The following is a 57671-nucleotide window of genomic DNA, read 5'->3' as shown; positions in this document are numbered from 1 at the left end:
GGCTGGCGGAATACCGACAACACGGGCGCGCCCTGCACACGACAGAACCGACCACGCAGCTGCAACTGCCCATCGAGCAGCGCTTGCGCTTGGCCGGTCAGGTTCAGATAACGCAGGCCATTAACGCCGCGCTCGAATACTTGGCGATCACCGTCGGGCAACGCGATGAACGGGTCGACAAAGCGGCCCAGCACACTGCTCTTGAGCCGCAGCGCGAGGATCAACGTCTCGTCGCCCGACAACTCAACGGTTTCGCCCAGCAGCAGCCGGCCCTCGCTCAGCACCACCTTGGGTTGCTCGGTATCCGCTGCAAACTGATACTGGTAGTCGTCCTTGGGCGAGTAAAACAGATGGTCGGCAAACCAGGCCTCATGGGCGACCCAGGCCAGCACTGCCAACAGCAGCGGCAGCCACCAGGCCACCAGCACACCCACGCCGACCAACACCAGCAAACAGACCAACAGACCCATGCGTTTATTGCGGCGATGGCGCTTGAGCAGCGCCTGCTTGCGGCTCGTAGACTCACTCATACCGTGAACACCGGCACGGGGTTGCACCAACGGTCCTTGTACTCGCGGTCCGCACGGCCAAACGAAAACCGCAACGGCTTGCCGGCTTCGCGCGCTTGCTCCCAGGCACTTTGGGTATTGAGGAAGCTCAATACACTGCCCGGGCTGAAGGCGCGGGTTTCGGGGTCCACGCCGCCATTGATGTACTCGACACTGATCCACTGCGGCGCTTCGACGCGGTAGACCAACTGAATGGCGATCGGCGCATCGTTGAGGAAAATCACCGAACCGATCAGCCACTCACGCAGCAGCTCGATCACCTGTGCCATGCGTTCGGCGCCTGTGGCGGGAAAGCCCCAGCGGCGCTGAAACAGGTCGCAGTAGATCGCCGACAGCTCTGCGCTGGAGAACACCTGCACCGGCCGCACCACACCGCCCGCCTCTTCCAGCAGGCGCAACTCGCGGCGTTGGTTATAACGAAACTTCTTCGACAACTCTTCCGGGGTACGCGCCATGGCCAGTTGCTCGGCCTGCGGCTTGAGGCCCGCAAAACGGCCCTCATTCAGGGCCGACAGGTAACGCGCGCGATGGCGCAGCGCGGCTTGGGCATCCTCGGCAGCGGGCAGGATCAACTCGGCGTTACCCAGGTCGAACAAGCCTTTCTTGCCATGCCGTTTGAGAACATCCTTGGACAACGCCAGGTCGCGTCCCCAGGTCGCAATGCAGGCCTTGAGCTCGCCGCCCTGCTCCCATGCCAGATAGCGCACGGGAATGTCGGCCAAGCCGGCGAGACGCTCGACCACCTGCGGATGCGTGGCGACACTGCCACCAAAACGCTGCCAGGCTTCGCTGTAGGTCGGCGCGTCAACGACGGACCAGCCGCGCTCGCGCCAGCCTTGGAATCGATTGAGCATCAAGCCCTCGCGGTCAATTCAAGTACGGGGGGCAACTGCCAGAAAGTATCGCGCACCGCCTGGTCAGAAAACCGTTGGTGCAGGCGTTCAAGCATCATCTCGGCACACAGTTGGTGCTGTTGACGATCCATCGCCGCCAGGTGCCGAAGGCCCTGGCCCAAGTGCTCGGCATCACCCAACGGAAACAGAATGCCCACGCCCTCGACCACTTCCCGGGCGCCGCCGCAGGACGTTGCGAGCAACGGCACACCGGCGACCATGGCTTCCAGCAACACCATGCCGAACGGCTCATGATCGGAGCTCAGGGCAAAGGCGTCGAACGCGCGAAAATACCGGCGTGCGTCCGGCACCTGGCCGAGGAACAGCACTTGGTCGGCAATGCCCAGCTCCCGCGCCAGGGCCTTGAGGTCTTTCTCCAGGCGCCCGGTGCCGAGGATCGCCAGGCGACTCTGCGCCGGCAAATGTGGCAACGCCAAGGCAAAGCCCTTGAGCAAGGTAGCCTGGTCCTTGTCCGGATGCAGGCGACCGACGTTGCCGACCACCCATTCATCCGGTGACAGCCCCAGGGCATCCCGCGCCTCATCGGCCGGCACCTGCAGCGCTTGCATGGCCTCGACATCGATGCGGTTATACAACGTCTGAATACGCGCCGCAGGCCAGCCCGGCAGGCAGCGACGCATATCATCGCGCACCGCATCGGACACACCGAGCAGGCTCAGGCGCTTGCTGAAAATCGACGCGAACAGCTTGCGGCTACGGCGCTGATAGTCACCAAACGCATGATGCACGCCGATCACCGGCAGGCGCGTGCCGAGCAAGGCGATATAGATCGGCTTGAACCGGTGGGCGATGCAGAAACTGAAGTTGCGCGACGCGGCGATCTTGCGCAACTCACGGATGGCGCCCAGCTTCAGGCCACGAATGGCCTTGGAGCTGAACTCCATGAACAACACTTCATCGGATGCGCAACCAGCGGCTACCGCAGGGTCGGCGGCCCCGGTAAGAAACACCGTGGTCACCTTGTAGCCGGTGCCTGCGAACAAACTGGCGTACTGCCGCGCGCAGTCCAGAAACGGCCCGTCATAGCCGTGGCAGAACTGCAGGACGTGGCGCTCAGCCGACCGAGTCATAAGGGTCCACGCCGTCTTTGACGACCAGGATGTCTTCCATGATCAGGTATTGCAGGTCGGAGCCGAAGAACATGTTCAGCGCGTCGGTCGGCGAGCAGATCATCGCTTCGCCACGGCGGTTGAGCGAGGTGTTCAGCGACACGCCGTTACCGGTCAGCACTTCCAGCTCTTTCATCATGTCGTAGTAGCGCGGGTTGTATTCGCGCTTGAGCACCTGGGCGCGGGAGGTGCCATCTTCATGGACCACTTCCGGTACGCGGGTTTTCCACTCTTCCGACACTTCAAACGTGAAGGTCATGAACGGCGCCGGGTGATCGACCTTGATCATCTGCGGGGCCACGGTGTCGAGCATCGACGGGCAGAAAGGCCTCCAGCGCTCGCGGAACTTGATCTGGTGGTTGATGCGGTCAGCCACGCCGGTGGCGCTCGGGCAACCGATGATCGAACGACCGCCCAATGCACGCGGGCCAAACTCCATGCGGCCCTGGAACCAGGCCACCGGGTTACCGTCGACCATGATCTTGGCGATGCGCTTGGGCATGTTTTCGATCTTGCGCCACACCGGCTTGCTTTCGTGTTTGGCGCACGCAGCGATCACGTCTTCGTTGCTGTAGGACGGGCCGAGATAGACGTGTTCCATCTTCTCTACCGGTACACCACGGGCGTGGGACACATAGGCCGCCGCGCCAACCGCGGTGCCGGCATCGCCGGACGCCGGCTGCACGAACAGCTCTTTGACGTCGTCACGGGCAATGATTTTCTGGTTCAGCTTGACGTTCAGCGCGCAGCCGCCGGCGAACGCCAGCTTGCCGGTGTCCTTAAGGATGTCGCCCAGGTAGTGGTCGATCATCTGCAGGGCCAGCTTTTCGAACAGCGCTTGCATGCTGGCCGCGTAGTGGATGTAAGGCTCGTCGGCGATGTCGCCTTCGCGCTTGGGACCCAGCCACTCGATCAGTTTTGGCGAGAAGTAGAAACCCTTGCCCTTCTCTTTATAACGGCGCAGACCGATGACGTTGGCGTAGTCGGTGTTGATCACCAGCTCGCCGTTTTCAAACGAGGCCAGGCGCGAGAAATCATACTTGCTGGCATCGCCATATGGCGCCATGCCCATGACCTTGAACTCGCCGTCGAGCATCTCGAAACCGAGGAACTCGGTAATCGCGCCATACAGGCCACCCAGGGAGTCCGGGTCGTAGAATTCCTTGATCTTGTGGATCTTGCCGTTTTCGCCGTAGCCGAAGAACGTGGTGGCGTACTCACCCTTGCCGTCGATGCCCAGGATCGCGGTTTTTTCCTGGAAGCCCGAGCAGTGGTAGGCGCTGGAAGCATGGGCCAGGTGGTGTTCAACCGGCTCGATCTTGATTTTTTTCGGATCGAAGCCCAGTTGCTCCAGGCACCAGACGATCTTGTTGCGATAGCGCTTGTAGCGACGGTTGCCCATCAGGATCGCGTCGAGCGCGCGGTCCGGGGCGTACCAGTAACGCTTGGCATAGTGCCAGCGCGCCTCGCCGAACAGGCTGATCGGCGCGAAGGGAATCGCCACCACGTCAACGTCGGAAGGCTTGATGCCGGCTTGTTCCAGGCAGAACTTCGCCGATTCGTAAGGCATGCGGTTCTTTGCATGTTTGTCGCGTACGAAGCGCTCTTCTTCGGCGGCCGCGATCAGCTTGCCGTCGATATACAACGCTGCGGAAGGATCATGGCTAAGGGCGCCGGACAGGCCAAGAATCGTCAATGCCACAGGGGTCTAGCCTCTTTTAGTCTGCATACAGGCGGGTTGCGCCTGAAAAAAGTGTGCCTCCCGCCTGGGCGAGAAACAGCTAAAGGGCGGGATTATAACTTAAAAGCAGTAGGAAGCTGTTAGCGGCAACCGGCAAGCGGGCTACTGGTAGATCTCGATGCTGCCGTCTTTGCTCTGGCGGTAGATCGTGTAGGGCAACACCAGCGTGTCCGCCACGCCGGAGGCGAGCGCCTCGATGGCAATGATCGGGAAGGCATTGCCCGAACGGTCCGAGAAGCTTTGGTCGTTCAGGCTTTTGTCAGGCTTGGGCTCGCCGTTGAGTGTGCAAAAGCCGTAGATAACTCCGCTGTAGATACGCGGCACGTTTTCGCAGTGACTGCGTGATTCCTTGAGGTTCTGGCTGGCAACCGCGTCCGGGCGGAAGACGGTATTAATCGTTCCGCAGCCAGTGAGCAGTACGAGCGTTAGCGCCAATAGAATATTAGAAACACGGTTCACGGATGACTCCTTGTGTCTTGAACGGGCGAATGCGGACAACGCCGACGTGCTTATACCTGCCCCGCTCAAGAGCCGCCGGGGCGCCAATAGATACTGATATTGCCGTCACTCGCCTGTCGATAAATCGTATAGGGCAACACAACGGTGTCGGCAACGCCGGACACGGCAATGTCCAGCAACACGAAGGGTATCAATATACCGGTCGGGTCAGGTGCCGCATGCAGCGAGCAAAAATCAAAGGCCACCCCACTGTAAACACGGGGTATGGATTGGCAATAGGTTTTTATGAGCCTGAGTTCACGCGCGGTGTCACCGTCTTTGCGAATAACGCTGTTCACGGTTCCACAACCGCTCAACAGCAATGCAGCAACGCCCAGTGCAACCGTAATGTTTACTGTCAAAGTGCGGCCCTCACAAACGGTCAGCCACACTATCACCGGGGTATCGGCCCACCCAACCCGGCGCGCCGACAACTTACGTGAGAAAAATCCGAAATGGTAAAAATTGACCAAGTCACTAAACTCGCGCCCTTTTGCGCGTTTATGTCCTATGCGCCACAGATCCCGGCTGACCATGAAAACCTTTGCCCGCCTCACCTCGTTGCTGCCCTGCCTGCTTGCCCTGAGCGATACCACACTGGCCGATGATGCACCACTGATCCTCGACCCCAGCGTCGTCACCGGCTCGCGCAGCGCCAACCCGACCTTTGACCTGCCCTACTCGGTCGACAGCATCAGCCGCGAACAGATCAGCGACGGTCAACTCGGCATCAACGCCTCCGAAGTCCTGTCCCGCGTGCCCGGGCTGGTGGTACAGAACCGTCAGAACTATGCGCAGGACCTGCAGATCTCCTCACGCGGCTTCGGCGCGCGCTCGGCGTTTGGCGTACGCGGCATCAAGCTGATTGCCGACGGCATCCCCGCCAGCACCCCGGACGGCCAGGGCCAGGCGGCCACGTTCAACCTCGATACCGCCGAGCGCATCGAAGTCCTGCGCGGTCCGGCAGCCACCTTGTATGGCAGCAATGCCGGCGGGGTCATCCAGATGTTTTCCCGCGACGGCGAAGGCCCGCCACGCATCGGCGCTGAAACCCTGGTGGGCAGCGACGGCCTGAACAAAAACCACCTGACCGCCGAAGGCGCGGCGAACGGCGCCGGTTTCGTGCTCGATGCCTCGCGCATGGACACCGACGGCTACCGCGACCACAGCAGCGCCCGCCGTGACCAGACGTTTGCCAAGCTTAACTTCCAGCCGGATGACGACAGCAAGCTGGCGCTGATCTACAGCAGCCTGGAGCAGAACGGCACGCAGGACCCGCTGGGGCAAACCTGGGCGGCGTACAAGGCCGACCCGCGTTCGGTAGCGCCGGCCGCGTTGCAATACAACACGCGAAAAAGCATCGACCATCAGCAATTAGGCATGAATTACGAGCGCTACATCGGTGATGCGACGCTGCAGGTGAATGCCTATACCGGGCAGCGCAGTGTGATTCAGTACTTGTCGATTCCGGACAAATTCGCCAGTGGCGCACTCAACCCGGCAAACGCTCGCGGCGGCGTAGTGGCTTTCGACCGCAAATTCTACGGCGGCTCGGTCCACTGGCTGCAACCCATCACCAGCGCCCCCGGCGACCTGACCCTGATCGCCGGCCTTGATTACGACCGCAGCCAGGATGATCGCCAAGGCTATTCCAACACCCTCAACGGTGTGCACGGCGTCAAAGGCCCCTTGGGCCGCGATGAAATCGACACCGCCACCAGCCTTGACCCGTTTGTGCAAGCCAACTGGCTGCTGGGCGACTGGACCCTGCAGGCAGGTCTGCGCCACAGCACCATGAGGATGGAAGTGGACGACCGCTTCCTGAGTGACGGCAATGACAGCGGCAGCAAGACTTATCAGAAGAACACGCCATCGGTCAGCGTGATGTATGCCTTCACGCCCGACCTGCACGGTTACGTAAGCGCGGGCAAAGGTTTCGAAACTCCAACCCAGGCGGAGTCCGCGTATTCCAGCACTTCAAACGGCTTCAACTTCGCGCTCAAGCCGTCGGTCAGCAAGCAAATTGAAGTCGGCCTGAAGGCACGCATTGGCCAGGACACGCGCCTGAATGCTGCCGTATTCCAGATCACGACTGAAGACGAGCTGGTCGTGCAACAATCCAGCGGCGGTCGTACCACCTATCAAAACGCTGGCCGCACCCTGCGCCGCGGTTTCGAACTGGGCATCGAAAGCCAGCTGTCGGATCAGTGGAGCACGCACCTCGCCTACACCCGCCTGCAAGCCACTTACGACAGCGACTTCGTCAGCGGCGGCAACACTGCCATCAACAAAGGCAACTACCTCCCCGGCGTGCCGCAAACCACGCTGTTTGCCGAGTTGAACTGGAAACCCCGCGACTGGGTCAGCACCGCCCTTGAAGGCATGTACCGCAGCAAGGTCTACGTCGAAGACACCAACCAGCAACACGCCGCGCCGGGCTACAGCGTGTTCAACTGGCGCGCACGCTTCGAGCAGAAGGTGGAGCACTGGACCTTCCACCAGACGCTGCGCCTGGATAACTTGCTGGATCGCCAGTACGTCGGCTCGGTGATTGTCGGTGACGGCAACCTCCGTTATTACGAAGCGGCGCCGGGGCGGTCGTGGTATGCGGGTGCGGGGGCTGAATACCAGTTTTGATCAGGTCATGTAGCGCCTGAGCGCCGCCTTCGCGGGCAAGCCCGCTCCCACACTTGACCGCGTTTACACATCAAAATGTGGGGGGCGGGCCGGCTTTAACCGGCGACGCCAATCTCTCGGGGCAAACGCTGGTCGATCATCTGGTACAGGGCGCTGCTCTCAGGCCAGTTGCGCATAAACCGCGCGCGGTCCTTGGCAAATGCCGGGGCGAAGCTGGCGTTGCTGCGGTGCTGGCACATGGCATCGAGGTCAATCAGCGCCCAGCGATCCTCGGCCCAGAACAGGTTATGGCCTTTGAAATCGCCATGGCTGATGCGCTCACGAATCAGCTCGGCAAACAGATGATCCAGGGCCAGCAGTTCGTTTTCGGGCGCATCACCGTTCTCAACATACGGGGCGAAGCGCTCGATGATGTCCGGCCCCGGCAAGTATTCGGTGACCAGATAAGCCCGGCTGCGCAGCCAGAAAAAGCGCTTTTCCAGCACGGCCAGCGGCTTGGGTGTGGCGATCCCCAGAAAGGCCAGGCGGTTACCTTCACGCCAGGAGTGCCAGGCACGACTGGGGCGCCAGAAACGCTTGAGCCAATGGGCGAATCCCTTGATGTTGTAGCGCTTGATCACCAGCGGCCGACCGGCCACTTCGACCTTGGCGACAGTGGCCGCACCACCGGTTTTGTACAGGTGGCCCTGGTCAAGCAAGGCATCGGCCTGTTCCAGCACCGGCAGCATCGCAGGCTCTTCCTCGCGCCGAATCGCACGCAAGGCAAAGGCGCCACGCACCACGCTGAACAGCGTGCATTCACGGCCGACCTTGTTCAGAAAGTCCTTCAAGCGCCAGGCACTGACCTTGCGCACCTGTTTCTCCAGGGCTTGCAGCGGCAACGCGTGCTCGCCGTTGCTCAGCAGGTAGTACACCAGCAACTCTTCGGTGAACGGCTCAAGGTTTTTCGGCAACTGGGCGAAAAACACCCCGAGGTTTTCCAGCACCCGAGTGCGCGACAGCGGCTTGCCCGCCTCTTCGACGCGAATCCCGGCACCGTCAATCAGGTACAGCTTGCCGTCCTGGCGCAGCAGGTTGTCCAGGTGCAGGTCTTCCTGCCACAAGCCTTTGCTGTGCATCTGCGCGATCGCCGCCAACGCCTCGGCGAGCACGGCGGTCTGTGCGTCCGCCAACGGCGGCAAACCTTCGACCGCCTGCCAGGCATCGGCGAGGCTTTCGGCGCCTTCAATAAAGTCGAACAGCAGCCAGCCGCCCTCACCTTCCTGCAAACCATCGGCCAGCAGCTGCGGCGTGGTCAGGCCTTGCTCAGCCAGCAGGCGTACGCCGCCGAGTTCGCGCTGAAAATGCCGTGCCGCCTTGTTGCCCACCAATAATTTGGCCAGCACCGTGCGACCGCGCCACACGCCTGCACCCACATAGCGCTCGCCTGGCAATACGCGCAGCAGGCTGAGCAGTTGCAGTTGCCCGGGGCCGGCAGCATCCGCCAGCTCGATGGTCAGCGGAAGGTCAGGCGTGCGACCGGCTTTTTTCAGCTCGGACAAACGCATCAGCGCTTCTCCTTGTGACTGCGACGAGCCGTCAGGCGCTCGAACCAGGCGGTGGTCAGCGAGCTGTCTTCAGGTTGATCAAGATAGGCCGCCAGCAATTGCCGCACGTGGGCATCCGACCACTGCGGCGCACGCCGCAACAGCGGCTCCAGGTCCTTGACCCGGTCGCGCCTGCCGAACAGCAACGGGCGGGTTTTCTCCAGGTCGATCAACTGCGCGGCATACCCTGTGCCTGTGGCCTGCAGGAAAATATGCTTGGGGTAAAAACAGCCATGCACCTGACCCACGCTGTGCAGGTGTCGCGCCAGCTGACCGCACGCCAGCAAGATCGCACGGTGCTGGGCGTCCGTCAGTTGCGGCCACTGCTCCAGCAATGAATCCAGGTCGTTCCAACCGTCCAGGGCACGGGTCAGCAACATCGCGCGGTGCTCGCCATTGACCTTGCGCTCACCGAAAAACGCCGCCTGCAACGCCGGAATACCGCGCTCGCGATAACGGCTGATGTTACGGAATTCGCGGGCAAACGTCGGCTCGCCCAACGGTTTGCTGAGGGTGCGTGTCAGGTAATTGCTCTGGCGCTTGAGGTAGTAGCCCTGACCTTCAAGCTCCAGGCGAAACACGCTGCTCCATCCTCCGTCGCTGGTATTGGGCTCATCCACCGCGTCCAGTTGCCTGGCCCACAGGGCATCGAAGTCAGCCAGGCCGTTGCGCTCAAGCAGAGCGCGATCTTCGGCCGCCAGGAAATCACTCATTCGCGCCCCTCGAAAAACTTCACCACGTGACGAATCCGCTGTTTGTCCGACGCCGTCAGGTGCGGGCGTTGGCGGTATTGCAGGTAGAAGCGCAGGCGCTGGGTAGCCGACAAGTGATACTTGGCGACTTTGTCCAGGCAGGCCAGGTCTTTGGTAATACGGTACTTGAGCCAGAACCCGCGCCAGAAATCACCGTTGGGGCAATCGATCAGGTACAGGGTCTGATGATCGTCGACCAACAGGTTGCGCCACTTCAAATCGTTATGGGTGAAGCGATGCTCGTGCATGGTGCGGGTGTATTCAGCAAGCTGGCGACTGACCACGCTGACCCACTTGGGGTCTTTCAAACAGGCATCGTTGCGATCAGCCAGCACCGACAAGTCGGCGGTTCTCGGCAGCTCGCGGGTGATCATCGCACCCCGGGCATAGGCCAGGCCCTTGCGCTCCAGGCCCCAGGCCACCACGTCGGCGGTAGGAATCCCCCACCTGGCGAAGCGCTTGAGGTTCTGCCATTCGGACTTCACCCGCGGCTTGCCCAGGTAGCGGCGCAGGCCTTTACCGGCACCGACGTAACGCTTGACGTAGAAATTGACCCCGCCGCGCTCTACGCGGATCACTTCCGACAACGGGTCGCGTGTCAGCTGCTCGCCCTGCAGCGCAAACACCGCCTCAAGGCTGCCGAAATCATCCGCCAGTGCGGCGTAAGCAGGTTCCAGGTTCCAACCCGCCATCAGAGCGCGTCCCCGTAGCGTTGTTTTCGTGCATAAAGCTTGTCGGCCTTGGCTTGCAGCCACTGCAACAATGGGCTTTCTTCGGCCAGGATCTGGCGCAGCGGCTGCTGGAAGTAGCCCTTGAGGAAGCGCAATTTGTCGCGACGCGTGAGGCCGATGTCCAGCGCCGAAAAATACAGCGCGGCCAAGTCTTTGTCGCGCCAGCGATGGCTGATTTTGTCGCGGGTCTGGGCGCGGTGCAGGTCGATCACTGACAGCTTGAAGTGATCGAAGGTGACCGGCGTATCCGTGTGCAGCAGGAAGTGGCAGATGTAGCAGTCGCGATGGTTGACCCCACCGCGATGCATCATGCCGGTCATGCGCGCCACTTCAGCGATCAGCGCGCGCTTGAGGCGCGGCTCGGGTGGCTGTTTGGCCCAGTTGATGCTGAAATCTTCGAGGCTGACAGTAGGCGCCAACTCTTCGGTGATGATGAACGAGTGCTGGTCGGCCGGGTTGCTGCCGCGCTCGCCGTAGGCCACGGCGGTCATGGTGGGCACGCCGATTTCCTGCAGGCGCTCGATGGCCTGCCACTCCTGGCCCGCGCCCAGCACCGGCAGCTTGGCGGTGACCAGGTTCTTGACGATCTCGCCCCAGCCGATGCCACGGTGGATTTTCACAAAATAACCACGGCCATCTACTTCGGTACGCAAGGTGCGACGCGCTTCGAGCTCACGGTACACCTCGCCTTGCAGCCGCTCGACTTCGGCGAAGGCATCGCGCCCGGCCCAGAGGGTCTTGAACGGCTCGGCAAGCATCAACTTCATCGTTTTGGCTCCGCCAGAATCACATCCGCCGCGTGCTGCGGCATGCTGTAGAGGTCGGCCGTCTCGGCGAAGGCCAACCCATTGCGGCCCCAGGCCGCGCGCTGTGCAGTGTCGGTGAGCATTCGCGCCAGATACTGGTTGAGCTGCGCCTGTTCAAAAGGTTCATCCAGCACCAGGCCGCTGTCGGCTTCGGCGATGTAATGGGCATACCCACACACGGCCGAGACCAGCACCGGCAACCCGGCCACCAGGGCTTCGAGCAACACAGTGCCGGTGTTTTCGTTGTACGCCGGGTGGATCAACAGGTCGGCACCCAGCAGGAAACGCGGAATATCGCTGCGGCCCTTGAGGAACTGCACGTTGTCGCCCAGCCCTAATGTGGCGCTCTGCAGTTGGAATACTTTGGGGTCGTCCTGGCCAATTACAAACAGGCGCGTGCGTTTTTTTAGTTCTGCCGGCAAGGCGGCTAAGGCCTTGAGGCTACGATCGACGCCCTTGGTCTTGAAGCCGGAGCCGATTTGCACCAACAGCAGGTCGTCCTCGCGCAGGTTGAATTCCTTGCGGAAACCTTCGCGAATCTCGGCGGCGTTCGGCGGTGCCCGGCGATCCTGGGCAATGCCCGGTGGCAACAGGTGGAAGCGCTCCAGCGGGGTGTCGTAATGCTTGATGAACAGCGGCTGCTGCACTTCGGAGATCATCAAGACTTCGGTCTTGGCATCTTTGGCGAACACCGCACGCTCGTACTCGGCAAAGTGCTTATAGCGGCCAAAGCTGCGGTACAGCGAGTGGCGCAGGTTTTGCGCCTTGTCTTCAAAACAGCCATCGGCGGCGTAGTAAACGTCCAGGCCAGGCATTTTGTTGAAACCGATCAGGCGATCCACCGGGCGCTTGGCCAGATCGGCTTCCATCCAGGCGCTGAGTTTCTCATTGCGCCGATGATTGAAGATCGCCTTGACCGGCGCCACCAGCACTTCGAAACCCGGCGGAATGTCGCCTTCCCAGATCAGCGTGTAGACACGAATCTGGTGGCCGCGCTGCTGGCACTCCAGGGCGATACGCATGAAGTCGCGCTGCAGGCCACCGAAGGGGAAATATTTGTACAGAACAAAAGCCAGTTGCATCAGTGCAGCTCCTCAGCCAGTAACAACGTGCTCAGTCGGCTTGCCACACGCTCAGGGTTCAAGCGCGTGAAGCACAGGGGCGACTCACGCTTGATGTCGAACCGACGCAAATCGTCGGCCGTTGGTTGATAGGTACAGTGCTTTTGCAGGCATGGCGCACAGGGGAAGTCGCTGGCCAGATGAATCTGGCCCTTGCCGTAAGCGCCGGTCAGGCCGGGGTTGGTGGGGCCGAACAGGGAAATGGTCGGCACGTCCAACGCGGCGGCCAAGTGGCCGAGGCCGGTGTCCACCGCCACACAGGCGCGGGCGCCGGCGAGCACACGGGCGACGCCGGCCAGGTTCAGCTTGGGCAACACTTCGGCGTTTTGCAGGCCTTGCGCCAGGCGCTCGGCGCGGGCTTTTTCGTCGGCATTGCCCCACGGCAACTTCACGTCCACACCCAGGCGACCCATGCGTTCGGCCAGCTCGCGCCAATAGGCTTCGGGCCAGTGCTTGGTGTCCCAAGTGGTGCCGTGCAGCAGCAGCACAAACGGTTTTTTCGGCGGCAGGCCGAGCAGCTTGTCGACGCTCAGGCCGTAATCGCCCAGACCTTTGGGCAAGTCATAGCCCAGCGCCACAGCGAACAACTGGCGCAAACGCTCCACCGCATGTTGCCCACGGGCCACGGCCAGGCGCCGCGAGTAGAAGCGCGCGGCGATGGGCTCGCGGGCGGAGTGTTTATCGAAACCCGCCACCGGGGCACGCACGTAGCGTGTCAGCCAGGCGCTTTTGAACAGGCCCTGGGCGTCGATCACCAAGTCGTATTTAGTCGACTGGACGCTCTGTTTGAAGCGTCGCCACTCGCCGCTCTTGAAGGTTTGCCAGATGTTTTTGCGCCAGCGGCGAATCGCCACCGGGATCACCTTGTCCACCGCCGGGTGCCAGGTAGGGATCTCGGCAAAGCCTTCTTCCACCACCCAATCAAAGCGAATGCCAGGGATTGCCCGCGCCGCGTCGGTCAGTGCCGGCAAGGCGTGGATCACGTCGCCCAGGGATGAGGTCTTGATTACCAGTACGCGCAAACTAACGGACCTCGACCACAGAGCCCTGCAACCGCTGCAAGGCATCGCTGACCGGTTGCGGCAGCAACTGGCGCAGGCAATTGTAGTGGCCGAAACGGCAGGTGCGCTCGAAACACGGGCTGCACTCCAGGCCCAGCCGCACCACTTCGACCTTATCGGCCAATGGTGGGGTGAAGCCTGGAGAGGTCGAGCCGTAAACGGCCACCAACGGGCGGTTCAACGCCGCCGCGACATGCATCAGGCCCGAGTCGTTGGACACCACCGCGTCGGCGCAGGACAACAGGTCGATGGCCTCGGCCAACGAGGTGTCGCCACTAAGGTTCACGGCTTCTTCGCGCAGACCGGGAATCAGGCGTTGGCGGATGTCTTCACCCACCGAGTGATCGTTTTTCGAACCGAACAACCACACCTGCCAGCCTTCACGAATCTTCATTTCGGCGACTTTGGCGTAATGCTCCGACGGCCAGCGCTTGGACTCGCCAAACTCGGCGCCAGGGCAAAGCGCCAGCACCGGACGGTCGAGCATCAAGCCGAACTTGGCCAGTGCCGCGTCGCGTGTAACCGGGTCGATCTGCAGGCTCGGGCGCGGGTAAGGTGTCGGCAACTCGGCACCGGGCTCGTAGGCCAGGGCCATGAAACGCTCGATCATCAGCGGGTAACGCGCCTTGTCGAGGGTGCGCACGTCATTGAGCAACACGTAGCGAAACTCGCCGCGCCAGCCGGTACGTTTAGGGATGCCGGCAAAGTACGGCACCAGCGCCGATTTCAGCGAGTTGGGCAGCAGGATCGCTTGGTCGTACTGGCCGAGCATGGATTTGCCGATGCGCCGGCGCGTCGCCAGTTCGAGTGCGCCGTGGCCGAGCGGGAAGCTCAAGGCCTTGCGCACCTCGGGCATGCGCTCGAGGATCGGCCGGCTCCACTCAGGGGCGAGCACGTCGATTTGGCAGTCGGGATGACGCTGTTTCAGGCACTGGAACAGTGTCTGCGCCATCACCATGTCACCGACCCAACTGGGCCCAACGATCAGAATATTCATGTAGTTTCCACAAACGATGCGGGGAGGCTTATGCCTCCCCGCCTCAATAATTACTGCCAGTCGCGGTGGGCCTGGGAACCGCTTTGTGCGGGAGCTGGCTTGCCTGCGATGGCATCGCCTCGGTAGGCCTGCTACACCGAGTCGCTTGCATCGCAGGCAAGCCAGCTCCCACATATCAGTCGAGTATCAGCTTAACCCCAGCGCTTGCCAGATTCGCATCACCTGGCGCCGTTCGTCGGCGAACTGATCCCCGGCCACTGTGCCCGCCTCGTTTTGCAAGGCCTGGCGGTGCGCGGCGGAACGGTAGGCCTTATACACCTCGCGCAGCAGATGGGCATCGGCGGCGGGCATCAGCCCAACCTGCTCCAGGCCTTCCAGAATGCGGATATTGTCGGTGTAGCGCAGCAACGATGGATGTTGCGCAGACCACGCCAAAGCGGCGTATTGCACCATAAATTCAATATCGACGATACCTCCGGCGTCCTGCTTGAGGTCGAACGCCGCCGTGGGCTCGAAGGCATTGGCGCCGGTACCGGCCGCCGTGGTCCGGGTGCCCAGGTTATCGCGCATCTTGGCGCGCATCTCGCTGACCTCCTGGCGCAGCTTCGCCAAGTCCCGTTCACGCCCCAGCACCTTGGCGCGTACTTGTTCGAACGCATGGCCCACATCCTGGCTGCCCACCAGCACCCGAGCGCGGATCAGGGCCTGATGCTCCCAGGTCCAGGCTTCATTTTCCTGATAGCGCTCAAACGCCCCCAGCGAACTCACCAGCAAACCGGACGCGCCCGAAGGCCGCAGGCGCATGTCCACTTCATACAACTGGCCCGAGTTGGTCTGGGTCGTCAGCAGGTGAATGATGCGCTGGCCTAAACGCGTAAAAAACTGCGCGCCGTCAATCGGCTTGGCACCGTCGGTTTCCGCCTGCGGGTCACCGTCGTGGATAAACACCAGGTCCAGGTCCGAACCATGCCCCAATTCGATCCCGCCGACTTTGCCGTAACCGACAATGATAAACCCAGGATCGCATAGGCTGCCGTCCACCCGCTGCGGCGAGCCGTGGCGCGCCACGGTCTGGCGCCAGGCCAGGGCCAGCACTTGTTCGAGGATGGCCTCGGCGAGCCAGGTCAGGTAATCGCTGACTTTCATCAGCGGCAGGCTGCCGGCGATTTCCGAAGCCGCGACACGCAGGCGGTGGGCCAGTTTGAAGTGGCGCAGGGCTTCCATTTGCTGCTCAAGGTCATCCTCGGGAATGCGCGTGAGGCGCTCGCGCAGCTCTGCGGCGAGTTCCGGCGCCAACGGCGGCTTGAACAGGCGGCCTTCGTTGAGCAGTTCGTCGAGCAGGAGCGGGAAGCGGGTGATTTGTTCGGCGATCCACGGGCTGGCGGCGCACAGGGTCAACAGCCGGCGCAGGGCGTCGGGGTTTTCGGTCAGCAGCACGAGGTAGGCCGAACGGCGGGCGACGGCCTCCACCAGCGGCAATACGCGTTCCAGTACCAAGTCCGGGTTGGCGTGCTCGACCGCCTGGGCCAGCAGGCGCGGAATGAAAGCATCCAGCCGTTCGCGGCCCAGGCGCTGCATGGCGCGCAATTGCGGGCTGCCACGCAGGCTGGCCAAGGCCTTGAGCGCTTTGGTCGCATCCGTAAAGCCACCTTCGGCTAATTGCCGGCACGCGGCCTCTTCGTCCTGGGACTCTTCCCACAGCGGCAACCACTCACCGCCCACAACCAATTCGCTTTCTTCGCCGTCTTCCTCGTCGGGATCAGCGATCACCTGGCGGAAATGCCAGTCCACACGGCTACGCCAATACATCAGGCGCTCATGGAATGCCGCCCAGTCGGCAAAGCCCAGCATAAAGGCAATACGCGCCTGGTCTTCCGGGCCGTCCGGGAGCATTTGCGTCTGCCGGTCGGCAATCGCCTGAATGGCGTGTTCGGTGTAACGCAAAAACTCGTAGCCATTGCGCAACTCGGCGATCACGGCTTGTGGCAGGTAGCCCTGGCCTTCCAGGGTCCCCAACACGTTGAGCAACGGCCTCTGTTGCAGGCTCAGGTCACGGCCACCATGGATCAGTTGGAACGCCTGCGCGATAAACTCCACCTCGCGGATGCCGCCCGAGCCCAGCTTGATGTTGTCGGCCATGCCTTTGCGCCGCACTTCCTGCTGGATCAACTGCTTCATGGTGCGCAGCGCTTCAATGGCGGAAAAATCCAGGTAACGCCGATAGACGAAGGGGCGCAGCATGTCGAGCAACTGCGCACCGGCAACCTGGTCACCGGCCACTACCCGCGCCTTGATCATGGCGTAGCGCTCCCAGTCGCGGCCCTGATCCTGATAGTACTGTTCCAGCGCATTGAAACTGAGCACCAACGCGCCGGCCGAGCCGTATGGCCGCAGGCGCATGTCGACACGGAATACAAAACCGTCGACGGTCATCGGGTCGAGGGCCTTGATCAATTTTTGACCAAGACGAATGAAAAACTCCTGGTTATCCAGCGCGCGCTTCACGCCCACCGTCTCGCCGCCTTCGGGGTAGGCGAAAATCAGATCGATATCGGAAGACAGGTTCAGCTCCACCGCACCGAGCTTGCCCATGCCGAGGATGACCATGTGCTGAGCTTCGCCGCTGCGCCGGCCGGTAGGTGTGCCGAACTGTACGCAGTGGCGCTGATACAGCCACTGGTAGGCCTGGTCGATGCAAGCGTCAGCCATGTCGGAGAGGTCGCGACAGGTTTGCACCAAGTCCGCTTGTCGGGTCAGGTCGCGCCAGATGATGCGCACTTGTTGGCGCGTGCGCTGGCGGCGCAATACACGGCCCAGTTCATCTTCTGTTTCGGCCTGTTGCGCAGCGCCAGCGATCTGGCCGCACAGTTCGCCGGGCGCGAAACCCCGGTCCAACTCGCCCCAGGCCACCAGCTCGAGCAACATCAAAGGGTCACGAACGCTCTGTTCAATGACGAAATCACTGGCGGCGCACACCCGAGCAAAGTCGGCCCACCGTTGCGGCGTCCACGCAGAAAGGCCATGATCGTCGTCCAGCGCGGCCACTGCGTCACGAAATGACTGCTCGGCCCGGCTGGCGTAAGGCAAGAGAATGGCCGGTAATTCGGCGAGTGTTGGAAGGCTCATGGTCTATCCTTGATCGGCGCGTAAATGGCTTGTTGCTGTGAACGCAAGAACCACGCTCGGTGAAGGACTGTCGAACAAAGGTTATAAATAGCTGAAATTAAATTAATCTTGGCAGGCAACATCAAACTTTCACCTTTTCTTGTTCGCAAAAGATCAACAATAACGATTATGCTCACCAGCCAGACCGAGCAATCCGCTCAGTCTTGTGTAGTTTTACTACTCGTATATACATTCGAAAGGCTGAAATGGCCGACGATTTGTAGTAAAACTACAGGACGCCGAAGCAACCTTCGGCCATCCAAGAATTTATGTCGTCTGCCCACAAGGCCAGTCGCAAACTTCAGGCAACCGATTCTGGTAGCCTTTCCGCCCTGGAGCAAGCCATGCAAGACCTCGATCCCGTCGAAACCCAGGAATGGCTGGACGCCCTGGAATCGGTTCTCGACAAAGAAGGCGAAGACCGTGCTCACTATTTGATGACCCGTATGGGCGAACTCGCGACCCGCAGCGGCTCGCAACTGCCTTACGCCATCACTACGCCATACCGCAACACCATCCCCGTTACCCACGAAGCACGCATGCCTGGCGACCTGTTCATGGAACGCCGCATTCGCTCGCTGGTACGTTGGAACGCCATGGCGATGGTAATGCGCACGAACTTGAAAGATTCTGACCTGGGCGGTCACATCTCCAGCTTCGCTTCCAGCGCAACCCTGTATGACATTGGCTTCAACTACTTCTTCCAGGCCCCGACCGACGAACACGGCGGCGACCTGATCTACTTCCAGGGCCACACCTCGCCAGGCGTTTACGCCCGTGCGTTCATGGAAGGCCGCATCACCGAAGAACACATGAACAACTTCCGCCAGGAAGTGGACGGTAACGGCCTGTCGTCGTACCCGCACCCTTGGCTGATGCCTGATTTCTGGCAGTTCCCGACCGTTTCCATGGGCCTTGGCCCGATCCAGGCGATCTACCAGGCACGCTTCATGAAGTACCTGGAAGCCCGTGGCTTCATCCCTGAAGGCAAGCAGAAAGTCTGGTGCTTCCTGGGCGACGGCGAGTGTGACGAGCCGGAATCCCTGGGCGCCATCTCCCTGGCCGGCCGCGAGAAGCTGGACAACCTGATCTTCGTCATCAACTGCAACCTGCAGCGCCTCGACGGCCCGGTTCGCGGCAACGGCAAGATCATCCAGGAACTCGAAGGCGTGTTCCGCGGTGCTCAGTGGAACGTGACCAAAGTCATCTGGGGCCGTTTCTGGGACCCACTGCTGGCCAAAGACGTCGACGGTATCCTGCAACGTCGCATGGACGAAGTCATCGACGGCGAGTACCAGAACTACAAAGCCAAAGACGGCGCGTTCGTGCGTGAACACTTCTTCAACACGCCTGAACTCAAGGCGATGGTTGCAGACCTGTCCGACGACGAGATCTGGAAACTCAACCGTGGCGGCCACGACCCGTACAAGGTCTACGCGGCGTACCACGAAGCGGTCAACCACAAAGAACAACCGACCGTCATCCTGGCCAAGACCATCAAGGGTTATGGCACCGGTGCCGGCGAAGCGAAAAACACTGCGCACAACACCAAGAAAGTTGATGTTGAAAGCCTGAAGCTGTTCCGCGACCGTTTCGACATCCCGGTCAAGGACGAAGAGCTGGAGAACCTGCCGTTCTTCAAGCCGGAGCCAAACAGCGCCGAAGCCCGCTACCTCAGCGAGCGTCGCACTGCACTGGGCGGTTTCGTGCCACAGCGCCGCGCCAAGAGCTTCGACATTCCTACACCGCCGCTGGATACCCTCAAGGCTATCCTGGACGGCTCGGGCGACCGTGAAATCTCCACCACCATGGCCTTCGTGCGAATCCTCGCGCAACTGGTCAAGGACAAGGAAATCGGCTCGCGTATCGTCCCGATCATCCCGGACGAAGCCCGTACCTTCGGTATGGAAGGTATGTTCCGTCAGTTGGGCATCTACTCCTCCGTCGGCCAGCTCTACGAGCCAGTCGATAAAGACCAGGTGATGTTCTACAAGGAAGACAAGAAGGGCCAGATCCTCGAAGAAGGCATCAACGAAGCGGGCGCCATGAGCTCCTTCATCGCTGCCGGTACTTCGTACTCCAGCCACAACCAGCCGATGCTGCCGTTCTACATCTTCTACTCAATGTTCGGTTTCCAGCGTATCGGCGACCTGGCATGGGCAGCAGGCGACAGCCGTACCCGTGGCTTCCTGATCGGCGGTACTGCCGGGCGGACCACGCTGAACGGCGAAGGCCTGCAACACGAAGACGGTCACAGCCACATCCTGGCTGCCACCATCCCGAACTGCCGCACCTTTGATCCAACCTACGGCTATGAGCTGGCGGTGATCATCCAGGACGGCATGAAGAAGATGACCGAACAGCAGCAGGACGTTTTCTACTACATCACCGTGATGAACGAGTCCTACCAGCAGCCAGCCATGCCGGCCGGTGTCGAGGAAGGCATCATCAAGGGCATGTACCTGCTCGAAGAAGACACCAAGGAAGCGGCGCACCACGTGCAGCTGATGGGCTCCGGCACCATCCTGCGTGAAGTCCGTGAAGCGGCGAAGATCCTGCGTGAAGAGTTCAACGTCGGCGCTGACGTGTGGAGCGTTACCAGCTTCAACGAACTGCGTCGCGATGGCCTTGCGGTCGAGCGCAACAACCGCCTGCACCCAGGTCAGAAGCCTGCGAAGAGCTACGTCGAAGAGTGCCTGACTGGCCGTAAAGGTCCGGTGATCGCCTCTACCGACTACATGAAACTGTTTGCTGAACAAATTCGCCAGTGGGTCCCGTCCAAGGAATTCAAAGTCCTGGGCACCGACGGTTTCGGCCGCAGTGACAGCCGCAAGAAGCTGCGTCACTTCTTCGAAGTCGACCGTCATTTCGTGGTGTTGGCAGCCCTGGAAGCCTTGGCTGACCGTGGTGAGATCGAACCCAAGGTGGTGGCTGACGCTATCGTCAAGTTCGGGATCAACCCGGAAAAACGCAACCCACTGGACTGCTGAGGAGATTTTTTGTGAGCGAACTCATTCGCGTACCTGACATCGGCAGCGGTGAAGGTGAAGTAATCGAGCTGTTTGTGAAGGTCGGCGACACAGTCGAAGCCGACCAGAGCATTCTGACCCTCGAATCGGACAAGGCGAGCATGGAAATCCCTGCTCCCAAGGCCGGCGTGGTCAAGAGCCTGAAAGTGAAGCTGGGCGATCGCCTGAAAGAAGGCGACGAACTGCTGGAGCTGGAAATCGAAGGTGCCGCTGATGCGGCCCCTGCGGCAGCGCCTGCTGCCGCTGCTGCACCTGCACCGGCTGCTGAAAAGCCTGCCGCCGCCGAGGCTCCCGCCGCACCGGCTGCTGCACCGGCCGCTGCCACTGTTCAGGACATTCACGTTCCGGACATCGGTTCGTCGGGCAAGGCCAAGATCATCGAGCTGCTGGTCAAGGTCGGCGACACCGTCGAAGCCGACCAGTCGCTGATCACCCTGGAGTCCGACAAGGCCTCCATGGAAATCCCTTCGCCGGCTGCCGGCGTGGTGGAAAGCATTGCGGTCAAGCTGGAAGACGAAGTCGGCACTGGCGACTTCATCCTCAAGCTGAAAGTACAAGGCGCTGCTGCCCCGGCTGCTCCGGCACCGGCTGCCGCACCTGCGGCCAAAGCTGAAGCGGCTCCGGCCGCTGCCGCCCCTGCACCTGCTGCAAAAGCCGAGGCCGCACCGGCCCCTGCGGCTGCCGCACCTGCGCCAAGCGGTGCCAAAGTTCACGCCGGCCCTGCCGTGCGTCAACTGGCCCGTGAATTCGGCGTTGAGCTGAATGCCGTATCGGCCACTGGCCCTCACGGTCGTGTGCTGAAGGAAGACGTGCAGGTTTACGTCAAAGCCATGATGCAGAAGGCCAAGGAAGCTCCGGCTGCCGGCGGCGCTACTGGCGGTGCTGGCATTCCACCGATCCCGGTCGTGGACTTCAGCCGCTTCGGCGAAACCGAAGAAGTGCCGATGACCCGCCTGATGCAAATCGGCGCGTCGAGCCTGCACCGCAGCTGGCTGAACATTCCGCACGTGACCCAGTTCGACCAGGCCGACATCACCGACCTGGAAGCTTTCCGCGTTGCGCAGAAAGCCGTGGCCGAAAAAGCCGGTGTGAAACTGACCGTGCTGCCACTGCTGCTCAAGGCCTGTGCGCACCTGCTCAAGGAGCTGCCGGACTTCAACAGTTCGCTGGCGCCAAGCGGCAAGGCGATCATTCGCAAGAAATACGTGAACATTGGCTTTGCCGTCGACACCCCGGATGGCCTGCTGGTACCGGTCATCAAGAACGTCGACCAGAAGAGCCTGCTGCAACTCGCTGCCGAAGCGGCTGCGCTGGCTGCCAAGGCCCGCGACAAGAAGCTCACCGCAGACGACATGCAGGGCGCGTGCTTCACCATCTCCAGCCTCGGTCACATTGGCGGCACTGGCTTCACGCCAATCGTCAACGCGCCGGAAGTGGCGATCCTGGGTGTTTCCAAGGCCACTATCCAGCCTGTATGGGACGGTAAAGCGTTCCAGCCGAAGCTGATGTTGCCGCTGTCGTTGTCCTACGATCACCGTGTGATCAACGGCGCTGCCGCTGCACGTTTCACGCAGCGTTTGAGCCAACTGCTGAACGACATCCGCACCATCCTGCTGTAAGCATCAACGGGCCTCCCTTTCACCGGGGAGGCCTGGCCTGCACCGATTTCCGAGCGCCACGCTCGTACCTCAACCCCGCCAATTGGCGGGGCTTTTTTTCGCCTGCTTTTTTGTCGGCGCGAGAGGTGTCGCGCCTGCGTCAATACGCCACCCATCACCCCGATTGCAGAAACCGCCCTCGCGGCCGATAACAGCCTTATAGCACTTAGCCTTCATCCTCTCTTGTCAGTGCGTGCTGCATGATGCAACCTTGCCGCAGGCGACAGTAAAGAGGGCGTGAGCCCGGCGCAGTGCGCATTTTTCCAAGCGAGTTCCCCCATGAAAAGCCAACCCGATGTCGCCCGTATGGCGGCCGAGGTAGTGACGCAGTTACCGGTGCCTTCGCGCCTCGGTATGCTGCGTTTCGAGCGGCTTAATGAGGCAAGCTGGGCCTTGCTGTACCTCGACCCCAATTGCGAGCGCCAATTCGGCCTGCCGGCAGTCGAACTGTGCGCGCTGGTCGGCACCCCCTACGCCAGCCTGATGGAACCTCAGGCGCGCTATCAACTGCACGACGCGATCCAGCAGCAACTGACCCAGAGTCCGCATTACCTGGTGCGCTACACCCTGCACACCAGCGACGGCCCCCTGAGCCTGTTGGAGATGGGCGAGGCTTACAAACAACACAATCGTCACCTGGTGCGCGGCTACCTGATGGTGGTCGACGGGCTGTTCAGCGAAATCCCCGCCCCCGCGCCAACCGCCGACCTGGAAAACCAGAACAGCCGCCTGCAGATCGCACTGGAGCTCAATCAGCGCGCCCAACAGGAACAGTTGCAGCACCTGGAACGGGTGCGCGCTCAACAGGAGCTGATCCTGCTGCTGGCACGCCAGCGCTACACCACACCCAACTCGCTGCAAGAAGCCGCCGAGCTGATCACCCGCAGTGCGTGCGACATCTACCAGATCGACTGCGCGAGTATCTGGAACCTTGAGGGCCAGCGCCTGGTGCCGATCTCGGCCTACCACCGCGCCGACCAACAGCATCATCTGCCCGAAGCGATCGACGCCAGTGGTTTCCCGGACTATCTGGAAGCCCTGCATTCGAGCCGCGCGATCGACGCCACCCATGCGATGCGTGACCCACGCACCCGGGAAATGGCCGAGAGCCTGCGCGCCAAGGATATACACGCGATGCTCGACGCGAGCATCCGCGTTGATGGCCAAGTCATCGGCGTGCTATGCCTGGAACAGAGCGGCAGCTCACGCGCCTGGCAGGCCGATGAGATCGCCTTTGCCGGCGAGCTGGCAGACCAGTTCGCGCAAGTGATCAACAACCACAACCGCCGCACCGCCACCAGCGCGCTGCACCTGTTCCAGCGTGCGGTTGAGCAAAGCGCCAACGCGTTTTTGCTGGTCAACTGTGACGGCGTGGTGGAGTACGTCAACCCGAGCTTTACCGCAATCACCCAGTACAGCGCCGAAGAAGTCCATGGCCACCGCCTGGCGCAATTGCCGGCCCTGGAAAATCTCAGCGAACTGCTATTCGACGCGCCGTCGAGCCTGGCCAAGAGCAACAGCTGGCAGGGTGAATTCAAGAGCCGGCGCAAAAACCTGGAACCCTACTGGGGCCAGCTGTCGATCTCCAAGGTGTATGGGGACAACCGTGAGCTGACCCACTACATCGGCATCTACGAAGACATCACCCAGACCAAGCTGGCCCAGCAACGCATTGAACGCCTGGCGTACACCGACAACCTGACCAACCTGGGCAACCGCCCGGCGTTTATCCGCAACCTTGATGAACGCTTTGCCCGCGACAGCGACAGCCCGATCAGCCTGCTGCTGGTAGACATCGATAACTTCAAGCGGATCAACGACAGCCTCGGCCACCAGACCGGCGACAAGCTGCTGATCAGCCTGGCCCGCCGCCTGCGCAACAGCCTGAGTGCCGGTGGCAGCCTGGCGCGGTTTGCCAGTAACGAGTTTGCGGTGTTGCTTGACGACGCTGATCTGGAGAGTGGCCAACTGGTCGCCAGCCAGTTGTTGGCAACCCTCGACAAGCCGATGTTCGTCGACAACCAGTTGATCAGTGTCACCGGCTCCGTGGGCCTGGCTTGCGCGCCATTACACGGCCGTGACCCGCAGACCCTGATGCGTAACGCCGGGCTCGCCCTGCACAAGGCCAAGGCCAACGGCAAGCACCAGGTGCAGGTGTTTACCGAGGCCCTGAATGCCGAGGCCAGTTACAAGCTGTTCGTCGAAAACAACCTGCGCCGCGCCCTGACCCAGAACGAGCTGGACGTGTTCTACCAGCCCAAGCTGTGCCTGCGCAGCGGCCGCTTGCTGGGCATGGAAGCGCTGTTACGCTGGAACCATCCGGAAAAGGGCATGATCCGCCCCGATCAATTTATCAGCGTGGCTGAAGAGACCGGCCTGATCATTCCTATCGGCAAATGGATCGCGCGCCAGGCCTGCCGTATGAGCAAGCAGTTGAGCGCCGCCGGCATGGGTAATTTGCAGGTGGCGATCAACTTGTCGCCCAAGCAATTCTCCGACCCGGACCTTGTGGCGTCGATCGCCACGATCCTCAAGGAGGAACAGCTGCCGGCCAATCTGCTGGAGCTGGAGCTGACCGAAGGCTTGCTGCTGGAAGCCACCGAAGACACGCGCCTGCAGCTGGATCAATTGAAGAGCTTTGGCCTGACCCTGGCCATGGATGACTTCGGTACCGGCTACTCGTCGCTGAGCTATTTGAAAAAATTCCCCATCGACATCATCAAGATCGATCGCAGCTTTATCCACGAAATTCCGGATAACCAGGACGACATGGAAATCACCTCAGCGGTGATCGCCATGGCCCACAACCTCAAACTCAAGGTGGTGGCCGAAGGCGTCGAAACCTGCGAGCAACTGGCGTTCCTGCGCCGGCACCGCTGCGATGTGGGCCAAGGCTACCTGTTCGACCGGCCGATCCCCGGTGCAGAGCTGCTGGAGAAGCTTAAACGCTATCCGCGCGGGCCAATCGCCTGACAGCGCTGTAACACTCGGGCACACTGGCTGTCTGTCTTATTACATAACTCAATCTGACTGAGAGGACTGATCATGGTCTTGCGCTCGGAAATTCTGGTGAACAAAAACGTGCTGCCTACTCAAGAACAAGCTTTGCCTGGCCGTGAAACGCCGATGAATCTGCCGGAAATGCATTTCGTCAACGGCAACCCATTGCTGGGCCCATTTGTCGACAACGTAGAGTTCGCGATTTTCGGCCTGGGTTGCTTCTGGGGCGCGGAGCGCAAATTCTGGCAGCGCGACGGCGTGGTCAGCACCGTCGTCGGGTACGCCGGCGGCTACACGCCGAACCCGACGTACGAAGAAGTCTGCTCGGGCCTGACCGGCCACAGCGAAGTGGTACTGGTGGTGTTTGACCAAGACAAGATCAGCTATGAAGAACTGCTGAAAATGTTCTGGGAACTGCACAACCCCACCCAAGGGATGCGCCAGGGCAATGACATCGGCAGCCAATACCGTTCGGTGATCTACGCGGTCAAACCTGAACATCTGGAGGCGGCGAAGGCCAGTGCCCAGGCGTATCAGAGTGAGCTGACCAAGGCCGGGCTGGGCACCATCACCACAGAAATCGACGAAGCGCCGACGGTGTATTTCGCCGAGGCGTACCACCAGCAGTACCTGGCGAAGAATCCGCAGGGCTATTGCGGCATCGGTGGCACGGGCGTGACGTGCCCGATCTAAGGATCGAAGCCGCAAGTTTCAAGCTGCAAGCTGCAAGCAATGGGTTTTACTTGTAGCTTGTAGCTTGTAGCTCATAACTACTCAGCGATGAGCCAATCCATCTGCCACCCACCCTGGGTCTGGCCAAGCTTCTTGGACAGCCACGGCAGCAACTCACGCAATTCCTCCTCCAACCCCCACGGCGGATTGGCAATCGCCAGGCCCGAGCCGTTCAGGGTATTGGGCGTGTCCAGCGGATGCACCAGCAACTCCACCCGCAGTAACTTCGGCGCACCAGTGCCAGCCAGGTCCTGGTAGAAGCGGCGCAACATGCGCTGGTCCTTGACCGGATACCAGATCGCCGCAACGGTCTGGCGCATACGGCTGACCGCCTCCTTGAGGGACGCCGCGCAGCGCTGCATTTCATCGAGTTGCTCAAACGGCGGGTCAATCAGCATCAGTGCGCGTTTCTCCGGCACCGGTAACAGCGCACGCGGTACATGCCAGCCCTCGCCCAGGTGCACTTTGACCCGGCGATCACCTTTCATGTTGTCCTTGAGCAGCACGCCGTCTTCCGGGTGCTTCTCATTGAGCAACACACGGTCCTGGGGCCGCGTGAGGCGGCGCGCCAGCTCCGGCGAGCCCGGGTAGTAACGCAACTGGCCATCCGGGTTCATTTCGTGCAGCACGCGCATGTAGTCGGCGGTCAGCGGCGGCAGATCGCTTTCACCCCACAGACGCGCGATGCCTTCCAGGTATTCACCGGTGCGGTTGGCCTGGTCGCCCTGCAAGTCGTACAGACCTATCCCGGCGTGGGTGTCGAGGTAGGCGAACGGCTGTTCCTTGCGCGACATCAGGGCGATGAGGCGGGTCAAGGTCAGGTGTTTGAAGACATCGGCGTGGTTGCCGGCGTGAAAGGCGTGACGATAATTCATGGTTGCTCCTGCGCAGGGGGCGAAGTTTACCTTCAACAGGGGCAAAGGTGCAGGGCTGCGTGTCGGGCAGTGCTTATGTCACGAACACAGGCACACCGCAGAAAACAGTCTAATCCCACCTATGGCAGCGGGCTTGCCCTCAATGCAAGTGACGCGGTATTACCCGTACACCGCGGTGATGCTATCGCCAGCAAGCCAGTTCCCACAGTGTTTGGGGGCACCCATGAATCCAAGGAGGTCTATAACAATCATGAAAGACGCCACTATTGCACTGCATCACGGCTTCAAATCGGACCCGACCACCAAGGCTGTCGCTGTGCCGATCTACCAGAACGTCGCCTTCGAATTCGATAACGCCCAACATGGCGCCGACCTCTTCAACCTGGACGTACCCGGCAACATCTACACGCGCATCATGAACCCTACCAACGATGTGCTGGAACAGCGTCTCGCCGCGCTTGAAGGCGGCATTGCGGCCCTGGCCGTTTCGGCCGGCAGCGCGGCGATCCACTACGCGATCCAGACCCTGACCCGCGCCGGTGACAATATCGTCACCACCCCGCAACTCTATGGCGGCACCTACACCCTGTTCGCCCACCTGCTGCCGAGTTTTGGCGTCGATGTGCGTTTCGCCCGCAACGACTCTGCCGAAGCCATCGCCGAACTGATCGACGACAACACCAAGCTGGTGTACTGCGAAAGCATCGGTAACCCGGCCGGCAATATCATCGACATTGAAGCCCTGGCGGAAGTCGCCCACGCCCGGGGCGTCCCGTTGATGGTGGACAACACCGTGGCCACGCCGATCCTGTGCAAGCCGATCCAGTTCGGTGCCGACATCGTGGTGCACTCAGTGACGAAATACGTCGGCGGCCATGGCAACTCATTGGGCGGGGTAATCGTCGACAGCGGCACCTTCCCCTGGTCCCAATACCCGGAGAAATTTCCCGGCCTCAACCAACCCGAGCCGGCCTACCACGGCGTGGTCTACACCGAAAAATTCGGCCCTGCCGCCTTCATCGCCCGCGCCCGTACCGTGCCGTTGCGCAATACCGGCGCAGCCCTCGCACCGATGAACGCGTTCCTTTTGCTGCAAGGTCTGGAAACCCTGGCCCTGCGCATGGAGCGCCATACCGAGAACGCGCTGAAAGTCGCGCAATTCCTGCAAGGCCACACCGAGGTGGAATGGGTCAGCTACGCCGGGTTGCCGGAGCACCCGCACCACGCACTGGCGCAAAAATACATGCAGGGCAAACCCTCGGCGATCCTGTCCTTTGGCTTAAAGGGCGGCTATGGCGCTGGCGTGCGCTTCTACGACGCCCTGCAAATCTTCAAACGCCTGGTGAATATCGGCGACGCCAAATCACTGGCCTGCCACCCCGCGTCCACGACTCACCGACAGATGAACGAGCAGGAACAGGCCAAGGCAGGCGTGAAGCCGGAGATGATTCGCCTGTCAGTGGGCATCGAGGCAATTGAGGACCTGATCGAAGACCTGCAGCAGGCATTGGGTTCAACTCAACGCTGAGGCGAGGTCCTCGGCCAGCGCTTCATGGCTGATGTCCGGCCTGCGCGCGAAGTAGGCGACCTTGTGCCGCAACGTCGCCGGCTTAAAGGCGGTGTACAGGTCAGGGCGCTGTTCCTCGAGCCATTGCAGCAGGTTATCGATCAGCACGTGGGGCGATCGCGCTGCCAGATGCTCCAGCAACGATTCCGGCACTCGCCACCAGGGGCTGGCTTTGGCGGCGGTGACTGGGCCAGTCGCAACGGTCAGCGGTTGGCCATTGATCAGATACCGCTGGAACACCGGCAATACGCTCCCGGCCTCCTCACCCAGGGTGCGCACAATCGGTAGAAACTGAGCAGCATCCCAGAAGCGCAAAAACACTGCCTGGTCATTGTGCGCAAACACCTTGGTCAAGCTTTGCAGGTGCGCGAGCACTGTTTCCGGCGGGCTGGATGAAACCGCCAGCCAGCCCCAATCCATTGATTCGGTGGTTGCGACCCAGTCGAGGAAGGGACTGCCGGGCTCGATGAGCCCAACATAAGGCATTACCTCGCTCCACTGCGCGTAGGCTGTGCCTGCCCAGATCGCCCGGGGCGGCGCGCCGGCAGCCATGGCTTGCCAAGCGGCAAAGGGCTTGGCGTCGCTGGTTCCACTCAGCACCACAAACATCTGCTCATTGGGTAGCAAAGGGCGTTGAGCCAGCCAAGCGCGTGGCGCCAAAGCGTGACGCATAAGGGCAATTCCTTTTGATTAAAGCTTAAAGGTGTCGGGTGATATCACACTGACCGTTCTTGCAGCGCTCACACTCTTCGCAAAACGGTGCGCTGCGTTTCAGACTGGCCACTTGCACGCGGCTCAACGGTGCGGGAATAACCGCCAGCAGTTTTTCTTTTATTCCCGCCATTAACGGCGCAGCGGCAGGACCGGGCGCACCGCCAATCTGAATCGGCACGCTGCTGAATATGCCAGCCGCCGACACCGTGATCGACTGCCCTCCGGCCTGGATCGTAACGGCGGCACCCGCGTCGATGACGATGCTTTGCCCTGCGCCTATCTGAATGCTGCGACCGGCCCGCACCTGCTGCGACCCGCCGACTACCAGGTGATCGTCCTGCTTGAGCTCGGTCAGGCGGTTGCCATGGGTGATGCGTTGCTCTTCGCCTTGAAGCTCATGATGGGACTCACCACCGACCCTCACCCGGCGCAGGTTATCAACCTGTACCTGCTGGTCATGCAACACGTGCTGGGTCCAGTCACGCTGGGCACGCAGGTAGATTTCCTCGGCACCCTTGCGGTCCTCAATCCGCAATTCGTTGTAGCCCCCACCACCCGGGCTGCTGTGACTGCGCAAAATGCTGCGGGTCTTGTCCGCCGGCAAGTCCAGAGGCACCGGTGTCGATGCGTTGGGCAGACAACCCATCACCAGGGGCATATCCATGTCGCCATTGACGAAGCCCACCAGGACTTCCATGCCAACCCTGGGGATCAGCACCGAGCCATAACGGTCATGGGCCCAGGCACTGGCGACGCGCAGCCAGCAACTGGAATGGTCGTTGTGCGCCCCGTCGCGATCCCAGGCCATCTGCACTTTGACCCGACCGTATTCATCGCAATGGATTTCGCTGTCGGCAGGGCCGGTGACCACCGCGTTCTGATAACCCGCAAGGGTCGGACGCTGCTGCTCAGGCATGGGCGGACGAAAGATCACATCCCACGGCGCAGCGATAAATTCGTTGCGATAGCCCTGGCGAAAATCCCCGCCTTCGACCTCAGTCACGGCCTCCTCGAGCACTTGGGGTTGTTTACCTTCGTGGGTTACTTGCGTCACCAGCCACAAGTTGTTCCATTCTTCACGTGGGTGCCCGCTCAGCATGAGGAAACGCCCGCAGACCAACGCCGGCTCATCGCCTTCGCCGTGGGCGATGCGAGCGTCTCGGCGGTGGCGCTCCAAACCACGTTGCGCGAGGTATTTGCCATGGAGCCGATCAGAAAATTGACCGGGGTAGGTTTGCTCCTCCAGCGTGGGAAACGCCTCGCCGGCGACTTCGCTCTCCAACGCCAGGCGTGGCTTGCGGAAATCGTAATCGCGCAGGCTCACTGACGTCGTGCGGGTTTCCAATTGCACCGCGAACCGTTTGATCGCCGGGGCGCCCGCCACCATTCCGGAACCGGGTGTATACGGGGTGGGCTGGTCAGCCTGGGCAAACACTGTCTGGTCATCGCCGAACACCAGCACGTGCCCCTCGGGCGAATGCTGGAAGTGATAGTGAATCCCCAGCTCGGCACACAGACGCTGAATGAACGCCAGATCGGTCTCACCGAACTGCACACAATACTCACGCTCCGGGTAGTGACCGCTCAGCCGAAACTCGAAGCGGTCGCCCTGAATCCCCTGCCCCACCAGCACCAGCGCAACAATCTGCGGCACCGTCTTGTGCTGGAAAATACGCTGATGGCTGCTGTGCATCAGGTACGCCAATTGCGGCACAAGACTGATCTGGTAGCGCGTAAGACGTCGTCCGGAATCGCCCTGGGCCACCCGATAAACCAGGCCGTGAACGCCATGGCCCTGTTCATCAAAACCCAGATATACCTGGCGATGCAGCATGCTTTCCAGGTCGATATCGGGTTGCTCGCTGACCAACTCAAGCTCAAAACGATAGGGCTGGCTGAGCGCCTCCTGACCTTTGAAGCTAAAGACTTTAAGGTCGCACGCAACCCCATTCAGGGTTAGGTTAAAGGCACTTTGATTGGCAGGAGCGAACATCCGGTGTTTCTCTGCGAAGGGTAGGCGCCAGATTCTGCACCACTGCTGCGCCCGGCTGAGCACGTCCTGGGAAAATCAGTAAAGCCCTACACGCACACGTCCGAATGTTCTTGCCGCGGACGTAAATCGCACGCAAAAAAAGGCCCGTATCCTACGGATGGCGGGCCTTTTTTAAGCTCATCTGGCGCTAAACGCCCGAAGAATTACTTGTTGAGGTTGTAGTCTTTTTCCGCAGCATCAAAACGCTCAACCATACCCGCAGTCGGTGCGCCCAGCTTGCTCACGACGTAGATCGCCAAGCTGGCGAAGATAAAGCCCGGGATGATTTCGTACAGGCCCAGCAGGTTGAAATGCTTCCACACGATCACAGTGATCGCGCCCACCAGAATGCCCGCCAATGCGCCGTTGCGGGTCATGCCTTTCCACATCACTGAAATCAGTACCACAGGACCAAACGCAGCGCCGAAACCGGCCCAGGCGTAGCTCACCAGACCCAACACGCGGTTGTCCGGGTTGGCGGCCATAACGATAGCAATCAGGGCAACCAACAGCACCATGGCACGGCCGACCCACACCAGTTCAACCTGGGAAGCGTTTTTGCGCAGGAAGGTTTTGTAGAAGTCTTCGGTCAAGGCGCTGGAGCACACCAGCAACTGGCAGCTCAGGGTGCTCATGACGGCCGCCAGAATGGCCGACAACAGCACGCCAGCGATCCACGGGTTGAACAGCAGCTTGGCCAGTTCAATGAACACACGTTCGTGGTTCTCGTTGACCGGCCCCGCCACTTCCGGGTGCGCCGAGAAGTAAGCGATGCCGAAGAAGCCCACCGCCACGGTGCCGCCCAGGCACAGGATCATCCAGGTCATGGAAATACGACGCGCCTTGGCAATCGACTTCACCGAATCCGCCGCCATGAAGCGCGCGAGGATGTGCGGCTGGCCGAAGTAACCCAAGCCCCAGCCCATCAGCGAGATGATGCCGATGAACGAGGTGTTTTTCAGCATGTTGAAGTTGTCCGGGTTCTTGGCTTCGATCGCCAGGAACGTGGTGTCGATGCCGCCGGTAGCCAGCAGCACGATGATCGGCGTCAGGATCAGGGCGAAGATCATCAGCGTGGCTTGGACGGTATCGGTCCAGCTGACGGCAAGGAAACCACCCACGAAGGTGTAGGCAATCGTCGCCGCAGCACCGGCCCACAGCGCCGTCTCGTAGGACATGCCGAACGTGCTTTCAAACAAGCGGGCACCGGCCACGATGCCGGAGGCACAATAAATGGTGAAGAACACCAGAATCACCACCGCAGAGATGATCCGCAGCAGGCCGCTTTTGTCTTCGAAGCGGCTGGAGAAGTAATCCGGCAGCGTCAGGGCGTCACCGTTGTGCTCGGTCTGCACTCGCAGGCGGCCGGCCACGAACAACCAGTTCAGGTAGGCACCAACGATCAGGCCGATGGCGATCCAGCTTTCCGACAGGCCGGACATGTAGATCGCGCCCGGCAGGCCCATCAACAACCAGCCGCTCATATCGGAAGCACCGGCCGACAAGGCTGTGACCACGCTACCGAGGCTGCGACCGCCGAGGATGTAATCGGAAAGGTTGTTGGTGGAGCGATAGGCCATGAAGCCGATCAGCACCATTGCTGCGATGTAGATCACGAACGTGATCAGGGTAGGATTACTAACGCTCATAAGAGTGACGCCCTGGCTTTGTTTTTATGTAGCGACGGTCTGTCAGACGCCACCCACTGGTTCAGTGAGTAAACGTAACTGGTTGCCGCGCATTTATGACTGACGTTTCCCCAGGAAAGCCGCCAGCCGATGAACCGAACCTTGAAGGTGGTTGCACCTTGGCCGCGAATGCTATTCAACAAAGCAAATAAGGTGCAACCAGTTTCTTGAGAATAAGTTGCACCTTAGCGTGATTCGTCGAAAACCCTTCTTTTTTGCTCCTTTTCGGAGCAAGAACAGCCGATCTCAGAAGCAAATGCACCAAGGTGAAGCCGATTCGGTTGAAGGCCGGATTTTTTCCTGTGAACCGTCGAAAATTTCCTGAACAAAAGGGTTGCACCCGGTTGCACCTCTTGTTGGGCAAAGCTAATCTTGCCGCCAGCAGATGCCACTCGGTAGTGGCACCCATGAGGATAAAAAGATGGCAACGACCACCCTTGGGGTCAAACTCGACGACCCGACCCGCGAACGCCTGAAGGCGGCCGCGACCTCCATTGATCGCACGCCGCACTGGCTGATCAAGCAGGCAATTTTCAATTACCTGGAGAAACTTGAGGGTGGTGCAACCCTGACCGAGCTCAATGGTTTGGGCAGTAAGGACGCTGAAGACGCCGGCGAAGTCCAGCCCGACCACGCCCACCAGTGCTTCCTGGAGTTCGCCGAGAGCATCCTGCCGCAATCGGTACTACGCGCATCGATCACCGCCGCTTACCGCCGCCCTGAGCCGGAAGTGGTGCCGATGCTGATCGAGCAGGCACGCCTGCCGCAGGCAATGGCCGAAGCCACCAACAAGCTGGCCGCCTCGATTGCCGAAAAACTGCGCAACCAGAAGAGTGCCGGCGGCCGTGCCGGTATTGTTCAGGGCCTGTTGCAAGAATTTTCTCTGTCGTCCCAGGAAGGCGTGGCCCTGATGTGCCTGGCCGAAGCGCTGCTGCGTATCCCGGACAAAGGCACCCGCGATGCGCTGATCCGCGACAAGATCAGCACCGGCAACTGGCAGCCGCACCTGGGCAACAGCCCGTCGCTGTTCGTCAATGCCGCCACCTGGGGCCTGCTGCTGACCGGCAAACTGGTCGCCACCCACAACGAAGCGGGTTTGACCTCGTCCCTGAGCCGTATTATCGGCAAGAGCGGCGAGCCGATGATCCGCAAGGGCGTCGACATGGCCATGCGCCTGATGGGCGAGCAGTTCGTCACCGGCGAAACCATCGCCGAAGCCCTGGCCAATGCGAGCAAGTTCGAAGCCAAGGGTTTCCGCTATTCCTACGACATGCTTGGTGAAGCCGCGCTGACCGAACACGATGCCCAGAAGTACCTGGCCTCGTACGAGCAAGCCATTCATTCCATCGGCAAAGCCTCACACGGCCGTGGGATTTATGAAGGCCCGGGCATCTCCATCAAGCTCTCGGCACTGCACCCGCGTTACAGCCGTGCGCAGTACGAGCGCGTGATGGATGAGCTGTACCCGCGCCTGCTGTCACTGACCTTGCTGGCCAAGCAATATGACATCGGCCTGAACATCGACGCCGAAGAAGCCGACCGCCTTGAGCTGTCGCTGGACCTGCTGGAACGCCTGTGCTTCGAGCCGCAACTGACCGGCTGGAACGGCATCGGTTTCGTGATCCAGGCTTACCAGAAGCGTTGCCCGTATGTGATCGACTACGTCATCGACCTGGCGCGCCGCAGCCGCCATCGCCTGATGATCCGCCTGGTGAAAGGCGCGTACTGGGACAGCGAAATCAAGCGCGCCCAGGTTGAAGGCCTGGAAGGCTACCCGGTCTATACCCGCAAGGTGTACACCGACGTTTCCTACATCGCCTGTGCACGCAAACTGCTGTCGGTACCGGAAGTCATCTACCCGCAATTCGCTACGCACAACGCCCACACGCTGTCGGCCATCTACCATATCGCCGGTCAGAACTATTACCCCGGCCAGTACGAGTTCCAGTGCCTGCACGGCATGGGTGAACCGCTGTACGAGCAGGTTGTAGGCAAGGTTTCCGATGGCAAGCTGAACCGTCCGTGCCGCGTGTACGCACCGGTCGGCACCCACGAAACACTGCTGGCCTACCTGGTGCGGCGCCTGCTGGAAAACGGCGCCAACACCTCGTTCGTCAACCGGATTGCCGACCACACCATCTCGATTCAGGAGCTGGTGGCCGATCCAGTGGCCAACATCGAGCAAATGGCGACGCTGGAAGGCGGCTTCGGCCTGCCGCACCCGCGTATTCCATTGCCGCGCGACCTGTATGGCAGCGACCGCGCCAACTCGGCCGGTATCGACCTGGCCAACGAACACCGCTTGGCGTCGCTGTCTTGCGCCTTGCTGGCCACGGCCCACAACGACTGGAAGGCCGAGCCGATGCTCGGTTGCGCGTCCAGCAATGAAGCCGCCGCCCCTGTGCTGAACCCATCCGACTTGCGCGATGTGGTCGGCCATGTACAGGAAGCCACCGTCGAAGACGTCGACAACGCCATCCAGTGCGCCATCAACGCCGGTCCGATCTGGCAGGCCACCCCGCCCGCCGAACGCGCCGCGATCCTGGAGCGCGCCGCCGACTTGATGGAAGGCGAGATCCAGCCGCTGATGGGCCTGCTGGCTCGCGAAGCCGGTAAGACCTTTGCCAACGCCATTGCCGAAGTGCGTGAAGCCGTGGACTTCCTGCGCTACTACGCGGTGCAGGCCCGTAACGATTTCACCAACGACGCCCACCGCCCATTGGGCCCGGTGGTCTGCATCAGTCCGTGGAACTTCCCGCTGGCGATTTTCAGTGGCCAAGTCGCTGCAGCACTGGCGGCCGGTAACCCGGTATTGGCCAAGCCTGCCGAGCAAACACCACTGGTGGCCGCCCAGGCCGTGCGTATTTTGCTCGAAGCCGGCATTCCGGAAGGCGTGCTGCAACTGCTGCCGGGCCAGGGCGAAACCGTCGGCGCGCGCCTGGTGGGTGATGATCGCGTCAAAGGCGTGATGTTCACCGGCTCCACCGAAGTGGCGCGCCTGCTGCAACGCAGCGTCGCCGGTCGCCTGGATACCCAGGGCCGTCCGATTCCGCTGATCGCCGAAACCGGTGGCCAGAACGCGATGATCGTCGACTCTTCGGCACTGACCGAACAAGTGGTGATCGACGTCGTGTCCTCGGCCTTCGACAGCGCCGGCCAGCGTTGCTCGGCCCTGCGTGTACTGTGCTTGCAGGAAGATTCGGCAGACCGTGTCATCGAAATGCTCAAGGGCGCCATGGCTGAATGCCGCCTGGGCAACCCGGAGCGCCTGTCGGTGGATATCGGCCCGGTGATCGACGCCGAAGCCAAGGCCGGCATCGAGAAACACATCCAGGCCATGCGCGACAAAGGCCGCGCGGTTTACCAAGTGGCAATTGCCGACGGCGAAGAGATCAAGCGTGGCACTTTCGTGATGCCGACCCTGATCGAGCTGGAAAGCTTCGACGAACTGCAAAGGGAGATCTTCGGCCCGGTGCTGCACGTGGTGCGCTACAAGCGCAAAGAGATCGACCAGCTCATCGCGCAGATCAACGCGTCCGGCTACGGCCTGACCCTGGGCGTGCACACTCGCATCGACGAGACCATCGCCAAGGTGATCGACAACGTGCATGCCGGTAACGTCTACGTGAACCGCAACATTGTCGGCGCCGTGGTCGGCGTGCAGCCATTCGGCGGCGAAGGCCTGTCGGGCACTGGCCCGAAAGCCGGTGGGCCGTTGTACCTGTACCGCCTGCTGTCGACACGTCCTACCGATGCGATCGAGCAATCCTTCGTGCGTGGCGACAAGCTGGCCGCACCGGACGTGCGTCTGCGCGATGCCATGAGCCAACCACTGACCGCCCTGAAAACCTGGGCCGACAGCAACCAGTTCAGCGACCTGAGCGCCCTGTGCAGCCAGTTCGCCGCGCAATCGCAAAGCGGTATCACCCGCCAACTGGCCGGCCCGACCGGCGAGCGCAACAGCTACGCCATCCTGCCCCGCGAGCACGTGTTGTGCCTGGCGGAAGTGGAAGGTGACCTGCTGACGCAACTGGCGGCGGTATTGGCCGTCGGCGGTTCGGCGGTATGGCCGGAAACCGACCTGACCAAGGCCTTGTTCCCACGCCTGCCAAGGGAGATTCAGGCGAAGATCAAGCGCGTTGCTGATTGGACCAAGGACGAGGTGGTGTTCGATGCCGTCTTGCACCACGGTGATTCCGACCAACTGCGCGCTGTTTGCCAGCAAGTGGCCCAGCGTGGCGGGGCGATTGTCGGGGTGCATGGTTTGTCGCAGGGTGAAACCACGATAGGCCTTGAACGCCTGGTGATCGAGCGCGCGTTGAGCGTTAACACCGCTGCAGCGGGTGGTAACGCCAGCCTGATGACCATCGGCTAACTGACGAGACGCGGTAAACATGTGGGAGCTGGCTTGCCTGCGATAGCGGCGGGTCAGTGACAAAGATGTCGGCTGGTGTTGCCTCATCGCAGGCAAGCCAGCTCCCACATTGACCGCATCCCACCTTCAGCCCCTGTTCTGCCCTTCCATCACGCAAATCAATCTTGCTATCCAGCCTCCATTCGCACACTTAGACTCAGGCCTATTCCCCTACAGGTAAGCCGCCATGTCCGAGACGCTGCTCAGTTCCCGCAATCTGGCTTTCGAGCTGTACGAAGTCCTCGATGCCGAGGGCCTGACTCAGCGCGAGCGGTTTGCCGAACACAACCGTGAAACCTTTGATGCCGCCATCAGCACCGCGCGCAGCATTGCCGAGAAGTTTTTCGCGCCGCACAACCGCAAGAACGACGAAAACGAGCCGCGTTATGAAGACGGCAAGGCGATCCTGATCCCGGAAGTGAAACCCGCCGTGGACGCGTTCCTCGAAGCTGGTTTTCTGAACGCCGCCCGCAGTTTTGAAGCCGGTGGCATGCAACTGCCGACGTTGCTGTCCCAGGCCTGTTTCGCGCACTTCCAGTCTGCCAACGCCGCCTCCACGTCCTACCCGTTCCTGACCATGGGCGCCGCCAACCTGATCGAAAGCTTCGGCACCGAGGAGCAGAAACAGCGCTTCCTGCAACCGATGATCGACGGCCGTTTCTTCGGCACCATGGCCCTCACCGAGCCGCATGCCGGCTCGTCGCTGTCGGATATTCGTACACGCGCCGAGCCCGCTGCTGACGGCAGTTATCGGCTAAAGGGCAATAAAATTTTTATCTCCGGCGGCGATCACCCGCTGTCGGAAAATATCGTGCACATGGTGCTGGCCAAGTTGCCGGATGCACCGGCCGGGGTGAAGGGCATTTCGCTGTTTATCGTGCCCAAATTCCTGGTCAACGACGATGGCAGTCTGGGCGCACGCAACGACGTGCTGCTGGCCGGGCTGTTCCACAAGATGGGCTGGCGCGGTACAACGTCCACGGCACTGAACTTCGGCGATAACGGCAACTGTGTCGGCTATCTGGTGGGCAAACCGCATCAGGGCCTGAGCTGTATGTTCCAAATGATGAACGAGGCGCGCATCGGCGTAGGCATGGGCGCGGTGATGCTGGGTTACGCCGGCTACCTCTACTCGCTGGAGTACGCTCGCGAACGTCCGCAAGGGCGCCTGCCCGACAGCAAAGACCCGAGCACCGCGCCGGTCTCGATCATTCAGCACGCTGATATCAAGCGCATGCTGCTGACCCAGAAAGCCTATGTGGAAGGTGCCTTCGACCTCGGCCTGTATGCAGCGCGGCTGTTCGACGACACCACCACGCTGACCACCGATGCCGAGCGCAAGCACGCCCACGAATTGCTCGATTTGCTCACGCCTATCGTCAAGTCCTGGCCGTCGGAGTTCTGCCTCAAGGCCAATGAACTGGCGATCCAGATTCTCGGCGGCCATGGCTACACCCGCGAATACCCGGTGGAGCAATACTACCGCGACAACCGCCTGAACCCGATCCATGAAGGTACCCACGGCATTCAGTCGCTGGATTTGCTTGGGCGTAAACTCGCGCAAAACGGCGGTGCGGGGTTGAAACAACTGATCCGCCTGATCGCCGAAACCGCCGCGCGCGCTCAGGAACACTCATCACTGACGGCATTGCGAGAACCCCTGGAACACCTGGTGGCACGCCTGCAAAGCGTGACGATTGGCCTGCTGACCGATCTGGCCCAAGGCAAGGTCAACAGCAGCCTGGCGAATTCGGCGTTGTACTTGAAGGTATTCGGGCACACGGTGATTGGCTGGCGCTGGCTGGAGCAGGCGATTCGCGCCGAGGAAGGGTTGGTCAAGGGCAATGCGGCCGATGTCGCCTTTTATAAAGGCAAGCTCCAGGCCGCTCGGTACTTCCTGACCTGGGAAGTGCCGAGCTGCCATCATGAACTGGCGATTCTGGAGGCACGCGATGACACGTGCCTGGGGATGCAGGATGAGTGGTTCTAAGGCGTTCCGATCGCCTTGGAAATCACATCGACCGTGGCGCTGACTTGCTCTTGGTAACGGTCGAGTTCCTGCTGGTGGTGCTTTTTCATTTCGATCTGCTCGGCGCACAGGTTCAGTGCGGCCAGTACCAATAATTTGTCACCGATCAGGGTCGGGTACTTTTTCTTGGTGGTGGCCAGGGACGCCTTGAGCATGGTCACGGCGTGCATCAGGGTTTGATCTCCCCCGTCCGGCGCCTTGATCGAGTAATCCTCTCCGAGAATCGAAACGACCTTTATCCCTTCATTCATGCGCCGACAGGCCCTGCGCTAACACGCTCAACCAACGCCTGGATGCGAGCGGCGGTGGCGCCGTGCTTTTCTTCCTGCTCCATCAGATTCAGTTGCAGGCTGTCATTTTCATCCTTGGCGCGGGCCAGTTCCGCTTTGAGGGATTCGTTGCTGCCCAGTAGGTCCTGATTCTGCTGTACCAGGTCGCTGACCAGTTGTTCCAATTGGCTGAGGGATGCTTCTAACATTTTGATTTCTCGGGCATTTTCAAAGGGCGGTGACGATAAAGAAAATTCACCTCGGATGCCAGGGTTATCCCCGGCGCGCAGCCCGTTTTTTAAGGGCCGGGCCGCACTTTCGAGCCTTAGTGACTGCATTTACCCGATCTGGTTCCTGAATCCGCGCAACTGCTCGTCAGATGCGACAAAAGCGCGCGCCCCCTTAAGACTTTAGTCGCATGGCCGATAGTTCATACACACCCCGTCTCACGGCCGCACGGATCGCGCTTCTCCCCAGGATTCCAGCATGTCTCTTCGTAATATGAATATCGCGCCGAGGGCCTTTCTTGGCTTCGCGTTTATTGGCGCACTCATGTTGTTTCTCGGTGTGTTCGCCCTGAACCAAATGAGCAAGATTCGCGCAGCCACCGAAGACATCACCCTGTCCAGCGTGCCAAGCATTCGCGCCCTCGACGAGTTCACCCAGCTGACTCTGCGCCTGCGGGTGTTGTCGTATCGCCTGCTGACCAACCGCGAGCCGGACGTGCAGCAAAAGACCCTTGAGGCGTTTGAACTGCGCAACCAGCAGATCCGCAGCGCCCAGGGCGTCTACGAAAAACTCATCGAAAGCGGCGAAGAGCGGGCCGCCTATGACGAATACGTGCGTTTGCTCAGTCAGTACCATCAGATCGAGGAGCGCATGAAGAGCTTGTCTCGCGCCAACCAGATCGACGAGCTGCGTGCCTTGCTCAACACCGAGTTGCTGAGCAACTCCGAGCAGGTCAACACGGTGCTGACGCGCCTGCTCGACATCAACAACAAGATGGCCAACGCCACCAACCAGCAAGCCAAAGACCAGTACGACATGGCCTTTGAGCTGGTGGTGGGACTGTTGATCATTGCCACGGCGCTGACCCTGTTGTTCGCGTGGCTGCTCACCCGCAGCATCACCCTGCCAATCGCCCAGGCCCTGGAAGCCGCCGAAGAAGTGGCCGAAGGCAACCTGACGCGCCCGATCAAGGTCGACGGCAACGACGAAGCTGGCCGCCTGCTGGCCGCCATGGCCAAGATGCAAGACAAGCTGCGCGACACCCTGCAACGCATCGCCGGTTCCGCCACCCAGCTTGCGTCGGCAGCGGAAGAGCTGAACGCCGTCACCGACGAAAGTGCGCGCGGCCTGACCCAGCAAAACAATGAAATCGAACAGGCCGCCACCGCCGTCAACGAGATGACCAGCGCCGTCGAAGAAGTCGCACGCAATGCGGTGAGCACTTCCGAAGCGTCGCGCAATGCGACCACTTCTGCCGGTGATGGCCGTGATCTGGTGCAGGAAACTGTCAGCGCCATCGAGCGCATGAGCGGCGACGTGCAAGCCACGGCCACCTTGATTGGCGACCTGGCCAATGAATCGCGGGATATCGGCAAGGTGCTGGACGTGATTCGCGGCCTGGCTGACCAAACCAACCTGCTGGCGCTGAACGCTGCGATTGAAGCCGCGCGTGCCGGTGAAGCCGGCCGTGGGTTTGCCGTGGTGGCGGATGAGGTGCGGGCCTTGGCCCATCGCACCCAGCAGTCCACCAGCGAGATCGAGCGGATGATCGGCAGCATTCAAGCCGGCACCGAGCATGCGGTGAATTCGATGCGCAACAGCACCGAGCGCGCGGAATCGACGTTGAATATCGCCAAAGGCGCCGGGATGTCGCTGGACACCATCAACACCGCGATCGTAGAGATCAACGAGCGCAACCTGGTCATCGCCAGCGCGGCGGAAGAGCAGGCACAGGTAGCGCGGGAAGTGGACCGTAATCTGGTGAATATCCGCGATCTGTCGGTGCAGTCAGCGACCGGCGCCAGCCAGACGAGTGCGGCGAGCAGTGAGCTGTCGCGTTTGGCGGTGGATTTGAATGGGATGGTGGGACGCTTCAGGCTGTAACCCATAACCTGCCTGGCGAAGTCGATTCCTGTGGGAGCTGGCTTGCCTGCGATAGCATCGCCTCGGTGAACCTGGCTTACCGGGTTGCTTGCATCACAGGCAAGCCAGCTCCCACATTGGATGGGTGCAGGCCCGCGAAAGCTTTTTGACAGCACTGCAATTCAACAGGTTAGAATCGCTGGCACGCAGACTGCATGGTCAGTTCGCGCCCGTCTTCCCAGTTCTGGAGTACTGCCTTTGAATGCGACGACCATCAACAGCCTGTTCTTGATCGGCGCGTTGCTGGTGGGTGCGAGCATTCTGGTAAGTTCTCTTTCGTCACGCCTGGGCATCCCGATTCTGGTGATCATCCTGGCCGTAGGCATGGCCGCCGGCGTCGACGGCGGCGGCATCATCTTCGATAACTACCCGACCGCCTACCTGGTGGGCAACCTTGCGCTGGCAGTGATCCTGCTCGACGGCGGCTTGCGCACACGGGTGGCGAGTTTCCGCGTGGCACTCTGGCCGGCATTATCGCTGGCCACGGTGGGGGTGTTGATTACCACCGGCCTCACCGGCATGGCTGCGGCCTGGCTGTTCAACCTTAATATCATTCAAGGCTTGTTGATCGGCGCCATCGTCGGCTCGACGGACGCCGCGGCAGTGTTCTCGCTGCTGGGCGGCAAGGGCCTGAACGAACGGGTCAGCGCCAGCCTGGAAATCGAATCCGGCAGCAACGACCCAATGGCCGTGTTCCTCACCGTCACCCTGATCGACATGCTGGCCAGCGGCCAAACCGGCCTGCACTGGAGCCTGTTGGGCCACCTTATCCGTGAATTCGGCATCGGCGGTATTGTCGGCCTGGGCGGCGGCTGGCTGATGCTGCAAATGGTCAACCGCATCAACCTGGCCACCGGCCTGTACCCGATTCTGGTGATCGCCGGTGGCCTGCTGGTGTTTGCCTTGACCAACGCCCTGCACGGCAGCGGTTTCCTCGCCGTGTACCTGTGCGGCCTGGTGATCGGCAACCGCCCGGTGCGTAGCCGTCACGGCATTTTGCACATGCTCGACGGCATGGCCTGGCTGGCACAGATCGGCATGTTTTTGGTGCTGGGCCTGCTGGTCACGCCCCATGACTTGCTGCCGATTGCCCTGCCAGCATTGGGCCTGGCGCTGTGGATGATCCTGTTTGCGCGGCCGCTGTCGGTGATGGTCGGCCTGCTGCCGTTCAAAGCGTTCCACGGTCGCGAAAAAGCCTTTATCGCCTGGGTCGGCCTGCGCGGCGCGGTACCGATCATCCTGGCGGTGTTCCCGTTGATGGCCGGCCTGCCTCACGCGCAGCTGTATTTCAACCTGGCGTTCTTTATCGTGCTGGTGTCGTTGCTGGTGCAGGGCACAAGCCTGCCGTGGGTGGCCAAGCTGCTGAAAGTCACCGTACCGCCGGAACCTGCGCCGATTTCCCGCGCGGCCCTCGAAGTACACGTCACCAGCGAGTGGGAGCTGTTCGTCTACCGCCTGGGCGCGGAGAAATGGTGCATCGGCGCGGCCCTGCGCGAGCTGAAAATGCCCGAGGGCACACGCATCGCCGCCCTGTTCCGCGGCCAGCAACTGCTCCACCCGTCGGGTAGTACGGTGCTGGAAGTCGACGATTTGCTCTGTGTGATCGGCCACGAACACAACCTCCCGGCCTTGGGCAAGTTGTTCAGCCAGGCACCGCAACGCGGCCTCGACCTGCGTTTCTTCGGCGATTTTGTGCTCGAAGGCGACGCCCAGTTGGGCGCGGTCTCCGCCCTGTACGGCCTCAAGCTCGAAGGCATCGACCCGGATATGCCATTGAGCCGCTTCATCACTCAGAAAGTCGGCGGCGCGCCGGTTGTGGGCGACCAAGTGGAATGGAACAACACCCTGTGGACCGTCGCAGTCATGGACGGGAACAAGATTGGAAAAGTCGGCGTCAAATTCCCCGAAGGAAGTCGTCCAGGCCCTGGACTCTTCCTCTAAACTGCGGGGCTATGGCGCCACGCCACCACCTTCTTTACCTTGCTCGACCGGTATCCATGACAACTCTGCGCACCTTTATAGCCACTGCCCTGCTGGGCCTGACCCTTTGTGTCGGCAGCGTTTACGCCGCCGACCCGCCCAGCGCCGACGCCATCCAGCAAACCCTGGACAAGCTGCCCGACCGCAAGCTGCCCGACGCCGACATGAAGGCGCTGCAAACAATCCTGCAACAGACCCTGACCTACCTGGGCAACAAGCAGGATTACGAGCAGCGCCTCGCCGACCTCAAACGCCAGCTGGAAGCCGCCCCGCGCCAGACCACCGACAACCAGCGTGAATTGGTGCGGCTCAAGGCCACCAAAATCATCCCGGTGGCCCAACGCTACGCCACCCTGCCGGTGCCGCAGCTCGAGCAATTGCTGGTGCAGCGCACCACCCAGCAAGGCGACCTGCAAAAAGAGCTGGCCGAGGCCAACAGCCTGACCATCGCCGCCCAGACCCGGCCCGAGCGCGCCCAGACTGAAATCAGCAGCAGCCAGACGCGCATCCAGCAGATCAACTCGATCCTCAAGGCCGGCAAAGACAACGGCAAGACGCTCAGCGGCGACCAGCGCAACCAGTTGAACGCCGAACTCGCGGCCCTCAATGCCCTGATCCCGCTGCGCCGCCAGGAACTGGCCGGTAACAGCCAACTGCAAGACCTGGGTAACAGCCAGCACGATCTGGTGGTGGAAAAAACCGCGCGCCTGGAACAAGAGATCCAGGACCTGCAAACCCTGATCAACCAGAAACGCCTGGCCCAATCCCAGCAGACCGTTACCCAACAATCCATCGAAGCGCAGAAAGCCGGCGGCAGCAGCCTGTTGGCCACGGAGAGCGCAGCCAACCTGAAGCTCTCCGACTACCTGCTCAAAAGCACCGACCGCCTCAACGACCTGACCCAGAAAAACCTGCAGACCAAGCAGCAACTGGACACCGTGACCCAAAGCGACTCGGCGCTGGACGAACAGATCAACGTGCTCAAGGGCAGCCTGCTGCTCTCCAAGATTCTCTATAAACAAAAACAGGCGCTGCCACGCCTCACCGTGGATCGCAACCTGGCAGACGATATCGCCAACATTCGCCTGTACCAGTTCGAGGTCAACCAGCAGCGCGAGCTGATCAGCACCCCCAGCACGTATGTGGATAACCTGCTCGCCAACCAGCCACCCGACGACGTAACGCCGCAACTGCGACGTACCCTGCTGGAGCTGGCAATCACCCGCAGCGACCTGCTGGAGCGCCTGAGCCGTGAGCTGAGCGCGCTGCTCAACGAATCGATCACCCTGCAACTGAACCAGAAACAACTGCTCAGCACCGCCACCAACCTGCGTGCGACCCTCGACGAGCAAATGTTCTGGATCCCCAGCAACAAGCCGCTGGACACCGAGTGGCTGGAAACCGTACCGGACCACCTGAGCAAGCAGGTCACCACCCTGCCCTGGGCTTCCAGCGTCAGCGAACTGTATGACGGCCTGACCCAGCGCCCACTGCTGTTCCTGCCGTTACTGCTATTGATCGGCGCGCTGTTGTGGCGGCGCAAAGCCTTGTACCAGCGCCTGAACAAGGTGCACCTGGACATCGGCCACTTCAAACGCGACAGCCAGTGGCACACGCCGCAGGCGATTTTGATCAATATCCTGCTGGCGATGCCGGTGTCCCTGGGCCTGGCGCTGTGCGGCTACGCATTGCAAATTGACGCCCGTGGACAAAACGCCAACCTGGGCGCTGCCTTGTTGCAGATCGCCCAGGCATGGCTGGTGTTCTACACCGCTTACCGAATCCTCGCCCCGGGCGGCGTGGCAGAGCTGCACTTCCGCTGGGAACGGCCTCAGGTCCACTTTCTGCAGGGATGGGTACGCAAGCTCGGGCTGGTGGTGCTGGCCCTGGTGGCGGTGGTGGCGATCGCCGAGCACCAGCCGGCAGCGCTGGCCGACGACGTGCTGGGCATCGGCGTGGTGCTGACCTGCTACGCGCTGATGGCCTGGCTGCTGGGCCGCCTGCTGTTGAACAGCCCGACCCACGAAAAAGCCTCGCTGTTTCGTAAAGCCGTAGGCTTGATGTTTACCGCCCTGCCCATCGCCCTGTTTATCGCGGTGTGCTTTGGCTACTACTACACCGCGCTCAAGCTCAGCGACCGCTTGATCAACACCTTGTACCTGCTGATGTTCTGGCTCGTCATAGAGGCCACCTTCGTGCGCGGCCTGGGAGTGGCCGCACGGCGCCTGGCCTATGCGCGCGCCCTGGCCAAACGCCAGGCCGCCAAGGAAGCCGGTGACGGCGAAGCGGTGATAGAAGAACCGACCCTGGACATCGAGCAAGTCAACGAACAGTCCATGCGCCTGATTCGCCTGGCCCTGCTCGGCGGTTTTATCGCCGCGCTGTATTGGGTGTGGAAAGACCTGATCACCGTCTTCTCCTACCTGGACAACGTCACCCTCTACGAATACACCAGCGGCACCGGCGCCAATATCAGCATGGTGCCGATCAGCATCGGCGACTTGCTCGGGGCGTCGATCATCATCAGTATCACCTTTGCCCTGGCGCGCAACCTGCCCGGTTTGCTCGAGGTGCTGGTGCTGTCCAAGCTGGATCTGGCCCAAGGCAGCGCCTACGCCACAACCACCTTGCTGTCGTATGTGATTGCCGGCGTGGGTTTCGTCTCCACGCTGTCTACCCTCGGCGTGAGCTGGGACAAGTTGCAATGGCTGGTGGCGGCGCTGTCGGTGGGGTTGGGCTTCGGGATGCAGGAGATCTTCGCCAACTTTATCTCCGGCATCATGATCCTGTTCGAACGCCCGGTGCGCATCGGCGACACCATCACCATCGGCAACCTGTCGGGCACGGTCAGCAAGATCCGCATCCGTGCCACCACCATCACCGACTTCGACCGCAAAGACATCATTGTCCCGAACAAAACCTTCATCACCGGGCAACTGATCAACTGGTCGCTGACCGACACCATCACCCGCGTCACTCTGAAACTGGGCGTGGACTACGGTTCAGACCTGGATCTGGTGAAGGATCTGTTGCTCAAGGCCGCCAGGGAAAACCCCCGCGTGCTGAAAGAGCCGGAACCCCATGTGTACTTCCTCAACTTCGGCGAAAGCACCCTCGACCACGAACTGCGCATGCACGTGCGCGACCTGGGTGACCGCAACCCGGTAATCGACGAGGTAAACCGCTTTATCAACCGTGAGTTCAAGAACCACCACATCAACATCTCGTTCCGTCAGATGGAGGTCTACCTCAAAAACCTCCACGGCCAGGAATACAAACTGGTAGAAGTCGACACCCCGGCCAAGCCCGCCAACGACGGCGGTGCGCAAGAGCCGCCGCCGAGCAAACTCGACTAACGCGTCTATCCCCAGCAGAATGCTCGGACATTCTGCTGGAGATGGCCGGTGAAAGCCCTCGACGAACTGACCTTCGACAACCGCTTCGCACGCCTGGGCGACGCGTTCTCAACCCACGTACTGCCCGAACCCCTCGACGAGCCGCGCCTTGTCGTGGCGAGCAGTGCCGCCATGGCACTGCTTGACCTCGACCCGGCGGTGGCCGAAACACCGGTGTTCGCTGAGCTTTTCAGCGGGCACAAGCTGTGGGCCGAAGCGGAACCACGGGCGATGGTCTATTCCGGGCATCAGTTCGGCGGCTACACACCGCAACTGGGTGATGGCCGTGGGTTGTTGCTGGGTGAGGTGTACAACGCGGCTGGCGAGCATTGGGACTTGCACCTCAAAGGTGCCGGGATGACGCCTTACTCGCGCATGGGCGATGGTCGCGCGGTGCTGCGTTCTTCGATTCGTGAATTTCTCGCTTCCGAAGCCCTGCACGCACTGGGCATCCCCAGCAGCCGCGCGTTGTGCGTGGTCGGCTCCAGCACCCCGGTATGGCGCGAGAAACAGGAACGTGGCGCCATGGTGTTGCGCCTGGCTCACAGCCATATTCGCTTCGGGCATTTCGAATATTTCTACTACACCAAAAAGCCCGAGCAGCAGGCAGAACTGGCCGAACACGTGTTGAACCTGCACTACCCCGAGTGCCGCGAACAGCCCGAGCCCTACCTGGCAATGTTCCGCGAAATCGTCGAACGCAATGCAGAGATGATCGCCAAATGGCAAGCCTATGGCTTCTGCCACGGCGTGATGAACACCGACAACATGTCGATCCTGGGCATCACCTTCGACTTCGGGCCGTTTGCGTTTCTCGACGACTTTGATGCTCACTTCATCTGCAACCATTCCGATCATGAAGGGCGTTACTCCTTCAGCAACCAGGTGCCGATCGGGCAGTGGAACCTGAGTGCGCTGGCCCAGGCACTCACGCCGTTTATCAGCGTCGACGCCTTGAAAGAAGCGCTCGGTCTGTACCTGCCGCTGTATCAGGCGCACTACCTGGACTTGATGCGCCGCCGGTTAGGGCTCACCACCGCCGAAGAGGATGACCAGAAGCTGGTGGAGCGCTTGCTGAAACTGATGCAGAACAGCGGCGTGGACTACACGCTGTTCTTCCGGCGCCTGGGCGATGAGCCGGCGGCGTTGGCCGTGGCGCGGTTGCGTGATGACTTTGTCGATTTGGCCGGGTTTGATGCGTGGGCTGAGTTGTACAAAGCCCGGGTTGCCCGGGATGGGGATTACAACGAAGTGCAGCGCCGCGAGCGGATGCATGCGGTCAACCCGCTGTACATCCTGCGCAACTATCTGGCGCAGAACGCCATCGCCGCCGCCGAGTCAGGTGATTACAGCGAAGTAAGGCGGCTGCATGAAGTGCTGAGCAAACCGTTCGAAGAACAGCCGGGGATGGAGCAATACGCCCAGCGGCCGCCGGATTGGGGCAAGCATTTGGAGATTAGTTGTTCTTCATAAACCTCCTAGATAAAGGTCTCCACTGACACCCCAAATCGGTCGGCCAGCCATCTAATCTGCCGCAGATTGAGCTTGCGCTTACCGCTCAGAATTTCAGAAACAACCGACTGTGTGCCTACACCTGGCAAATCACTCTGGTTCAAACCGTGCTCGCGCATCATTGCGCGCAGCACGTCCACACCACTGGCGACGGGCATCGGGCGATGCTCAAGGTCGTAGGCTTCAATCCAATCACTGAGAATATCCACCAAGCTCATCAGAGGATTTGATTCATCCTCACCGATCAGGTCCAGCAGTTCGTCGAGAGCAGTCACCAGTACGTCGTAATCCGCCTCATTTTTAGGCTTGCGCAGCAAGGGTGAAACAAATTGCCAATGTTCAGCAGCGAGCCGAATGAGTGCGCTCATCTGATTTTCTCCTTCCAGTTATCCTGTTCATAGGCGCGGTGATCTAGCAGATACTTGATGTAAATTCGTTGCTTTTGGTACCGCACGAAAGCGATTAGCCTCAGCTTGTTTCCCCCAATGTCGAACACATGGAGCTGCCCAACTTTATCTGTTGCGGGAAAAATGCCTTTCATAGAAGCGAAGTCAGCCGGGCTGTTGCGCTTAATCCGGCGGTACCACTCATCTAAAGCACTTGTTGAACGCGGCCATTTTTCCTTTGCCTCCCAAATCCTTTTCTCGCTGATCACTCGCATGCAACATCCTTATCGCATCGTGCCATGAAGGTTAAACCCGAATCCGAACTATCGCAATTTGCTATATCCGCAAACAGACAGATGGCGCAAAACAGAACAAGCTCCGACAGCGTAGACAGGCGGCCTCACATCAGCATCGGCAAACTGTGAGGGGATAAGTCATTTGCTCCACGCCTTGATAAACCCGGGCGCTGACTCCAAATTCACTCCATTGGCCATACCCAAGGAGCCCACCATGTCCGAACCTCTCGTCATCCCCTGCCCACATTGCAACGGCCTCAACCGTATCCCCGGCGAACGCCTGAGCGATTCCCCTAAATGCGGGCGCTGTAAGCAACCCGTTTTGCTCAACAAGCCTTTTGAGCTGAAACAAGGTGACTACGCCAGCCAGATCAAGGGCGACCTGCCGCTGCTGGTGGACGTGTGGGCCGAGTGGTGTGGGCCGTGTAAGTCTTTTGCGCCGGTGTTTGAGCAGGCAGCCGCTCAGTTGGAAGGCAAATGTCGCTTGGCCAAGCTGGACAGCGAGGCTAATCAGCAGCTCTCGGCGCAGTTGGGGATTCGTTCGATCCCCAGTTTGATTCTGTTCAAGAACGGCCGCGAAGTGGCGCGCCAGAGTGGGGCTTTTCCGTTGCCGCAGTTGATGAGCTGGTTGCGTAGCCAGGGCGTGTAACTCAGATTTTGCGAGCACCGCGACCCATGTGGGAGGGGGCTTGCTCCCGATGGCAGTGGGTCAGTCAATGTATGCAGTGACTGGCACACCGCTATCGGGAGCAAGCCCCCTCCCACATTTTTGTCCGCGTTTTACCTTGAGGCTACGGGGGATTCGCGGTCCATCATCTGGCCTACGAGTTGTACACCGAGTTCGCTTAATTGATGGATAGCCAGGGCGACATCGCGGTGTTCGCCGGTGAGATCGTTGGACAGGTTGAGCAATAGGGTTCGAACGGAAGAGAAGGTCTCGTAGCTGTTGAGCACGAGGGCTTCTGTGGAGAGGTTGGGGGTAATGCTGTAAAGATTACTGGTTTTCATCGTTATTCCCGGAGTGGGCCGCCCTTACCTCGCTACTAAACGAGGGTGGCAGCTGTGCGCAGGTTAGTAGACCGGGGAACAACGCAAAGCCGGCGCACCCGAAGATGCCCTACGCACAGCCACCATCAAACACAGACAAAAGTCTGCTAGATGAAGCTCGTGCACTTTACGCCGTTCTTCGGGCTACTAAACCCGACCACTGAACATTCAGCGGTCCGAGAACCTTAGAGACGCCCATCCAGACGCACAAGCCGGCGGATTCTGGCTTACCTGTAGGCAACGATACAAGACACAACCCCGCTTGCCAGACCCTTCCTACAGCCTCTGTGGGCCCCATCCAAATCCCCCTACAGGAATGCAAAAACAAAGGTGGGAGCTGGCTTGCCTGCGATGGCATCGCCTCAGTGTGCCTGACAGACCGGGTCGCCTGTATCGCAGGCAAGCCAGCTCCCACAGGTTATGCGGTGACGGCAAGGATCAGGCGTTTTCCAGCAAGTTATGCAACTCCACAAACTGTTGCGTCAGCTTATGCCGTGGGTCGAGGTGGATCAGCGGCTTGTTCTCCTGGTGCGACTCGCGCATGCGCACGGAGCTGGCCAGGTACACCGGCAGCACCGGCAGGCCTTCGGCAATCAGCTCATCAAGCATCTGCTGCGGCAGGCTCGCACGGGCCTGGAACTGGTTGACCACGATGCCTTCCACTTCCAGGCCTTCATTGTGGTCTTCCTTCAATTCTTCGATTTCCGCCAGCAAGCCGTACAGCGCCTGGCGCGAGAAACTGTCGCAATCGAAGGGGATTAGTACCCGATCAGCGGCAATCAGCGCCGAAACCGCGTAGAAATTCAGGGCCGGCGGGGTATCCAGGTAAATCCGGTCGTAATCCTCGCTCAGCTCATCCAGCAGCTTTCGCAACTTATTGATCTTGTGCTTGGCCTCAAGCTTGGGCTGCAGGTCCGCCAGCTCGGCGGTCGCGGTGATGACATGCAGGTTATCGAACGGCGTTTCGTAGATATCCACCCGATTTTTCTTCGAAAACGGCCCGGAAGACAGGGTTTGCTTGAAGAATTCGGCAATGCCCATCGGGATATCGTCGCCGGTCAGCCCAGTGAGGTACTGGGTTGAGTTGGCCTGTGCATCGAGGTCCACCAACAGGGTTCGATAGCCTTCACTGGCGCTCACCGCCGCCAGGTTGCAGGCGATGCTGGACTTGCCAACGCCACCTTTCTGATTGAACACCACACGCCGCATGGAAAAACCTCCGTGTATCAATGAATGTCCGAGTGTAGAGGGCAAAAGCGCCTGTTAGCTACCTCGTTCATCCATGCACTGCCGCATCACGGCGGTCAGATTCTCCCGCCCCCCGACACATTAAAAGGAATAGTCCGACAATCCTCTTGGCCTGAGGTAAAGGACAATGTGTAAATCCTTTCCAGAAAATTGTAATAAGCAGTGAACAATTATTTACCAATGTTTGCTAGAACCCCGCAGCACCGGGATAATGCGCGCCATTCGGTCATTGTTCCCTGTCCCGGTATTCGGGGCCAACGGCCGCACATGGAAGCCCGCAGGGGCGGGATAACTTCTCAGTGATCACTTTCAATATCGCCCAATGGCGCGCCTGGGCTCCTGGCCTGGAGACTGCGCACGACTGGCACGCCTGGTGCCAGGCGCCCGTGATGCTGCCCGCAAGCGATGCGTCCCCCGATGTGTCATTCCTGCCCGCCATGCAGCGCCGCCGCCTGAGCCGACTGGCGCGCATGGCGTTCAGCGTGGGCTGGCCGCTGGCCGAGGGCCTGCAAGACCTGCCGCTGGTGTTTATCTCCCGGCACGGCGAAACCCCGCGCACCCTCGACATCCTCAGCGACCTGGCCAACGAGCAGCCGCTGTCGCCCACACAGTTCAGCCTGTCGGTGCATAACGCGGTGATTGGCCTGTGGTCGATCCTGCGCAATGAAACCAGCGAAATGACCGCCCTCGCCGCTGCCGGCGATGGCCTGGAACACGGCATGCTCGAAGCGGCCGCGCTGCTCAACGAAGGCGCCCCCGCAGTATTGCTGGTGATTACCGAAGAACAACCACCCGAGGCCTACGCCAGCTGGATCGTTGATGTGCCCTTTCCCTATGCACTCGGCCTGCTGCTGACACCGGGCGACGAGTGGCGATTGGAACTAAACAGCGGCGCTGTCCAACTCACTCAAAACCAGTGGCCTCATGCCCTGAACCTGCTGCGCACCCTGCTCACTGAGCAGGCCGCCTGCCAACATGCCTGGAAGAACCGCGTATGGAACTGGCAACGCCAGCCATGACCGACAAGCCACGGGATGCCTATTACTGGCGCCTGTTCGCCACCGCCGCCAGCTTCTTCCTGTTCGGCGTCGGCGGGCTGTGCCTGCGTCTGCTGGTTTTTCCTTTGCTCGGCTGCCTGCCGGGCAGCGCTGAAAAACACCAGCGCCGTGCCCGTCACACCATCAGCAAGCTGTTCTGGTTCTTTATTCGCCTGATGCAACGCGCCGGCGTGCTGACGTACAGCGTCGAAGGCGCGGAAAAACTCGGGCGCCCCGGCCAAATGATCATTGCAAACCACCCGTCGCTGATCGACGTGGTGTTTTTGATCGGCCTGGTGCGCCAGGCCAACTGCGTGGTCAAGCAGAGCCTGTGGCAAAACCCCTTTACCCGTGGGCCGGTGCGTGATGCCAGCTATATCAGCAACGACGGCAGCGCCGAAATGCTTGATGCCGCCGCCGATGCCCTGCGCGAAGGCCAGACACTGATCATCTTTCCCGAAGGCACCCGCACTTCACCCGGCGCGGTGCCCGCCTTTCATCGCGGGGGCGCCGCCATTGCGCTGCGCGGTGCGACAATCATCACCCCCGTGGTGATCAAGGTCAGCCCCAGCACTCTGACCAAGGCCGAACCCTGGTATCGCATCCCTAAATGCCGCGTGCACTTCAGTTTGCGGGTAGGGGCCGATATACAACCACAAGCGTTTGCCGCACTCGGGCCCGCGCCCCAGGCTTCACGCAAGCTCAACGATTACCTGCACGACTATTTTATTAAGGAGCTCGCCGAAGATGAGCGACCAACACAGCCTTGAGCACGACATAAAGACACTGATCATCGAGGCCTTGGGCCTGGAAGATATCAGCGTCGACGACATCGGCAGCGAACAAACCCTGTTCGGCGAAGGCCTGGGCCTGGATTCAGTCGACGCCCTGGAATTGGGCCTGGCGATTCAGAAAAAGTACGGCATCAAGATCGATGCCGACGCCAAGGACACCCGCAATCACTTCACCAACGTGGCCAGCCTTGCGGCGTTCGTCACGGCCAGACAGGCAGCTTGAGACCGGACCATGCAAACTCGTGACGATATTTTCAACACCCTGCGCAACGCCATGGTGGAACTGTTTGAATTGCCGCCGGAACGCGTCACCCTCGACGCGAACCTCTACCAGGACCTGGAAATCGACAGCATCGATGCCGTGGACCTGATCGACCATATCAAGCGCCAGACCGGCAAGAAGATCGCCGCCGAAGAGTTCAAGGCGGTGCGCACCGTCGATGACGTGGTTGAGGCGGTGTACCGTCTGGTCAGTCCAGCCGCATGAGACGCTTGATCGGCCTTGGCCTGTTGCTGGCGGGGCTGCTGTACCCCTTTGCGGTGTATTACGGCACCGAACACTTTGCGCCGTGGCAATTCGGCTTGCTGCTGGGCAGCCTGTGGCTGTTGCGTGCGCTGACCGGAGCGCGCCGCCCCGGCAGCCGCTGGATGGCCGTGGCGGTGATCCTGTTCTGCCTGCTGCTGGCCTGGTTCGACAACCCGCACCTGCTGCGCTGGTACCCGAGCCTGGTCAGCGCGTTCATGCTGGCGCTGTTTGGCCTGAGCCTGAAATATGGCCCGCCGATGGTCGAACGCCTGGCGCGCATGACCGAGCCGCAGCTGCCGCCCGAAGCGGTTGTGTATACCCGCCGGGTCACCGTGGTATGGAGTGTGTTTTTTCTGTGTAATGGCCTGCTCGCCGCCGCCCTCACCCTGTGGGCGCCGCTGAGCTGGTGGACGTTGTACAACGGGCTGATCGCCTACGGGCTGATGGGGCTGTTGTTTGCCGTGGAATGGCTGGTACGACAAAGGGTTCGAGGCCGCGTATGAATGGGTTGAAACTTGAGCACTTGCTGCTTGAGCCGCTGGAACAACGGTCGGTCACCACCGAACCTGCGATGAATCACGCCCAACTGTGGGCCCAATCCCTGAGCCTGGCGGCGGGCCTGCAAGCGCAGGGTATCCAGCGTTTGGCGGTGCACCTTGAAGATGCCGGCCAGCTGGCGATTGCCCTGCTGGGCGCCTGGCGAGCCGGGGTCAGCGTGCTGCTGCCCGCCGACCTGCAACCCCAGACCCGCCAACGCTGGGACGCTGCCGTAGACGCCTGGCTGGTTGACACCGCCGATCTCGATGCGTTGTATCAAGTGCCATTGAGCCCTGCCGCGCTCGACCTGGATACTTGCCAACTCAGCCTGTGCACCTCTGGCTCAAGCGGCGAGCCCAAGCGTATCGACAAGACCCTGCGCCAGCTGGCCAATGAAGTCGAGGCCCTGGAAGACCTGTGGGGCGCGGACCTCAAAGACGCCTGCATCATCGGCAGCGTCGCCACCCAGCACATTTACGGCTTGCTGTTCCGCGTGCTGTGGCCGCTGTGCGCCGGTCGTACCTTTGTGCGCAAACAACTGGCCTTCCCCGAAGACATGCAGCGCGCCAGCCGTGAGCACCCGCAATTTGCCTGGGTCGCCAGCCCGGCGTTGCTCAAGCGCATGGGCGATAACCTCGACTGGCCCGCGCTGAGCCAGGTGTCGCGTGTCTTCTCTTCTGGCGGCGCGTTGCCCGTGGAGGCTGCCGGCAGCTTGTACGACCGCTTGCAGCAATGGCCGACGGAAATCCTCGGCAGCTCCGAAACCGGCGGCATCGCCTGGCGCCAGGGTGCACAACCCTGGCAGCCGTTTGCCGATGTGCAACTGAGCCAGGACGCCGATGGCGCCCTGCGCATCGCCTCACCGTACCTGCCCGCCGGGCATATCGAACAAACTGCCGACGCTGCGCGCATCCATTCCGATGGCCGTTTCGAGCTGCTGGGGCGTCTGGACCGTATCGTCAAACTGGAAGAAAAACGCATCTCGCTGCCCATGCTGGAACAGGCGCTGATGGCCCATGACTGGGTCGCCGACACCCGGCTGGGCGTGGTGCAGGAAAACCGCGCATCACTCGGCGCGCTGGTGGTGCTCAGTGCCGAAGGCTTGCATGCCCTGCGCAACCAGGGCCGCCGCACCGTCACCCAAACCTTGCGCCAGCACCTGAGCCAACATTGCGAAGCGCTGGCCCTGCCCCGCCGCTGGCGTTTGCTGCGCCAGTTGCCGCTCAATGCCCAAGGCAAACTACCCCAGGCCGACGTCGCCGCGCTGCTGCTGGCGCCACGGCCAAAAGCGCCGGAAGTGCTGGAGCAAGTCCAAGCCAATGGCGAATGGACCGTGCAGCTGAACATTCCGCCGGACCTGGCCTACTTCAGCGGCCACTTCCCCGTCACACCGGTGCTGCCAGGCGTGGTGCAAGTGGAGTGGGCGTTCAACCTCGGCCAGCAACTGCTCGACCTGCCCGCCACCTTTGCCGGCATGGAAGTGCTCAAGTTCCAGCAACTGGTGCGCCCCGGCGATCAAGTTGAGTTACACCTGCGCTTCGACCCGGAACGCGGCAAGCTGTACTTCGCCTACCGCAACGGCGTCGCAGCCTGCTCCAGCGGCCGGATTCAACTGGTGACCGCGCATGCATAACCCCTGCGCCCTGATCCCGGTCTACAACCACGAAGCCGCCGTACCCGCCGTGGTTCACAGCCTGTTGAACAGCGGCCTGCCGTGCCTGCTGATCGACGACGGCAGCAGCCCGGCCTGCGCGGCGGTATTGGCGCAATTGGCGACGCTTGAAAACGTTACCTTGCTGACCCTGCCGAACAATCAAGGCAAGGGTGGCGCGGTCATGGCCGGTTTCCGCGAAGCTGCGCGCCTGGGCTTCACGCACGCCCTGCAAGTGGATGCCGACGGCCAGCACGACCTGCGTGAAGTCGAGTGCTTCCTCGACACCTCCCGCATGCAACCGGACGCCGTGATCTGCGGCTACCCGGAATACGACGAGAGCGTGCCCAAGGGCCGCCTGTACGCACGTTACCTGACCCACGTATGGGTGTGGATCAATACCTTGTCGCTGCAGATTCGCGACTCGATGTGCGGCTTTCGCGTGTACCCGCTGGCGCCCACCCTGGCGTTGATGGACTCGGCCTACATCGGCACGCGCATGGATTTCGACTCGGACATCCTGGTGCGCCTGGCCTGGCGCAACCAGCCGATGCGCTGGCTGCCGACCAAAGTGCATTACCCCGCCGACGGCTTGTCGCACTTCCGTTTGTTCCGCGACAACGTGCGTATCTCAGCCATGCACACGCGGCTGTTCTTCGGCATGCTGGTGCGCGCGCCAATGATCCTGTGGCGACGGTGGCAGGCATGAGCGACAGCAGCAAACACTGGGCCGACCGTGAGGAGCGTGGCAGCTTCTGGCTGATGAAACTCACCGCCGTCGCCGCCAAGGTGCTCGGCCGCCGCCTGTTAAGCCCGGTGCTGTACGGCATCGTGCTGTACTTCTTCCTGTTCGGCCGCACGGCACGCCAGAGTGCCTGGGAATACCAGCAGCGCCTGGCCGACTGGAGCGGGCGCGATGCGTTGCGGCCCACCCACAAACGTGTATTCGGGCAGTTCATGGCCTTCGCCGACTCCTTGCTCGACAAGCTCGACGTGTGGAACGGCAAGCTGCGCATCGAACAGATTGAAATCAACGACCCCGCGCAATTGCGTGGGCAACTGCGCGGCGAGCGCGGGCAGATGCTGGTGGGCGCGCACCTGGGCAACCTCGAAGTGTGCCGTGCGCTGGCCGAGATCGGTGAACAAGTCACCATGAACGTGCTGGTGCACACCAAGCACGCAGAACGCTTCAACCGTCTGCTGGGCGAAGCCGGGGCAACCCATTTGCGCCTGATCCAGGTCAGCGAGCTGGACCCCGCGACCATGCTGCTGCTCAGCCAGCGCCTGGACGACGGCGAGTGGCTTGCGATTGCCGGCGACCGCGTGCCGCTGCACGGTGGGCGCAAGGTCCGCGTAGATTTCCTCGGCCATCACGCCGCGTTCCCCCAAGGCCCGTGGCTGCTGGCCGGCCTGTTGA

The 57671-nt window shown here is 61.1% G+C and carries 45 protein-coding genes and 1 pseudogene (2 of these 46 cut by a window edge); 22 read left to right on the top strand and 24 right to left on the bottom strand.

Annotated elements, in window-relative coordinates; translation table 11 throughout:
* From A7J50_RS02315 to A7J50_RS02290, 6 genes are all read right to left on the bottom strand, one after another.
* A protein-coding gene (locus tag A7J50_RS02315; RefSeq protein ID WP_064450368.1) for a PIG-L deacetylase family protein crosses the window boundary here: on the bottom strand, window positions 1–530 show its 5' end (the start). 886 nt of this gene lie to the left of the window's left edge; only the first 530 of its 1416 coding nucleotides appear in the window; the start codon lies at window positions 528–530; the stop codon falls past the left edge of the window.
* Window positions 527–1423, bottom strand: coding sequence for an antimicrobial resistance protein Mig-14 (locus A7J50_RS02310; RefSeq protein ID WP_064450367.1), 897 nt, complete (start codon window positions 1421–1423; stop codon window positions 527–529). The genes A7J50_RS02315 and A7J50_RS02310 overlap by 4 nt, the downstream gene beginning before the upstream one ends.
* Entirely contained in the window at window positions 1423–2553 is a 1131-nt protein-coding gene (locus A7J50_RS02305; protein WP_064450366.1) for a glycosyltransferase, read from the bottom strand. The genes A7J50_RS02310 and A7J50_RS02305 overlap by 1 nt, the downstream gene beginning before the upstream one ends.
* Window positions 2537–4294, bottom strand: coding sequence for a carbamoyltransferase (locus A7J50_RS02300; protein ID WP_017138507.1), 1758 nt, complete (start codon window positions 4292–4294; stop codon window positions 2537–2539). Before A7J50_RS02300 ends, A7J50_RS02305 begins: the two co-directional genes overlap by 17 nt.
* A 141-nt stretch (window positions 4295–4435) precedes the next feature.
* Window positions 4436–4792, bottom strand: a complete 357-nt coding sequence (locus A7J50_RS02295; RefSeq protein WP_064450365.1) for a YceK/YidQ family lipoprotein — start codon at window positions 4790–4792, stop codon at window positions 4436–4438.
* A 65-nt stretch (window positions 4793–4857) separates the two neighbouring features.
* On the bottom strand, window positions 4858–5193 hold the full coding sequence (locus tag A7J50_RS02290; protein ID WP_064454844.1) for a YceK/YidQ family lipoprotein: 336 nt from the start codon (window positions 5191–5193) through the stop codon (window positions 4858–4860).
* A gap of 172 nt (window positions 5194–5365) precedes the next feature.
* Here A7J50_RS02290 and A7J50_RS02285 point away from each other — a divergent pair, with 172 nt between their 5' ends.
* A complete protein-coding gene (locus tag A7J50_RS02285; RefSeq protein ID WP_064450364.1) occupies window positions 5366–7468 on the top strand; it encodes a TonB-dependent receptor family protein in 2103 nt (700 codons plus the stop codon).
* A gap of 95 nt (window positions 7469–7563) precedes the next feature.
* On the opposite strand, the gene A7J50_RS02280 is transcribed toward A7J50_RS02285, so the two are convergent.
* The 8 genes from A7J50_RS02280 to glnE form a co-directional block, all read right to left on the bottom strand.
* Entirely contained in the window at window positions 7564–9015 is a 1452-nt protein-coding gene (locus A7J50_RS02280; RefSeq protein WP_064450363.1) for a lipopolysaccharide kinase InaA family protein, read from the bottom strand.
* Complete coding sequence (locus tag A7J50_RS02275; RefSeq protein ID WP_064450362.1) at window positions 9015–9767, bottom strand: lipopolysaccharide kinase InaA family protein; 753 nt, start codon at window positions 9765–9767, stop codon at window positions 9015–9017. The genes A7J50_RS02280 and A7J50_RS02275 overlap by 1 nt, the downstream gene beginning before the upstream one ends.
* The gene (locus tag A7J50_RS02270; protein WP_064450361.1) at window positions 9764–10498 is read right to left on the bottom strand and encodes a lipopolysaccharide kinase InaA family protein; all 735 of its coding nucleotides are present in this window, start codon (window positions 10496–10498) and stop codon (window positions 9764–9766) included. The genes A7J50_RS02275 and A7J50_RS02270 overlap by 4 nt, the downstream gene beginning before the upstream one ends.
* Window positions 10498–11304 carry a lipopolysaccharide core heptose(I) kinase RfaP gene (rfaP, locus tag A7J50_RS02265; protein ID WP_064450360.1) on the bottom strand — a complete coding sequence of 269 codons (807 nt, stop codon included), beginning with the start codon at window positions 11302–11304 and terminating at the stop codon, window positions 10498–10500. The genes A7J50_RS02270 and rfaP overlap by 1 nt, the downstream gene beginning before the upstream one ends.
* A complete protein-coding gene (locus A7J50_RS02260) occupies window positions 11301–12425 on the bottom strand; it encodes a glycosyltransferase family 4 protein (RefSeq protein WP_064450359.1) in 1125 nt (374 codons plus the stop codon). Before A7J50_RS02260 ends, rfaP begins: the two co-directional genes overlap by 4 nt.
* Window positions 12425–13486: a lipopolysaccharide heptosyltransferase I gene (gene waaC / locus A7J50_RS02255; RefSeq protein WP_064450358.1), complete on the bottom strand. Its 1062-nt coding sequence runs from the start codon at window positions 13484–13486 to the stop codon at window positions 12425–12427. Before waaC ends, A7J50_RS02260 begins: the two co-directional genes overlap by 1 nt.
* A gap of 1 nt (window position 13487) precedes the next feature.
* Window positions 13488–14522, bottom strand: a complete 1035-nt coding sequence (gene waaF, locus A7J50_RS02250) for a lipopolysaccharide heptosyltransferase II (protein ID WP_064450357.1) — start codon at window positions 14520–14522, stop codon at window positions 13488–13490.
* Window positions 14523–14708: 186 nt separating this feature from the next.
* The gene (glnE, locus tag A7J50_RS02245) at window positions 14709–17648 is read right to left on the bottom strand and encodes a bifunctional [glutamate--ammonia ligase]-adenylyl-L-tyrosine phosphorylase/[glutamate--ammonia-ligase] adenylyltransferase (protein WP_064450356.1); all 2940 of its coding nucleotides are present in this window, start codon (window positions 17646–17648) and stop codon (window positions 14709–14711) included.
* Window positions 17649–18031: 383 nt separating this feature from the next.
* On the opposite strand from glnE, the gene aceE reads away from it, so the two are divergent.
* The 4 genes from aceE (at window position 18032) to msrA (ending at window position 26067) form a co-directional block, all read left to right on the top strand.
* On the top strand, window positions 18032–20677 hold the full coding sequence (gene aceE / locus A7J50_RS02240) for a pyruvate dehydrogenase (acetyl-transferring), homodimeric type (protein ID WP_064450355.1): 2646 nt from the start codon (window positions 18032–18034) through the stop codon (window positions 20675–20677).
* An 11-nt stretch (window positions 20678–20688) separates the two neighbouring features.
* Complete coding sequence (gene aceF / locus A7J50_RS02235; RefSeq protein ID WP_064450354.1) at window positions 20689–22335, top strand: dihydrolipoyllysine-residue acetyltransferase; 1647 nt, start codon at window positions 20689–20691, stop codon at window positions 22333–22335.
* A gap of 318 nt (window positions 22336–22653) precedes the next feature.
* Window positions 22654–25347: a putative bifunctional diguanylate cyclase/phosphodiesterase gene (locus A7J50_RS02230; protein WP_064450353.1), complete on the top strand. Its 2694-nt coding sequence runs from the start codon at window positions 22654–22656 to the stop codon at window positions 25345–25347.
* Window positions 25348–25419: 72 nt separating this feature from the next.
* On the top strand, window positions 25420–26067 hold the full coding sequence (gene msrA, locus A7J50_RS02225; protein WP_064450352.1) for a peptide-methionine (S)-S-oxide reductase MsrA: 648 nt from the start codon (window positions 25420–25422) through the stop codon (window positions 26065–26067).
* Between the two features lie 77 nt (window positions 26068–26144).
* Here msrA and A7J50_RS02220 read toward each other — a convergent pair whose 3' ends face one another.
* Window positions 26145–26981, bottom strand: coding sequence for a 23S rRNA (adenine(2030)-N(6))-methyltransferase RlmJ (locus A7J50_RS02220; protein ID WP_064450351.1), 837 nt, complete (start codon window positions 26979–26981; stop codon window positions 26145–26147).
* 250 nt (window positions 26982–27231) lie between these two features.
* On the opposite strand from A7J50_RS02220, the gene A7J50_RS02215 reads away from it, so the two are divergent.
* Complete coding sequence (locus A7J50_RS02215) at window positions 27232–28509, top strand: O-acetylhomoserine aminocarboxypropyltransferase/cysteine synthase family protein (RefSeq protein WP_064450350.1); 1278 nt, start codon at window positions 27232–27234, stop codon at window positions 28507–28509.
* Here A7J50_RS02215 and A7J50_RS02210 read toward each other — a convergent pair.
* The 3 genes from A7J50_RS02210 to putP all read right to left on the bottom strand — a co-directional run bounded on the left by A7J50_RS02210 (window position 28495) and on the right by putP (window position 32943).
* Window positions 28495–29220, bottom strand: a complete 726-nt coding sequence (locus A7J50_RS02210) for a DUF4123 domain-containing protein (RefSeq protein WP_064450349.1) — start codon at window positions 29218–29220, stop codon at window positions 28495–28497. The genes A7J50_RS02215 and A7J50_RS02210 overlap by 15 nt on opposite strands.
* Before the next feature lie 25 nt (window positions 29221–29245).
* Window positions 29246–31255, bottom strand: coding sequence for a type VI secretion system tip protein VgrG (locus A7J50_RS02205; protein ID WP_064450348.1), 2010 nt, complete (start codon window positions 31253–31255; stop codon window positions 29246–29248).
* 203 nt (window positions 31256–31458) lie between these two features.
* A complete protein-coding gene (putP, locus tag A7J50_RS02200; protein ID WP_064450347.1) occupies window positions 31459–32943 on the bottom strand; it encodes a sodium/proline symporter PutP in 1485 nt (494 codons plus the stop codon).
* Window positions 32944–33403: 460 nt separating this feature from the next.
* On the opposite strand from putP, the gene putA reads away from it, so the two are divergent.
* Together putA and A7J50_RS02190 are read left to right on the top strand one after the other, a co-directional pair.
* Window positions 33404–37357: a trifunctional transcriptional regulator/proline dehydrogenase/L-glutamate gamma-semialdehyde dehydrogenase gene (gene putA, locus A7J50_RS02195; RefSeq protein WP_064450346.1), complete on the top strand. Its 3954-nt coding sequence runs from the start codon at window positions 33404–33406 to the stop codon at window positions 37355–37357.
* Between the two features lie 226 nt (window positions 37358–37583).
* Entirely contained in the window at window positions 37584–39386 is a 1803-nt protein-coding gene (locus A7J50_RS02190) for an acyl-CoA dehydrogenase (RefSeq protein WP_064450345.1), read from the top strand.
* Here the strand turns inward: A7J50_RS02190 and A7J50_RS02185 are convergent.
* Both A7J50_RS02185 and A7J50_RS02180 read right to left on the bottom strand, forming a co-directional pair.
* Window positions 39383–39676 carry a cell division protein ZapA gene (locus A7J50_RS02185; protein WP_064450344.1) on the bottom strand — a complete coding sequence of 98 codons (294 nt, stop codon included), beginning with the start codon at window positions 39674–39676 and terminating at the stop codon, window positions 39383–39385. The two genes, A7J50_RS02190 and A7J50_RS02185, sit on opposite strands and share 4 nt — an antisense overlap.
* Window positions 39673–39903: a hypothetical protein gene (locus A7J50_RS02180; RefSeq protein ID WP_038844376.1), complete on the bottom strand. Its 231-nt coding sequence runs from the start codon at window positions 39901–39903 to the stop codon at window positions 39673–39675. The genes A7J50_RS02185 and A7J50_RS02180 overlap by 4 nt, the downstream gene beginning before the upstream one ends.
* Window positions 39904–40180: 277 nt before the next feature.
* Between A7J50_RS02180 and A7J50_RS32185 the strand changes: the two are divergent.
* From A7J50_RS32185 to selO, 5 genes and pseudogenes are all read left to right on the top strand, one after another.
* Window positions 40181–40903: pseudogene (locus A7J50_RS32185) on the top strand (MCP four helix bundle domain-containing protein); the annotation flags it as partial.
* A gap of 30 nt (window positions 40904–40933) precedes the next feature.
* Window positions 40934–41806 (top strand): methyl-accepting chemotaxis protein, encoded by an 873-nt coding sequence (locus tag A7J50_RS32180; RefSeq protein ID WP_410524790.1) that lies wholly within the window; start codon window positions 40934–40936, stop codon window positions 41804–41806.
* Window positions 41807–42043: 237 nt separating this feature from the next.
* Window positions 42044–43786, top strand: coding sequence for a potassium/proton antiporter (locus A7J50_RS02170; RefSeq protein WP_064450342.1), 1743 nt, complete (start codon window positions 42044–42046; stop codon window positions 43784–43786).
* A 56-nt stretch (window positions 43787–43842) separates the two neighbouring features.
* The gene (gene mscK / locus A7J50_RS02165) at window positions 43843–47181 is read left to right on the top strand and encodes a mechanosensitive channel MscK (protein ID WP_064450341.1); all 3339 of its coding nucleotides are present in this window, start codon (window positions 43843–43845) and stop codon (window positions 47179–47181) included.
* Between the two features lie 48 nt (window positions 47182–47229).
* Entirely contained in the window at window positions 47230–48693 is a 1464-nt protein-coding gene (selO, locus tag A7J50_RS02160; protein ID WP_064450340.1) for a protein adenylyltransferase SelO, read from the top strand.
* Between the two features lie 5 nt (window positions 48694–48698).
* Here selO and A7J50_RS02155 read toward each other — a convergent pair whose 3' ends face one another.
* Together A7J50_RS02155 and A7J50_RS02150 are read right to left on the bottom strand one after the other, a co-directional pair.
* Complete coding sequence (locus A7J50_RS02155; RefSeq protein WP_064450339.1) at window positions 48699–49100, bottom strand: helix-turn-helix domain-containing protein; 402 nt, start codon at window positions 49098–49100, stop codon at window positions 48699–48701.
* The gene (locus A7J50_RS02150) at window positions 49097–49393 is read right to left on the bottom strand and encodes a type II toxin-antitoxin system HigB family toxin (RefSeq protein WP_064450338.1); all 297 of its coding nucleotides are present in this window, start codon (window positions 49391–49393) and stop codon (window positions 49097–49099) included. The genes A7J50_RS02155 and A7J50_RS02150 overlap by 4 nt, the downstream gene beginning before the upstream one ends.
* 235 nt (window positions 49394–49628) lie before the next feature.
* On the opposite strand from A7J50_RS02150, the gene trxC reads away from it, so the two are divergent.
* Window positions 49629–50063 (top strand): thioredoxin TrxC, encoded by a 435-nt coding sequence (gene trxC / locus A7J50_RS02145; protein ID WP_064450337.1) that lies wholly within the window; start codon window positions 49629–49631, stop codon window positions 50061–50063.
* A gap of 131 nt (window positions 50064–50194) precedes the next feature.
* Here the strand turns inward: trxC and A7J50_RS02140 are convergent, their stop codons facing one another.
* Both A7J50_RS02140 and A7J50_RS02135 read right to left on the bottom strand, forming a co-directional pair.
* Window positions 50195–50422 (bottom strand): DUF6124 family protein, encoded by a 228-nt coding sequence (locus A7J50_RS02140; protein WP_064450336.1) that lies wholly within the window; start codon window positions 50420–50422, stop codon window positions 50195–50197.
* Between the two features lie 477 nt (window positions 50423–50899).
* A complete protein-coding gene (locus A7J50_RS02135) occupies window positions 50900–51670 on the bottom strand; it encodes a ParA family protein (protein ID WP_012721840.1) in 771 nt (256 codons plus the stop codon).
* Between the two features lie 338 nt (window positions 51671–52008).
* Here A7J50_RS02135 and A7J50_RS02130 point away from each other — a divergent pair, with 338 nt between their 5' ends.
* The 8 genes in view from A7J50_RS02130 to A7J50_RS02095 are tightly spaced (at most 9 nt apart) and all read left to right on the top strand, a layout consistent with a single transcriptional unit that may run on beyond the window.
* The gene (locus A7J50_RS02130; RefSeq protein WP_064450335.1) at window positions 52009–52728 is read left to right on the top strand and encodes a beta-ketoacyl synthase chain length factor; all 720 of its coding nucleotides are present in this window, start codon (window positions 52009–52011) and stop codon (window positions 52726–52728) included.
* Window positions 52704–53516, top strand: a complete 813-nt coding sequence (locus A7J50_RS02125) for a lysophospholipid acyltransferase family protein (protein WP_064450334.1) — start codon at window positions 52704–52706, stop codon at window positions 53514–53516. The genes A7J50_RS02130 and A7J50_RS02125 overlap by 25 nt, the downstream gene beginning before the upstream one ends.
* Entirely contained in the window at window positions 53494–53763 is a 270-nt protein-coding gene (locus A7J50_RS02120) for a phosphopantetheine-binding protein (RefSeq protein ID WP_064450333.1), read from the top strand. The genes A7J50_RS02125 and A7J50_RS02120 overlap by 23 nt, the downstream gene beginning before the upstream one ends.
* A gap of 9 nt (window positions 53764–53772) precedes the next feature.
* A complete protein-coding gene (locus A7J50_RS02115; RefSeq protein ID WP_064450332.1) occupies window positions 53773–54027 on the top strand; it encodes an acyl carrier protein in 255 nt (84 codons plus the stop codon).
* Window positions 54024–54569 (top strand): hypothetical protein, encoded by a 546-nt coding sequence (locus A7J50_RS02110; RefSeq protein ID WP_064450331.1) that lies wholly within the window; start codon window positions 54024–54026, stop codon window positions 54567–54569. Before A7J50_RS02115 ends, A7J50_RS02110 begins: the two co-directional genes overlap by 4 nt.
* On the top strand, window positions 54566–56236 hold the full coding sequence (locus A7J50_RS02105) for an acyl-CoA synthetase family protein (protein WP_064450330.1): 1671 nt from the start codon (window positions 54566–54568) through the stop codon (window positions 56234–56236). Before A7J50_RS02110 ends, A7J50_RS02105 begins: the two co-directional genes overlap by 4 nt.
* A complete protein-coding gene (locus tag A7J50_RS02100; protein WP_064450329.1) occupies window positions 56229–56963 on the top strand; it encodes a glycosyltransferase family 2 protein in 735 nt (244 codons plus the stop codon). Before A7J50_RS02105 ends, A7J50_RS02100 begins: the two co-directional genes overlap by 8 nt.
* On the top strand, window positions 56960–57671 hold the 5' portion of the coding sequence (locus A7J50_RS02095) for a glycosyl transferase (RefSeq protein ID WP_064450328.1). Its footprint extends 224 nt past the window's final position; the window shows 712 of its 936 coding nt (coding positions 1–712); its start codon is at window positions 56960–56962; its stop codon lies off the right edge, out of view. Before A7J50_RS02100 ends, A7J50_RS02095 begins: the two co-directional genes overlap by 4 nt.

It is taken from the genome of Pseudomonas antarctica (assembly GCF_001647715.1).
GTDB classification, from domain to species: domain Bacteria; phylum Pseudomonadota; class Gammaproteobacteria; order Pseudomonadales; family Pseudomonadaceae; genus Aquipseudomonas; species Aquipseudomonas antarctica_A.
The sequence above is the reverse complement of the archived record's forward strand: the minus strand, read 5'-3'. Positions and strand labels throughout refer to the sequence as shown.

Bases quoted from the DNA above. Each gene is read 5' to 3' on its own strand.
- A7J50_RS02155 (WP_064450339.1), bottom strand. From the start codon at position 49,100: ATGAGCGCACTCATTCGGCTCGCTGCTGAACATTGGCAATTTGTTTCA.
- A7J50_RS02140 (WP_064450336.1), bottom strand. From the start codon at position 50,422: ATGAAAACCAGTAATCTTTACAGCATTACCCCCAACCTCTCCACAGAA.
- A7J50_RS02110 (WP_064450331.1), top strand. From the start codon at position 54,024: ATGAGACGCTTGATCGGCCTTGGCCTGTTGCTGGCGGGGCTGCTGTAC.
- A7J50_RS02220 (WP_064450351.1), bottom strand. From the start codon at position 26,981: ATGAATTATCGTCACGCCTTTCACGCCGGCAACCACGCCGATGTCTTC.
- A7J50_RS02185 (WP_064450344.1), bottom strand. From the start codon at position 39,676: ATGAATGAAGGGATAAAGGTCGTTTCGATTCTCGGAGAGGATTACTCG.
- A7J50_RS02210 (WP_064450349.1), bottom strand. From the start codon at position 29,220: ATGCGTCACGCTTTGGCGCCACGCGCTTGGCTGGCTCAACGCCCTTTG.
- mscK (WP_064450341.1), top strand. From the start codon at position 43,843: ATGACAACTCTGCGCACCTTTATAGCCACTGCCCTGCTGGGCCTGACC.
- A7J50_RS02275 (WP_064450362.1), bottom strand. From the start codon at position 9,767: ATGAGTGATTTCCTGGCGGCCGAAGATCGCGCTCTGCTTGAGCGCAAC.
- trxC (WP_064450337.1), top strand. From the start codon at position 49,629: ATGTCCGAACCTCTCGTCATCCCCTGCCCACATTGCAACGGCCTCAAC.
- A7J50_RS02305 (WP_064450366.1), bottom strand. From the start codon at position 2,553: ATGACTCGGTCGGCTGAGCGCCACGTCCTGCAGTTCTGCCACGGCTAT.
- A7J50_RS02100 (WP_064450329.1), top strand. From the start codon at position 56,229: ATGCATAACCCCTGCGCCCTGATCCCGGTCTACAACCACGAAGCCGCC.
- A7J50_RS02120 (WP_064450333.1), top strand. From the start codon at position 53,494: ATGAGCGACCAACACAGCCTTGAGCACGACATAAAGACACTGATCATC.
- A7J50_RS02105 (WP_064450330.1), top strand. From the start codon at position 54,566: ATGAATGGGTTGAAACTTGAGCACTTGCTGCTTGAGCCGCTGGAACAA.
- glnE (WP_064450356.1), bottom strand. From the start codon at position 17,648: ATGAGCCTTCCAACACTCGCCGAATTACCGGCCATTCTCTTGCCTTAC.
- waaF (WP_064450357.1), bottom strand. From the start codon at position 14,522: ATGAATATTCTGATCGTTGGGCCCAGTTGGGTCGGTGACATGGTGATG.
- A7J50_RS02230 (WP_064450353.1), top strand. From the start codon at position 22,654: ATGAAAAGCCAACCCGATGTCGCCCGTATGGCGGCCGAGGTAGTGACG.
- A7J50_RS02135 (WP_012721840.1), bottom strand. From the start codon at position 51,670: ATGCGGCGTGTGGTGTTCAATCAGAAAGGTGGCGTTGGCAAGTCCAGC.
- A7J50_RS02180 (WP_038844376.1), bottom strand. From the start codon at position 39,903: ATGTTAGAAGCATCCCTCAGCCAATTGGAACAACTGGTCAGCGACCTG.
- A7J50_RS32180 (WP_410524790.1), top strand. From the start codon at position 40,934: ATGGCCAAGATGCAAGACAAGCTGCGCGACACCCTGCAACGCATCGCC.
- A7J50_RS02205 (WP_064450348.1), bottom strand. From the start codon at position 31,255: ATGTTCGCTCCTGCCAATCAAAGTGCCTTTAACCTAACCCTGAATGGG.
- A7J50_RS02115 (WP_064450332.1), top strand. From the start codon at position 53,773: ATGCAAACTCGTGACGATATTTTCAACACCCTGCGCAACGCCATGGTG.
- A7J50_RS02285 (WP_064450364.1), top strand. From the start codon at position 5,366: ATGAAAACCTTTGCCCGCCTCACCTCGTTGCTGCCCTGCCTGCTTGCC.
- A7J50_RS02280 (WP_064450363.1), bottom strand. From the start codon at position 9,015: ATGCGTTTGTCCGAGCTGAAAAAAGCCGGTCGCACGCCTGACCTTCCG.
- putA (WP_064450346.1), top strand. From the start codon at position 33,404: ATGGCAACGACCACCCTTGGGGTCAAACTCGACGACCCGACCCGCGAA.
- A7J50_RS02260 (WP_064450359.1), bottom strand. From the start codon at position 12,425: ATGCAACTGGCTTTTGTTCTGTACAAATATTTCCCCTTCGGTGGCCTG.
- A7J50_RS02150 (WP_064450338.1), bottom strand. From the start codon at position 49,393: ATGCGAGTGATCAGCGAGAAAAGGATTTGGGAGGCAAAGGAAAAATGG.
- msrA (WP_064450352.1), top strand. From the start codon at position 25,420: ATGGTCTTGCGCTCGGAAATTCTGGTGAACAAAAACGTGCTGCCTACT.
- A7J50_RS02215 (WP_064450350.1), top strand. From the start codon at position 27,232: ATGAAAGACGCCACTATTGCACTGCATCACGGCTTCAAATCGGACCCG.
- A7J50_RS02125 (WP_064450334.1), top strand. From the start codon at position 52,704: ATGGAACTGGCAACGCCAGCCATGACCGACAAGCCACGGGATGCCTAT.
- A7J50_RS02190 (WP_064450345.1), top strand. From the start codon at position 37,584: ATGTCCGAGACGCTGCTCAGTTCCCGCAATCTGGCTTTCGAGCTGTAC.
- A7J50_RS02270 (WP_064450361.1), bottom strand. From the start codon at position 10,498: ATGGCGGGTTGGAACCTGGAACCTGCTTACGCCGCACTGGCGGATGAT.
- A7J50_RS02310 (WP_064450367.1), bottom strand. From the start codon at position 1,423: ATGCTCAATCGATTCCAAGGCTGGCGCGAGCGCGGCTGGTCCGTCGTT.
- rfaP (WP_064450360.1), bottom strand. From the start codon at position 11,304: ATGAAGTTGATGCTTGCCGAGCCGTTCAAGACCCTCTGGGCCGGGCGC.
- aceE (WP_064450355.1), top strand. From the start codon at position 18,032: ATGCAAGACCTCGATCCCGTCGAAACCCAGGAATGGCTGGACGCCCTG.
- putP (WP_064450347.1), bottom strand. From the start codon at position 32,943: ATGAGCGTTAGTAATCCTACCCTGATCACGTTCGTGATCTACATCGCA.